Origin of the sequence: Brevibacillus centrosporus (genome assembly GCF_003710815.1) — a bacterium.
In the GTDB taxonomy this organism is placed as follows: domain Bacteria; phylum Bacillota; class Bacilli; order Brevibacillales; family Brevibacillaceae; genus Brevibacillus; species Brevibacillus centrosporus.
The window spans coordinates 172,689-214,343 of the sequence record NZ_RHHP01000023.1; the positions used below are offsets into that span (position 1 = coordinate 172,689).

The window sequence follows — 41,655 nt, forward strand, 5'->3', positions numbered from 1 at the left end:
CCCAAGCTGTTCTCCGGGATGAGTGTGCACGCGGGCTTTTTCTTTGCGATAGCGGCTGCTCTCCTATTGTTCTGGGTGATTCGGTTCACGCCGTTTGGCTATGAGGTCAAAATGCTGGGTCAAAATCCGTTGTTTGCCCGGTACGGGGGGATTAACCAGATCAAGGTCATGCTGACAGGGATGTTTGCCAGCGGCGGTTTGGCTGGGTTGGCCGGAACGGTAGAAGTCTTTGGATCGCACTATCGCTTTGTAGATGGGGCGCTGACCGTTCCGAACTTTGCCTGGACGGGCATGATGGCGACGCTGCTCGCGAATTCCCATCCGATCGGCATTGTTTTCACATCGATTCTGCTGGCTGCGTTCCAGACCGGAGCGATGGGGGTCGAACGAAATACGGAGGTTCCGCTGGAGCTGGCGAGCGTCATCCAGGCGGTGCTGATTCTATTCATTTCTGCCAAGTTCAGCTATGACTGGTGGAAAAAACGCAAGGCAAAAGGGGGAGAATCACATGGAGCTGCTTGATTGGTCCCTCATCAGTTCGACCATTCGGATGGTTACGCCGATCCTGCTGGCGGCATTGGGTGGAGCGCTGTGCGCGCGTGTAGGTATTTTTAACGTAGGGCTGGAAGGGCTGGTCCTGGTCGGTGCCTTTTCGGCGATCGTGGGCAATCACTTTACGGGGAGTTTGTTTTTAGCCATCCTGTTTGCAGCATTGGTTTGTGTGCTGTTCTCCCTATTATTCGCCTACATGACGATTGGACTTCGGGCAAACGAAATCGTCGTGGGGGTAGCGATCAACTTTTTGGCACTCGGCTTGACGACGTTCGCGCTGCGAGCAATCTTCGGAGTGAAGGGCGCGTTTTACGATAAAGAGATGGCGGGACTGCCCAAGCTGGACATTCCAGTGATCAAAGACATTCCGGTGCTTGGGGACATATTCTCCGGACATTCACCGCTGGTTTACCTCGCCTTTATCGCGGCGATTGTGCTGTATCTGTTCTTTTACCGGACCGTCACCGGTTTTCGTGTGCTTGCTGTCGGTCTGAGTCCGGTAGCCGCTCGCAGTCTCGGTCTCAAAGTGACAGGGCTGCAGGTGCTGGCGATCACGATGTGCGGAATTCTCTGCGGAGTCGCAGGGGCGCAGCTGTCTTTGGGGCAGGTGACGATGTTTACGGAAGGAATGACTGCGGGTCGTGGATTTATCGCCTTGGTAGCGATGATGATGGGGCAATCTCATCCCCTCGGAATTCTGGCGTCCAGCTTCCTGTTCGGCTTGATGGATGCTCTCAGTATCCGTCTGCAAGGCCTTTCCCTTCCGACACAGTTTACCTCTATGCTGCCTTACGTATTGACGATTATTGCGATGTTCTTTGTCAAAGAGAAAAGTCAGGCAGGGGGCAGGGGGCAAAGCTCTCGCTGATCACAACGAGAAAAACAAAAGGAGGAGTGCGTGATGAACAAGGCAGAACGTATCAAACGAATGAAGGTGCCGACAGTCGATCCGGCATTGGCAAAGCGTCTCCCGCCTGGGCAAGTGCTGACGGAGCGCTTTCCGATTCTCCATGAAGGTGAAGTGCCTGTCTACGACATGAACGAGTGGACACTGCGCGTATTTGGAGAGGTCGATCGGGAAGTGACCTTGACTTATCAACAGATCATGGATATGCCGCAGTCGACAGTTACCCGCGATATTCACTGCGTGACGCGTTGGTCCCGTTTTGACAATGCCTTTACTGGGGTTCGCTTCCGTGATTTCATGCAGGCGATCGGAGTGACGCCGAAAAGCTCTTACGTCATGCTGCATGGCGACCAAGGATATACGACCAACCTGCATCTCAGCGATTTGGATCGCGAGGATGTCCTGTTGGCGCATTCGTTGGACGGAGAGCCTCTGACGGACAAGCATGGCTGGCCGCTGCGTCTAGTCGTGCCGCATCTGTATTTCTGGAAGAGTGTGAAGTGGCTGCGCGGCTTTGAATTTATCGATGAAAACAAACCTGGCTTCTGGGAGCAAAACGGCTTTCATATAAATGGGGATCCTTTTTTAGAAGAGCGGTTCTCCGGAGAAGCGTTGCCGATTCCGGAAGACGAGTGGGAGAAAAAGGAGTTTGATTAAGATGCTGACGAATCTGAAGATCAATCCCGCCGAGCTGCCAAAGCGCGTCATTGTGTGTGGGGATCCGAAGCGTGCCGCTTTGATCGCGTCCAAGCTGGGCAATCACCGCCAGCTGGCGGAAAACCGGGAGTATCATAGCTACGCAGGGGAATGGAAGGGCGTTGAGGTGGCGATTGTCAGCCATGGCGTCGGTTCGCCAGGGGCGGCAGTCTGCTTTGAGGAATTGGCAAAAGGCGGAGTAGAAGTCATCATCCGTGTGGGCACGGCTGGCTCCTATCAACAGGAGATCCAACCGGGCAGCCTCGTCATCAGCACGGCAGCTGTTCGCCAGGATGGACTGACCAGCCAGCTCGTGCCTCCAGGATTTCCGGCAATCGCAAATCGCCAAGTGGCAGGGGCGCTGGTCGAAGCAGCAAAGTCTAGCAATTCCGGTCTCCACATCGCAGAAGGCATCACGTTGACGCTGGACGTTTTCTACAACGGTGTACTGGAATTCCCGCACAAGCTCTATCAAAAAGCCGGAGTACTGGCTGTTGAGATGGAGAACTCCGCGCTGTTTGTCATCGCAGCCTTGCGCGGGATGAAAGCCGGATCTATTTTGGCCATCGACGGTTTTGCTGATGCTGACCTGCTGCAGGATTACAATCCGCATACGGAAAATTTGGCCAAGGCCATTGAAGCAGAAGCCTTGATCGCGCTGGATGCCGTCATTAGCGTGAAGTGAAAAAGGGGAAAAAGCCCAGGACATTTGATAGGGTCCTGGGCTTTTTCTATGGTGTGGAGACTTCGCTAATCTTCGTTGAAACGGTCTAGCATCGAAATGGCATCAATCAGGTGGTTGTTAAAAATTTGGCGGGCCACTGACAAGAGATCTATAATCATCGGGTCACGCAGGGAGTAGGTTACTTTGTTGCCGTCTTTTGTTCCGTACACGATGTTTTTGCTTCGCAGGACGGCGAGCTGCTGGGAGACGGCTGACCCCTCACTGCCAATCAGGGTTTGAAGCTCGTTTACATTTTTGTCTCCCTCGGACAAGAGCTCCAAAATGCGAATGCGCAAAGGATGACCCAAGGCTTTAAAAAAATCAGCTTTAAACTGTTGCAGTTCTAAATTCAATGAAAGAATCCTCCATCTTTAAGAATCCGCAGGCAGCTCCCGGTTCTGGGCAGCTGCAGTCTGCCTGATGTTTCCCTGATCGGATAGTGCGGAACACTCACGAAAGACAAAATGCTGACAGCCCAGGCATTTTGCATGATTCAGTCTGGTCAGGGCACTGTCGATGGCCTCTCCGGTGTGCGCGAAATCGTTCTTCGCCCCGATTCTTTCGTAGAGGCCAGTGCGTTTCAAAAGAGCTTTGGGTTGATCCCGCAAGCCGGAAAAAAGCACCGTTCCGCCTTGCGAGTGAAAGTGCCGGACAATGCTCGCTAGACTTGCCTCCCCCGTGGTGTCCAGAAAAGGAACTCCTCCCATACGCAGAAGCAGGATACCGGACGAAGACGTAGCTTTGCTGAGGATAGACTTTTCAAGCAAGCTCGCATCCCCGAAGAACAAGGGGCCCTCAATCGTGAAGATGCTGATTTGCGGGCAGTCGTGCACGGCTGAAACCATGTGAGGCATGACCTTCTGGTGTTTGCTGTCTGGATCTGGCAGTGCTTTGGCAATCATCAGCGATCCGCTCATCCGTTTGACGAAAAGGAGAATGGCTAGAACCAGCCCAACTTCAACAGCAAGGGTTAAATCGGTAAATACGGTCAGGAGAAATGTAATCAAAAGAACGACGGAATCGCTGGTCTTGGTTTTGAGTATACGAAGAAATTCCCTGCGCTCGCTCATGTTCCATGCCACCAGCATCAGGATAGGTGCCATGCTTGCTAGCGGAATGTGTGAGGCGTAAGGGGCAAATAAGACCAGAATCAGCAAGACGATGAAACCGTGAATCACACCGGACAGAGGAGAGGCAGCGCCGCTTCTGATATTGGTAGCTGTACGGGCAATGGCTCCTGTAGCCGGAATGCCGCCGAACAGGGGCGTGATGATATTCGCGATCCCCTGACCGATCAACTCCCGATTGCTGTTATGCCTTTGGTTGGACATGCCGTCAGCCACTACTGCAGACAGCAAAGACTCGACAGCTCCCAACAGAGCGATGACCAGCGCAGGATTCAACAAGGTCTGGATGCGTTCGAGTGTGATTTCGGGAAAATGAAAAGAAGGCAGTGTGCCGGGAAAAGCTCCAAATGTTGAACCGATCGTGGCGACGTTCTCTTCAAATAATAGCACAGCTACGAGAGTGGAGATAACCAAGCCGATGAGGGAACCAGGAACTTTTGGGAAAATCCGCGGCGTCAACAGGATGAGAGCGAAGCAAATGCATGCTGTCGTGATGCTGTACAGGTTGAGAGTGGAAAGATGAAGCACGATCTCCTTCATATTGGAGAGGAAGTCCTCATGCTTCTGAATGTCGCGAAGGCCCAGAAAGTGTACGATTTGCCCACTGAAAATGATGACAGCAATTCCTGCGGTAAACCCGACAGTCACCGGCCGAGGAATGTACTTGATCAAAGCGCCGAGCCTGAGCACCCCCATGATGACAAGCAGTATCCCTGCCATGAGTCCGGCTATCAGCAGATTTTCATACCCGTATTGCATGACGATGGCAAATAAAATGGGGATAAACGCTCCAGTGGGACCGCCGATCTGAAAGCGCGACCCTCCGAACAGGGAAATCAAAATGCCCGCGACAATGGTGGTGTAAATGCCATACTCCGGTTTGACTCCAGAGGCGATCGCAAACGCCATTCCGAGTGGCAGCGCGATAACAGCTACTATGAAACCAGAAACACAATCCTTTCGAAACGACTGCATCGAATAGCCTTCGAATCTTCCTGTCCACTTCATGATAGAACCCTTCTTATCTTTGAATATTTGATTATTTGAATATAGATTATGATAAGAGTGGTTCACTCATTCTGTCAATTCACATTTCCTTTTCCCTTTTTTAACATGTCCTTCACGTTACCTTAACGCTGCTGGATTACCATTCTAAGTGACAAGTGAACAGATTCCCTCGGTTGGAGCCATGGAGAAACCCCCGACAGCAACACCCAAGCACTTTCCTCGAGAGTTCTTTGGCATTGTTGTTTCGCAGGGTTTTTTGCTATGCGCAAAGGAGGACAAACAAATGAATCCAACGGAATTCCTCGCAAGACTCGATCACTACAAGCTGATTGCTTCGGTGAAGGAAGCGAAGTACCTGGAAAAAGCCGCAGAGGCAAATCTGAGTGCAGTCGTTCTCTCCATCGGAAACATCGGGGTGATCAAAGGGTACGTCGATTTTTTCAAAAGCCGCGACATTCCCGTGTTTATCCATTTGGAGCGTGTCGGCGGAATCAGCTACGACCGGGAAGGAATCGCCTTTCTTTCCCATTATGTGAAGCCAGATGGAATCGTAACGACGAGGAATACCTTGATCAAGCTGGCAAAAAAACAAGGTCTGCTGACGATACAACGACATTTTCTGGTAGACAGCGATGCGCTGAAGTCCGGGCTTCAATCCATTCAGGAAACACAGCCTGACGCTGTAGAGCTGATGCCGGGTCTATTGCCAGAATTTCTCGAAGAATACAGAAGCATGCTGGATACCCCGATTATTGCAGGTGGCCTGATCCGCAAGCGAGAGCAGATGGAGCGTGTACTACAGCATGGTGCGACAGCTGTCTCCGTAGGTAGCCCCTCATTGTGGAAGGAGAGTTTTGTACATGATTCACGCCCTGTTGTTTGATCTCGACGGGACACTCTTGGACAGTCGAGACGCCGTGATCGATGCCGTTGCCCATACAGCAGAAAAATACGCACCCGGTCATTTTAGCCGGGAGGAGCTGCTCGGACGCTTTGGGGAATCGTTTGACGACTTTCTCGCAGCCGTAGCAGAGGCAGCTGGTATGCCGGACAAAAAAGAAGTGCTCGATGACTATTTCGCCTATGTCCGGGAAAATCACGAGCAGCATGTGAAGCTCTTTCCGTTTGTGCGCGAAGGCTTGGAGAAGCTGCTGGCGGCAGGCTATGAACTGGCGATTGTCACCAACAAGCAGCGCGAATTTGCGCTGGCCGGGCTGGAGCTGGCCGGAATTGACCATCTGTTTGCGTCGATTGTCACCGTAGACGATGTCTCCCAGGGCAAGCCTTCTGCTGAGCCTGTCCAAAAGGCGCTAGCTGAGCTGGGGAGACGCCCGGAGCAGGCCATGATGATTGGCGACAGCCGTTTCGATGTACTGGCGGCTGTGGGAGCAAACGTACAGGCAGTCGTGCTGGAATGGTATGGACCAGAAGAGTGGCAGCATGCCGTTCCGGATTACCGCTTCGTTGATTTTGAAGCCTTTGTTGGTGAGATGCTGACTGTAAAAATGCAAGGAGGGATCTGATCCAGATGGCACGAGTGGTGTTAAATCAAGTAACCAAATCATTCGCCAATCAACAGGTCGTAAAAGGGATTAATCTCCTGATACCCGATGGATCGTTTACGGTTCTGGTAGGACCTTCGGGATGCGGAAAATCTACGACGCTGCGGATGATCGCCGGGTTGGAGAGCGCAACAGGCGGCGAGATCTTGATCGGGGATCAAACGGTCAATCAGCTGCCGCCGGGAAAAAGGGACGTAGCGATGGTGTTTCAAAACTACGCCCTGTACCCAACGATGAACGTCTACGACAACATTGCCTACGGATTGCGAAATCGTGGCACCTCGAAAAAAGAATGCCAAGTTCTCGTAGAGGAAATCGCGGAGATCGTCGGCTTGACCCAGTACCTCAAACGCAAACCGTCCCAGCTCTCTGGCGGTCAGCGTCAGCGCGTGGCATTGGCGCGGGCAATGGTGAAGAAGCCAAAAGTGTTTTTGATGGACGAACCGCTTTCCAACCTGGACGCGAAGCTGCGCAACCAGATGCGGGTAGAGCTGACGAGTCTGCATAAACAGCTGGGCAGCACGTTCATTTACGTGACGCATGATCAGGTGGAAGCGATGACGATGGGCGATCAGATTGTCGTCATGAGTGAAGGCAATATCATGCAGGTGGCGGCACCACTGGAGCTGTATCAGGAACCGGACAACCTGTTTGTCGCCCAGTTTATCGGCTCTCCGGCGATGAACATTGTGAAAGATGAGGAAAACAGTGCGGTCGTATGGGGATTCCGCCCCGAGAAGGCACAGCTGCTTGCCGAGTCTGCAGCACCTGCCTCATCGATCGAGCAGCGCGTTTTGCGAGGAACGGTGATCTCGCGTGAAATCCTGGGAGCGGAGTCACTTTGCCACGTGGAAACGGAAAAAGGACGCATCGTCGTCAAAGTCGATACGGAAATTTCGATCCAAATGGGTACCCACGTACAAGTGATTGTAGATGCCGCTAACATTTACGAGTTTGATCGGGCAACCGGGAAACGGATAGGGAAAGGCGTTGGGCGAGTGGGTCAGCATGCATTGGCTGGAGGGATGGTCTGATGCACAAAGCGGTAGCTGCACCAGAGCTTTCCGGAACGAGTAATCAAGCAGCGGAAGTCCCCATCGATTGGATGGAGCGGCTTCGACCATACCTGTATGTCGCCCCTGCTATGCTGTTTTTTGCCCTCTTCTTCTTCTTTCCCATCGGCTATGTGATTTACTTGTCCTTTTTTGACTGGTCCTTGCTGAACCTGGAAGAGATGGAGTGGGTTGGGCTCGGTAACTTTACGGCGTTGATGGCGGAGGAAGATTTTTGGCAGGTATTGGGCAATACGCTCATCTATACCGTCGTCACGGTTGGCTTGGGGATCCTCCTGTCCTTTATGCTGGCGCTCTGGCTCAATCGGAAGGCAAAAGTATACGGGATTGTCCAGGCAGCTGTCTTTAGCCCGCACATCGTGTCACTCGTCTCCATCGCGATGCTGTGGATGTGGCTCATGGACCCGCAGTACGGTCTGTTGAACGCCATCCTGGAGATGGTGGGATTGCCCGGGTACTCGTGGCTGTCAGACACGAAGAGCGCGATGGTCTCCCTGATCCTGGTCAGCATTTGGAAGGGCGTGGGGTACAACACGCTGGTCTTCATCGCTGGGATGCAAAGTATCCCGAAAGATATCTACGAAGCGGCGGACCTAGACCACTCTCCCTGGTGGCGGACGCTGACACGCATTACCATTCCGATGCTTTCACCAACGATGTTTTTCTTGCTCGTCATCAATACGGTCTCGTCCTTTCAGGTGTTCGACACGATTTACATCATGACGCAGGGTGGGCCGGTCAACAGCACCAACATGCTCGTCTTTTACATCTATGAACAAGGCATGGACTTTTACAACGGCGGTGCCGCCTCTGCCGCGTCAGTCATCCTGCTCGCCATGGTAGGCTTCTTGACTTGGCTGCACTTCCGCTTGATGGAGAAAAGAGTTCATTATCGGTAAGACATTCAACCAGAAAGGAGACTCGCTCATGTTGCAAGTAGGAAGAACCGCATGGAAAACGGTAGAGTGGGTGCTGCTGGCAGCTGTCGGACTCGTCTTTGTCTTCCCGTTTCTGTGGATGTTCTTGACTGCCTTTAAAACCATGCCGGAGGTCTATCAGTTTCCACCGACATGGTGGCCCGAGTCCTGGCAATTCGAGAACTTCCGTATCGCTTGGAGCTCCGGACCGTTCGTCACCTACGTCATGAACAGCATTTTGGTGGCTGGCGGCATCTTGATTCTGCAGTTTCTGATTGCGGTGCCCGCTGCCTATGCCTTTGCCCGGTATCGTTTTCCGGGACGCAACCTGCTGTTTGGACTGAGTCTGATTGCATTAATGATTCCTTCGCAGGTTATCTTTTTGCCGGTCTATGTGGAGATGAGCCACTGGGGGCTGGTCAACACTTTGTGGTCGCTGATTCTCCCGTTTGGCGCCAGCGCATTTGGGATCTTTCTCTTGCGCCAAGCCTTCATGCAGGTACCTGATGAAGTCATCGAGGCTGCGCGTCTCGACAGTGCATCGGAATGGAAAATCATGTGGACCATCATGGTTCCGATGGCAAAGCCGGTGCTCGTCACATTTGGATTGTTCAGCTTTATCTACCACTGGAATGATTACTTCTGGCCTCTGATCATGACGAACAGTGATAGTGTGCGTACGCTGCCGATCGGGATCTCGATGCTGAAGGCAGCGGAAGGCGGTAAGCAGTGGAACGTCATCATGGCAGGCAACATGATTCTCGTCCTGCCCATCCTCGTCGTCTTTTTCTTCGCACAGCGGCACATTATCAGCGCGTTTGTCTATCAGTCCAAATAAGCGGTATCCATTAAAAGGAGGATCTATTCGTGAAAAAGTTACAGGTATCCATGTTGGCGTGTGTACTTAGCGTGACAGCAGTTCTGGCAGGGTGTGGAAGCAGCAAGGAAGCGGCAGGCACGAATACGCAATCGGGTGGAAGCACAGCGCCGCAAGGACAGACTGCGAGTGCAGGCAAACCGGTGGAAATCGACTTCTGGTATGCGCTCGGCGGCAAAAACGGGGAATACATCGAAAAGATGGTCAAGGACTTCAACGCCTCGCATAAAGATATTGTGGTAAAGCCCGCGTATCAAGGTAGCTACTATGAAAACCATTCCAAGGTACTGGCCTCTGTATCTGCCGGGAACCAGCCTGATGTGACCATGGTAGAGGTAGGCTCGATCGGTGCATTCGCGGATGCGAAAGTGCTGGAGGATCTGGGACCATACGCTAACGGAGCGGAGAAGAAGTACATTCCTGGACTTCTGGGGAACTCCTACTGGAAAGACAAACTGTACGCCATTCCTTTCAACCGCTCGACTCCGCTCTTGTACCTGAACCGCGACATGCTGAAGGCAGCAGGACTCGACCCGAATGGACCGAAAACATGGGAGGAGCTGCGTCAATTCTCTCAGGCTATGACGAAAAAAGAAGGAGACAAGACAGCTACCTACGGCTTCTCTACTCCAATTGACATCTGGTTCTACGAAGCGCTTGTATTCCAAAGTGGCGGTAAAATCCTGACGGACGACAACAAAGAGCTGGCGATCAACACAGAAGCGGGTAAAGCGCCGTTGGAATTCTGGACAGGTATGTTGAAGGAAGGCGTCATGAAGGCCCCTCCAGGTGAGAAGTACAACGCATGGGATGTTGCCAAACAGGATTTCCTCAATCAACAAGTCGGCATGATTTTCACTTCGACAGGGGACTTGCGCTCTTTGAAGGAAAATGCCAAATTTGATTTGGGAACAGCTTTCCTGCCAGCGAACAAAAACTTTGGTGCACCAACAGGCGGAGCGAACCTGGTCATGCTGGCTAAATCCAGCGATGAAGAGAAAAAAGCTTCCTGGGAATTCATGCAGTGGATGACAGATACGAAGCAAACGATTCCGTTCTCTCTGGAATCCGGCTACATGCCTGTAACGACCGAAGCAGTCGAGTCCGAAGATATGAAGAAGGCCTATGAAAAAGAGCCGAACTTCCAAGTGGCAGTAAAGCAGCTGGAATACGCTTCTCCACGTCCGATGGTACCTGGCTATAAAGAACTGCAGGAAGTCATCATGACCGAGATCCAGCGTGCCGTTTTGGGTCAGGCTAGCGTAGACGAAGCCATCCAAAAAGCGACGGAAAAAGGACAAAAGCTGCTGAAAAAATAAATAGGTTTGGGGAGTGAGCAACATGAACATTTGCATGGCACACCGCGGTTGGTCAGGCAAGGCACCGGAAAATACGATGGCGGCTGTACGCCTCGCATTGGCAGAGCCAGCGATTTTTGCAATGGAGATTGACGTGCAGCTATCCAGCGACGGAGTTCCTGTGCTCATCCACGACTTTACGCTCGGACGCACGACAAATGGCAAGGGTCTTGTAAAGGATCACACGCTGCAACAGCTGCGCGAACTGGATGCAGGCAGCTGGCTGGACGAAAGGTTCACAGGAGAGCGCATCCCAACGCTGGATGAGGTACTGCAAGCTGTCAAAGGTCGCTGCACGCTGAACATCGAGCTGAAAGCGACGAGCGACATGTATCCGGGGATTGCCGAGAAGGTATTGGCTCTCTTGGAGCAGCATGATATGAAGCAAGAGGTCTACATCACGTCTTTTGACCACGAGCTGATTCGTCATGTGCGTACGCTGGATGAAACCGTGGTAACTGGTCTGATCGTAGGAGGCCGTCCCGTGCTGATGCTGGAGCAGCTGCAGGAAGCGGGAGCGAATATCCTTTCCATGGGCTATCCGTATTTGACTAAAGAACTGGCAGTGGAAGCGATTGAAAAAGGGTATAAGGTGGTTGCATGGACCTTGGATGATCCAGAGCACATCCGTACAGTGATGTCGTGGCATCCAGACGTACAGATTTGCACGAACCATCCGGATCGCATGCTTGAGTTTGTGTAAAAGTATAAAAAGGAAAAGCCGCCTGTGGGAATGTCTCAGGCGGCTTTTCTTGTGCAAGAACGTGAGCTGGCTAGCTAGTCCAATTCAATGGCAGGTATTTCCCTCGGTTTTTTCACAGTCAATCGTACACCTCCATTGACCGAACTGCTTATGATAAGAAAAAGGCAGCTTCGCCAAGGAGTGACTGCACCATGATGCATCCCGATACCGAGTTGCGCTATATCAATGATCAAATCGGGTATGGCGTGTTTGCGACCAAATTCATTCCCAAAGGGACAATCGTGTGGGCGATGGATGATCTGGATCAGGTATTGGATCCGGCATTCGTGGAAACACTGGATCCATTACGAAAACAGGACGTGCAGAAATATTCGTTTAAAAATCAGTTCGGAAAGTACATCCTGTGCTGGGATAAAGCTCGATACGTGAACCACAGCTTCCACGCGACATGTGTAGCGACGATGTACGATATGGAGCTGGCTGCACGTGACATTCATCCAGGAGAAGAACTGACAGACGATTACGGAACGTTGAACTTGGATGAACCCTTTGACTGTTTACCGGAGGAAGGCACGGATCGTTCGAGAGTGATGCCAGACGATCTGCTGCGCTACTATCGACAATGGGATGAGATTGCAGCGGGAGCGTTCGAGCATTTCAATCATGTGGATCAACCGTTGTTACATCTGATACGTCCCGAGCACAGGAACAAGCTGAACGCCATTCTGAATCATCATATGCCTGTAGATTCTGTGATTCAGCTCTATTACCGGCCTCCATCAAGAGCATAACTGCGCGAGTGTTTGACATCGGGCCGGTCACACGGCCCGATTTTGTTGAACTATGGAAGGAGAATCAGTATTATGGAATGTAAAGGTGAAGTGAAAGGTTGATTTCATTGGAAAACAAGGTAGCGTCATCTAACTTTATCCGAAATATTGTGATTGATGACTTGCAGGAAGGCAAAGTAAAAGAAGTCATTACCCGATTTCCTCCAGAACCGAACGGGTATCTTCATATTGGACATGCGAAAGCAATCATCCTGAACTTTGAATTGGCTCACGAGTTTTCCGGGAAAGCACACTTGCGTTTTGACGACACGAATCCGGTTAAGGAAGATACCGAATACGTCAATGCGATCAAGGAAGACGTGAAGTGGCTGGGCTTCGATTGGGACGGGCTGTTCTTCGCTTCTGATTACTTTGAGGAAATGTACAATCGTGCCGTTCTCCTTATCAAAAAGGGAAAAGCGTACGTGGATGATCTGTCGCCAGAGGACATGCGCAAGTACCGTGGGACATTGACGGAGCCAGGCGTGGATAGTCCTTTCCGCAATCGTTCTGTGGAGGAAAACCTCGACCTGTTTGCACGGATGCGCAACGGTGAGTTCAAGGACGGGGAAAAAGTTCTTCGTGCCAAGATCGACATGGCTTCTCCAAACTTCAACATGCGCGACCCGGTTCTCTACCGCATTTCCCATGCCTCCCACCACAACACAGGGGATAAATGGTGCATCTATCCGATGTATGACTTTGCTCATCCACTGGAGGATGCCATCGAAGGAGTGACACACTCGCTCTGTTCCCTGGAGTTTGAAGACCACCGCCCTCTGTACGATTGGGTAGTGGCGGAGTGCGAAATGGAGCATGTGCCGCGTCAGTATGAGTTCGCTCGTCTGAATTTGACCAATACCGTCATGAGCAAGCGGAAGCTAAAGCAGCTCGTGGACGAAAATATTGTAGATGGCTGGGACGATCCGCGCATGCCTACCATTGCAGGATTCCGCCGCCGCGGCTACACACCTGAGGCGATTCGTGCGTTCGCTCGCGAAGTAGGGGTAGCCCGCAGCAACAGTACCGTCGATGAAAAAATGCTCGAGCACTTCATCCGGGAAGACTTGAAGCTCAAAGCGCCACGCACGATGGCTGTCTTGAACCCGTTGAAGGTCGTCATCACCAACTACCCAGAGGGCCAAGTGGAAATGCTGGAGGCAGAAATCAATCCGGAAAACGAAGAAATGGGCAACCGTCAAATTCCGTTTTCCCGCGAAATCTACATCGAGCAAGACGATTTCATGGAGAACCCGCCAAACAAGTATTTTCGCCTGTACCCTGGAAACGAAGTGCGCCTGAAAAACGCGTATTTCATTAAGTGCAATGACGTAATCAAGGATGCAGATGGCAACGTGATCGAGATCCATTGCACCTATGACCCGGAAACGAAGAGCGGAAGCGGCTTTACCGGACGCAAGGTCAAAGGAACCATCCATTGGGTGGAAGCTACGCAAGCGGTTCCGGCTGAATTCCGTTTGTACGAGCCTTTGATTCTCGATGAAGAGGAGAACGAGGGGACGTTCCTGGATAACATCAATCCGAATTCCCTCGAGGTGCTGAAAGGTTTCGTAGAACCAAACATGAAGGAAACAAAACCGCAAGACAAATATCAATTCTTCCGCCATGGCTATTTCAACGTGGATTCAAAGGATACAAACGGTGACAAGCTCGTGTTCAACCGCATCGTATCGCTGAAGAGCTCGTTTGAACTGCCAAAGGCGTAACGGGAAAATGCAACGGCAATAGAGAGACGCTGCTGGTATGGGGAACTGTGCCAACAGCGTTTTTTTAACGTATAGGAATTTATAAGCTTTAGGCTTATGAATTCCGGAGCGCATGACGAAGTGGTTTTAGTGGATATTCAGTTCATAATAGGTATAATTATTCATATTGTGAATAAAAGGGGGACAGGTAGTGAACGGAACAACGGAGCTTCAGCGCAGTTTGAAATTATGGCATATCGTGGTGATCGGTCTTGGATATATGGCGCCAATGGCTGTTTTTGATACGTTTGGCATTGTAGCACAAGAGACGGGAGGACATGTCCCGGCAGCGTATGCCGTTACCCTGCTCGCGATCTTGTTTACAGCCGCAAGCTACGGGAAAATGGTGCGCGTCTTTCCTTCCGCAGGGACCGCTTACACGTATACGCAGGAGACGATTCATCCCTATGCTGGATTTTTGGTGGGATGGGCCTCTTTGCTGGACTATTTGTTTTTACCGATGATCAACGCGCTCTTAACCGGTGTGTACCTGTCATCTGTTTTTCCTGATGTCCCGACACATTGGTGGATTGTTGGCTTTATTCTTCTCATAACCTTGTTGAACGTATTTCGGGTCACCGTGACAGCATCGGTGAATTCCTTTCTGGTATTGTTTCAAATATCGGTTGTGGTTGTTTTTGCGGGATTGGCGATTCGCGGCTTGATGGGGGGAGGCGGAATCGAGCAGGTGTTTACGGTGCGCCCGTTTTTTTCGCCGGATTTATCGTTTGCGGCGCTGCTTTCGGGAGCCTCGATCCTTTGCTTCTCTTTCCTCGGGTTTGATGCGGTGACGACACTGACGGAGGAAACGGTCGATGCGAAGAAAACTATCCCCCGAGGTATTTTCCTCGTCGCTTTATGTGGTGGAGCGCTGTTTATCACAGCATCCTATTTTTCACAGTCGCTGTTTCCAGATGCTTCGGTCTTTTCTGACCCGGAAGCAGCGTCAGCAGAAATCGCCCTTTCGATCGGGGGAACGATTTTTCAGCTCGTCTTTTTGGCAGCTGCCTTGTCGTCTACATTGGCATCCGGGCTTGTTTCCGTCACCAGTGTTACACGTTTGCTGTACGCGATGGGACGGGACGGCTACCTGCCGAGAAAGTGGTTTGGCTATATTCACCCCCGCTTGAAAACACCGTTGTACAATGTTTTGTTGGTCGGCCTGCTGATGACGGGGGCGCTGTTTTTGGACTTGCTCACGGCTACATCATTTATTAACTTCGGGGCATTGATCGCCTTTAGCTTTGTCAATCTCAGCGTCATTGCTCATTATGTATGGAGGCAAAAGCGCTTGCGGGTGACCCAGTGGTGGAGCTATCTTCTCTCGCCGTTAATCGGAGCCACGTTTATTGGCTTTTTATGGGTCAATCTGGATATCAAGTCGATGATTCTCGGTTTGATGTGGACATTTGTGGGCTTCATCTATCTGCTGTATCTGGTGAAAGTGAAGCACACCAAGCTGGAGCGAATGAAGTTCGAAGGGTAGCGGGGGGAACATTCATGGACCGGTCTGTATTTACGTCGATCAAAACGGTGGAAAGAGACGGATTTGTCATGGAGTACGGACTTGCTGGGCATAAACATGCGCCCACGCTGCTGCTGCTTCATGCCATCCGCAATACGAAAATGCTGTTTGCCGGGATTATCCCTGATTTGGCTGCTCATTTCCGCATCGTAGCGGTCGATCTGCGGGGACACGGACATTCTGTGGAACAGTCGACCTTTTCTTTTGATGCCATCGTAGACGATTTGATTGGATTGCTGGATGCAGAATCACTTGATCAGGTAACAGTGGTAGCTTCCTCGTTTTCCAGTGTGCCTGCGCAGATGCTGGCCGCTCAGCGACCGGAGCGCATCGCCAGACTCATCCTGCTGGACGGAGGCTATTACCGGCTGGGAGAAGTGCCTGGCTTCCAGCTGGATCAGGTCGTGCAACGCTTGTCATTAGCGCGGTTTTCCAGTGTGGAGGAGGCAGAGCGGCAATTTGCGGATCGCTATGGAGAGGGGAAGCTGCCAACAGGCTGGATGACATCCGAGCTGGAGGGAAAAGAAGATGGCAAGCTGGGGTACCGTTTGCCGCGAGAGGCATTTATCGGCTATTTTAGCGACTACGCTGCGTTTGATAAAGACACGCTCTTCCACTCGATCACTTGTCCGGTTCTGGTGCTTCTCGCAGATGAGCGATTTTTGCCTGACGATGAACAGCGAGCATTTCACCGGGCGGCAGTCGTTTTTTATCAACAGGCTGTAAGACAAGCAAAGATTCACTCCATCCCAGGGGCGCTGCATCTCTTGATGGTGTCACATCCAGAGGAAACCGTGAAAGAAATCAGATCGTTTCTTGCAAAGTAAAGGGACAAGCCAAATGCTTGTCCCTTTTTTGTTTGCGTTTTTATTGCTTTGCTTCACGCATGAGTTTGTTAATCGCTGGTGCATTGGCATCCTGCCCGGTTTCACGAAGGTGCTTTTTTACCTGCTCGAATGCATCGATTCCTGGTTTGGAAGTGACAGTCAGTACACGCGTTTTTTTGCCGTACAGCTTGTGAATTTGTGCCCGGGCTTGTGAAAGAGTCGTGTTGAGATCGCTTCGGCCCAAAGTACCGGCCGTTCCGGGTGTCGTATGTTCATTTCCGCGTGCCGAGCTGCCAGTGAAATTGCTGAGAAGATGCGTTTGCATCGGATCCATCTGATTGACCGATTGGCTTCTTACTGTCGCTGGGCAAATGACGACTGCGTCCTTGAGAACCAATGCTTGAATGCCATGAACGCCAGCTGCATTCAATTGTGCCTCGAGCTTTGTAGAAGGCCCGTCGCTGTGGAGGTGGGAGCTTCCGATGCTGCTGTAGACATTGGTGCCCATTCCGTTAGAGGTAGTCCCGAGTGAGTTGGTGGTCACTTTCTTCTCTCTGTCTACGCTGGGTATGACGATATCGCCAGGTGCTGCATGATTCTGCGTCCGTGCCGGCTGTGGCTGTGGTGCAGCCTGATTGTTACAAGCGGTCAACAGAAGCACCAGACCCAATCCAGTCCCCATCCATTTCCCAATTCGATTCATGTTCGATCCCTCCAAAGTTGCTTTCTACATACTTTTATCCTGCGCTGTCGATTCTCTGAGTATTTGAGGAGGTTATTGGAAAAAATGTAGGCAGAGCTTGTTTAGTTTGTCGAAAAAATGCACAAACAGGTGAATAGAGACATCAGGAGGTGGAAGTGTTGGCACAATCAAACAACGGAAGTGAACAACCAGTATCACGGAGGAACTTTCTGAAAAACTCCGGGCTTGTGCTCGGTGGACTGGTTGTGGGGGGCGTAGCAGGCAGCCTTCTCAACAGACAGCAAGCACCTGCACCGCAAGTTCCTGGAGCAACACCTGCTCCGGCAGCCGATTTCAATCAGGCATTGATGTTCTTCACTCCCGAGCAGTTCAAGGTAGTCGATGCAGCCTGCGAGCGAATATTCCCCGAGGACGAGAGTGGACCTGGGGCAAAGGCGCTTGGAGCAGCATACTTTATCGACCATCAGCTGGCAGGAGATTGGGGCTTTAACGCACGCGATTACATGCAGGGTCCTTTTTATCCCGGGGAAGTGACGCAAGGCTACCAAGGCAGGCTGAAGCGGCGGGAGATCTTCGAAATTGGTATTCAAGAAATGAACAATTATAGCAACAGCACGCAGAAGAAACGGTTTTATGAGCTCACTCCGGAGCAACAGGATGCCGTATTGAAGGCATTTGAATCCGATGAGGTCAAATTGACCACGATTTCTGCCAGTGCGTTTTTCAAAATGCTTCGTGCGAGTACGCTGGAGGGCATCTACTCAGACCCTCTTTACGGTGGCAACAAAAACATGGATGGCTGGAAAATGAGGAATTACCCAGGTAATCAAATGGCTTATACCCAAGTTATCGAGAAGGACGAGTTTGTGAAGATGGCCCCTTTGAGTTTGCGGGATCATCAACATTAAGGGGGACAAACCAATATGGCCAAAAAATTGCCGAAAGTCGACGTGGTCATCGTAGGGGTTGGCTGGGGCGGAGGAATTATCGCATCTGAGCTGACCAAGCAGGGCTTGACTGTCGTCGGTCTGGAACGAGGAAAAGAAAGAAAAACAGAAGATTACTTCATGGTGCACGATGAGCTGCGCTATGCGATGCGCTACGAAATGATGCAGGACTTGTCCAAGGAAACCATCACGTTCCGCAGCAAAACCAGTGTGCGGGCACTTCCAATGCGTTCGTACGGATCCTTTTTGCTAGGGACTGGCTTGGGCGGCTCAGGTGTTCACTGGAATGGGCAGACCTTCCGTTTCCTGCCCTATGATTTTGAGATCCGCAGTAAAACCATTGAGCGTTATGGAGAAAAGAAAATTCCGGACGGCATGACGATTCAGGACTGGGGTATTACGTACGACCAACTGGAGCCGTACTTCGACAAATTTGAGCGGATGGCGGGCATTTCTGGTGAGGAAAATCCTCTGGGTGGCAAGCGCTCACAGCCGTATCCAACGCCGCCGATGAAAATGACGCCCAGCATTAAAATGTTTCAGGAAGCGACCAAAAAGAAGAACCTGCATCCTTATATGATGCCGTCGGCGAATCTGTCGGAAGCCTACACCAATCCGGATGGAGTCTCGAGGGCAGCTTGTCAGTACTGCGGTTACTGCGAGCGCTTTGGCTGTGAATACGGAGCCAAGGCAGATCCGGTCGTAACCGTTATTCCGATTGCGAAAAAGACAGGGAAATTCGAAATTCGTACCCACTCTCATGTTCGGCGCATTTTACATAATGGAAAAAAAGCGACAGGTGTCATGTACACGGATGTAACCACGGGGGAAGAACTCGAGCAGCCAGCGGATATCGTTGTGTTGACCAGCTATGTCTTCAACAACGCGAGACTGCTGCTCATGTCCAAGCTGGGGCGTCCCTATGATCCTGCGACGGGCAAAGGTGTCATCGGAAAGAACTACGCTTACCAGGTCATCCGTGGGGGAGCAGTCGGCTTTTTTGACGATAAGGAGTTCAACCTGTATGCGGGCGCAGGCGCTCTCGCTATGTGTCTCGACGATTATAACGGGGACAACTTCGATCACAAAGATCTGAACTTCATTCATGGAGCAAATATCAGTCTTTCGCAGCTGGGACTGCGCCCCATCGCAAACAACAAGGTTCCAGAAGGTACACCAAGCTGGGGGAAAGATTTCAAGGCAGCGTCTCTCAAGTATGCGAACCGGTTCCTCTCGGTGGGGGCGCAAGGAGCTTCGATGCCGTTTCGACACCACTTCCTGGATTTGGACCCGACTTACAAAGACGTATTTGGCGATCCGCTCATACGCATCACGTACGATTTCGAAGAACAGGATCGACAGCTTGCCGCGTATTGTGCGGATAAGTGCGGTGAAATTGTCAAGGAAATGGGAGCCACCGAAAAAATTGAGATTAATAAAAAGCTGGGACCGTACGATATCACCCCTTACCAATCCACGCACAACACAGGTGGCGTAATTATGGGAGCTTCGCCGGATACATCAGCTGTTAACAACTACCTGCAAATGTGGGATGCCGAAAATGTGTTTGTAGTGGGTGCGTCCTCATTCGCCCACAATAGCGGTTACAACCCTACAGGAACGATGGGTGCTCTCTCTTACCGAGCTGCGGAAGGCATTCTGAAGTACCGGAAGAGCGGTGGAGGCATCATCGTGTAACGGGCTGTTTCCTTTTTTGCAAAACGAAAATGCAGATGTGAGAAAAGTCGTTGGTTGAACTGACGGCTTTTTTTCATTGCTTATTCATTGATCTTTGCATCCTTGCGAAAATGGCAAGGAAGTAAAAAGTAGGAATGCTTATTTCATGCGCTTTTTGCCTTTGGCACAGTCCTTGCTATATCAATGCTTTACCAGAGAATAAAGGAGAGACGAATCATGACGAACAAGTGGGGATTGGATACCGCCATCATTCATACAGCACAAACGCCTTGCCAAAAGACAGGAGCTGTGGTGTCGGCGGTCGTTCCGGCTGTGGCCTACGCATTTCCTGACGCGGATGCGGTAGCGGCATGTGTTGCCGGGCAAAGGGAAGGCACGTACTACGGACGCTATGGAAACCCAACGATCCAGACATTGGAGGAAAAGATTGCTGCATTGGAAAATGGAGAAGCAGCTTTGGGCGTCAGCAGCGGGATGGCGGCCATTTCCGCGTCTTTGCTCGCTTTTCTCCAGCAAGGCGACCATGTCGTGTGTACGCGAGACGTCTATGGAGGAAGCCACAAGTTTCTCACGACGTTGGCCCCTTGCTACGGTATTCAAGCTGATTTTGTCGATTGCACCGATCTTGCGGCAGTGAAAAAGGCCTTTTTGCCCCAAACCAAGGTACTGTACCTCGAGACGCCATCGAACCCCTGCCTGACCGTTTTGGATATCACGGAATTGTCCCGGATCGCCCATGAGCGTGGGATCACAGTCATTGTGGATAATACGTTTATGACTCCCTATTTGCAAAGACCACTGGAGCTCGGAGCAGATGTCGTCGTGCACAGTGCCACGAAATATTTAAATGGACATGGAGACGTGATTGCCGGATTTATCGTGGGCAAACAAGAGCTTATCCAATTCATGCGCAAGCACATCATGGGTGATTTGGGGCAAAACTTGAATGCCTGGGATGCCTTTCTGATCCTGCGTGGCTTGAAAACATTGGGCCTGCGAGTCAGACAGCACGTCCAAAATGCGGAGGCAGTAGCGCAGTTTTTGGAGAAGCATCCTGCTATCAGCCGCGTATATTACCCGGGACTGGCTTCCCATCCGCAGCATGAGCTGGCGAAGCGGCAAATGGCGGGCATGGGAGGGATTGTTTCCTTCGAGGTCAAAGGGGGATACGAGGCAGCCAAATCTTTCATTAACGCCCTGCGCCTCGCTATGATATCGTTTAGTTTAGGAGACCCGGAAACGTTGGTGCAGCATCCGGCTTCCATGACGCATTTTTCCATTCCTCCAGAGGAGAGAGCCAAGTTCAACATCACGGACGGCCTGATTCGACTCTCTACGGGGTTAGAAGATGCAAAGGATATTATCGGAGATCTGGAGCAAGCACTTTCTCCTTTATTGACAGCTGCCGCTGCACATCAGTAGGGAATAGGAACGGAATGCAGGAGGGCCGATCATGACCGAATTTTCCCGCATAGCGGATTTCATACAGTCATACGCAGACAATATTTCCAAGGTGCTGGGACTGGATGTCACCATTTTGGATGAACAGGGCATCCGTGTGAGCGGGACCGGCTACTACCAGGAACTCATTGGGCTGCCTGCACCGGAAGGATCGTTCTTTCGGATGATTTTGCAGACCGGGCAGCCGGGTATGATTTTTGATATGAAAAAAAACGAGTCGCAGTGTATGAACTGCAAGTTTTTACAGCAATGCCGGGAGCTGGCCACGATCGGTTTTCCTGTGCACAAGCGGGAAAAGACAGTTGGAGTCATCGGGATCATCGGTTTCTCACCCGAACAAAAGGAAAAAATGCTGCATCACTCGGAAAAGTGGACGCCGTTTTTGCAGCATATCAGCTCTTTAATCGAGCACAAGCTGCTGGAGCTGGACGCCGAGCGGGAAAAGAGCTGCCACATCCAGGAGGAAGTTCCGGAAGCCTCTGCACCTCCTGTTTATTTCGCACAGCTGATTGGGGCAGAAACGGGTTTGCGGGATGTGATAACCAAAGCGAAAAAAGTAACGAACAGCATCTCAACGGTTAGCCTGGAGCAAATGCTGGCCGACTACGAGCGCTCCGTGCTGCAGCGATACTATGCAGACAGCTCTTTTGCTCAGGATAAGGCAGCCATCGCCAACGAGCTGAAAATCAGTTTGTCCACTCTTTATCGGAAGCTGGAGAAGTACGGATTGGAATAGGAAAGCCAGCTTTGCTCGAACAAAGCTGGCAGATAGACAGAGTAGAGCTGAACAATCAGCTCTATTTTTTGTGCAGAAAAGAGTTCCTTATGTAGCCTATTTCTCACCCAGCTTACATTTACAATCGGGTCATCAAGCTGGCAAGCAATGCAGCTCGCACGGGAAGCTGGTCGATCAGGATGTGCTCGTATTCGGCATGGGGGCCATCACCCATAGCGCCTAAGCCATCGAGCGTGGGTACTCCCAGGGCGGCCGTAAAATTTCCGTCGCTTCCGCCGCCGACATGCGCTTCGGTGAGGGTCATTTCCAGTTCATTGCCGCATTCCGTTGCGAGGTGGAACAGCTTTTCCGTCTGGGCTGTGCGCTCCATGGGAGGGCGGTTTACATTCCCCGTAATCTGCAGAGTAGTTCCTTCGAGAAAAGGAGTGGCTTGAGTGATGAGATCGCTTATTCTCTCGGCCTCTGACAGCCGGTTGATGCGCACGTCGATATCGAGAAGGGCGCTTTCTGCCACTACGTTGGTGCGATTCCCGCCGCTTGCTATGCCGACATTGATGGTTGTTCCTTTGCTGTAGTCAGTCAAGCCCTGCAAAAACAAGATCTGGTGGGCCATTTCTTCTACTGCGCTGATGCCCTCCTCATGGTGGTTTCCGGCGTGGGAGGCTTTGCCCTTGATGCTCATAGTAAAGTGGCCGACACCTTTGCGGGAAGTTTTTAAGGCTCCCGAATTTGCTACAGCAGGTTCAACGACCAATACAACTTCACTTTTTCTGGCTTCAGCCTCGATGTATGCGCGCGAGCTGTCACTGCCTGTTTCCTCGTCACTGGTGCAAAGGAAAACGACTTTTTTCTGCAGGGCGACTCCGAGATCTTTGCATGCCTTCACAGCCCAAATCGCCTGGATGATCCCGCTTTTCATGTCCAGGATGCCGGGGCCGTATGCTTTGTTGCCTTCGACCCGATAAGAGAGTCTCCCGATGTCCCAGACGGTGTCCATATGGCCGAGAATAAGAATTTGACTGTCTCCGTCCCCATAGGTAAAACGCAGATGGTTCCCGGTCGTATCCATCGGAATGACTTCGGCGGTAAGGCCAAGATGCTCAGCGAACAGGGATTGAAACACTTCACCGCAGCGGTCGACGGCTTGTTTGTCTTGCGTAGGGGACTCAGCTTTGACGACGCGTTCCACATCGGCCAAGATATGATCCTGATTCTCTTTCAAATAATGGAGCAGTCCCGACATAATCGCATTCCTCCTGTTTTTGTGTATAAGGTCTGTTAGGCATTCACTTTAGACAGAGGTAATTCGTGCGTATGCAACGCGCAGAGAGCCAGTGTTTTCACCGCAATTTTCATGACCTCTTCGTCGATATCGAATTTTTCATTATGATGTCCGGCTGCAAGCGTGGTTCCAAACACGAGATAGGATGCGAGACCACCGATTTGCTTTACGCGCTCCATCAAATACGTGGCATCTTCTGAGCCGCCTGCTGATGTCGTATCCACGATCGAAGCGACATCCTTCACTTTGCTTGCCTGCGCCCGGATGTAGGGGAGCAGCTCCGGACTCGGGTCGCTGCTGCCTGCTTTGCCAACGATATCGATTTGGGACTCAACCCCGTACATCTTTGCCGAACCGTGGATGATGTCAATGGCGCGGGAGAGGATATACTCGTTCACTTCACTTGTGTCGCCTCGGGTTTCCAGCTTGAACGAGGCATGGTTCGGAATGATGTTTCGGCCGCTCCCTGCTTCCAGCACCCCAACGTTGATCCTGGAGTTGCCGCCGCTATGACGGGTGATGGAGTGCAAATTCATGACGGCTGACGCTGCAGCAAGCAGAGCGTTTCTCCCTTCTTCCGGATTACCGCCGGCATGCGAGGCGATACCGGTGTAGACTACATCCATTTTGGTAGTGGCCAGATAACCATGCGTTCCACAGACGACTTCTCGCAGGGGGACTCCAGTACCTACATGGCAGGCGAACAAGAAGTCAACATCATTGGCAACGCCGGCTTCCACCATGGCTTTTGCGCCGCGAACACCTTCCTCAGCAGGTTGAAAGATGAGCTTTACACGGCCGTGGAGTTCTTCTTTGCTTTGACTCAGGACGTAGGCCAGTCCCAACCCAATTGAGGTATGTGCGTCATGGCCGCAAGCATGCATCATTTTGTCGTTGATGGAAACGAACTCTCCTGCAGCTGGAGCGTGATCCAGGGCATGGGATTCTTGTAGATCGAGGGCATCCATATCTACGCGAAAGGCCACCGTGGGGCCAGGTCTGCCAGAGTCCAGAATCCCGACTACACCCGTAAAGCCACCCGACAAGAGCGGGATCCACTCTGCGACAGCTCCTTGTGAGAGGGCCCGTTGTTCCTGGGCTTTAAGAAATGCAAGGGGAGGCACACCCATTCGGGCATCCTCAGCAATGACTTCCCGCCCAGCTTTCACCTCAAAGCCCCATGAAGCAAGCTTGCTGGCCACCATGCTGGCCGTGCGAAATTCCACCCATCCTGATTCGGCGTACTTGTGGAAATCACGCCGCCATTCCTGGAGAGAGGGATACAGTTCTTCTACGAGACCATCTACCTGTCTTTCCATCGTCAAATTCCCCATTTCGAGCTTGAATTTAAAGAATGTTTTCTGAATTTTTCTCTTAATTAAATTTTAAGTGTTCTGCATTATTTCAACAAAACCTGCAAAACTACTAAAAATAATCTTTTTAAAATTTAGAATATTTAAAGTTGACACCAAAATCTAATTATTTTATAGTTTTTCTGAACAATTAGCGAATATTTCTGTAAAAGGAGCTGACTTCTGTGCAGGACGTGTTTTCATTCATTGAGCAGAATAGGGAGATGTACATTCGCTGGCTTCAGCAGATTTGCCAACAACCGAGTGTCGCTGCGCAAAATCGTGGCATGAAAGAAACGGCAAACATGGTAGAGCAATTTATCACCCAGATCGGCGGGGAGTCAAAGCAACTAGAAACGTCCGGCTATCCAGTCGTGTACGGCGAGTTTCCTGGAGAGAGCGAGAAAACCTTGTCCTTTTACAACCACTATGATGTGCAGCCGGAAGATCCACTCGATTTGTGGGAGTCTCCTCCTTTTGGAGCAGAAATTCGCGATGGTCGCATATACGCTCGTGGAGTGGCTGACAACAAAGGAAATCTCATGGCGCGCCTAGCTGCTGTCCATGCCTATACACAAGTAAGGGGAAAGCTGCCTACGCGTGTGAAGTTCATCGTAGAAGGGGAAGAAGAGATCGGCAGCGTTCACCTGGAAGAGTTTGTGGAAAGATATCACGATATGATCCAGGCTGATGGATGTATCTGGGAGTTTGGTTATAAAAATGCGGATGGACGCCCGCAGGTAAGTCTAGGTGTTAAAGGCATGTGCTACGTGGAACTGGTTTGTCGAGGTGCAAACACTGACCTTCATTCCGCCAATGCGGCAATTATCGAAAACCCTGCCTGGAGATTGCTTTGGGCACTGAATACATTGAAGACACCGGATGAAAAGATTCAAATTAAAGGATTTTACGACAAGGTAGCGACATTAAGCGATGACGATGCCGCGATGCTCGAGCAAATGATCTATAACGAGGAAAGTACGCTAGAAAAGCTGGGGCTGAAATCCTTCCTGCTTGACCTGTCAGGAATTCCTTTGAAGGAAAAGCTGATTTTCCAGCCGACATGCACCGTTTGCGGACTGGTTTCCGGCTATACGGGCACTGGCTCCAAAACAGTGCTGCCAGCAGAAGCGAGGGTCAAACTGGATTTCCGACTGGTGCCTGACCAAGATCCGCATGAAATCTTCAGCTTGCTGAGAGCGCACTTGGACGAGCATGGGTTCTCCGATATCGAGATGGAAGGCTTCACTCTGGAGCATCCTGCCCGCACCCCGCTTAACAATCCATTGACCCGTGCGGTAGTGAATACCGTCAAAGACATCTACGGAATGGAGCCAACAATCATGCCGATGTCACCGGGTACAGGGCCCATGTACATACTGTGTCAAAATCTCGGAATTCCAGCGGTGTCAGTGGGAGTAGGCAATTTTGCTTCCAACAATCATGCGCCAAACGAAAATGTCATCATCGAAGACTATATTCAAGGCATCAAGCACATGGCTGCCATATTTGAGGAGTTCGCCAAGGAGGCTTAAAGAATATGGACACTATCCCCGTTTTGTACCGAAGCTCCGAGATTTTAGCGAAGGCAAGCTCGCTAAAGGAGGAAGTGATCACGTGGCGACGGGATTTTCACCAAAATCCCGAGCTTGGTTTCGAGGAAGTGCGCACATCGGAACGCGTGGCTAAACACCTCGAAGGCCTAGGGCTTGAAGTGCGGCGAGGCATTGGGCGGACGGGAGTCGTCGGTTTATTGCGCGGCAGTCAGCCTGGACCTACGATCGGGCTTCGCGCGGATATGGACGCATTGCCCATTCAGGATCAAAAGGAATCGGCCTACCGTTCCACCGTACCGGGCAAGATGCACGCATGTGGACACGATGCGCATACCAGCATCCTGATGGGGGCAGCCCAGTTTCTTTCGCAGCAGGCGAGACCTGAAAAAGGCAATATCGCGTTCGTTTTCCAGCCGGCGGAAGAAGGGCTTGGCGGGGCGAGTGAAATGATCAAGGATGGGCTGTTGTCCGCGTACAACATCCAGGCGATGGCGGGGCTTCACGTTTTCCCTGGATTGCCGACTGGTCAGATCTCAGCAGTTCGAGGAGTTAGCTGTGCGGCTGCCGACCGGATTCGCATCAATATTATCGGGCGAGGGGGCCATGCTGCACATCCACATCAAGCGGTCGATTCTGTTGCGGTGACGGCAGAGGTGCTTTCCGCCTTGCAGCACATCGCCAGCCGTCAGGTGAATCCGCTCGATCCCGTCGTCATTACTATCGGCCAAATTCAAGGGGGCAGCGCGAGCAACGTCATCGCTCCAGAAGTAGAGCTCTTGGGAACCGTGCGGACGCTGAATCCAGCCTTGCGAGAGCAAATGCCGGGCAAGATTGAAGCGGTAGTCAAAGGAGTGACGATGGCACTGGGAGCTTCCTACGAATTTGACTACCATTTTGGCTACCCATCCATCGTCAATGACGATCAAATGGTTGACCGGTTGCTCGTCACGTCTGATCAAGTGCTCGGTCACGGGAAATACCAGATGGTGACGCCTTCTATGGGCGGCGAGGATTTCTCGTACTATACAGAGCATGTGCCCGGTGTGTTTTTCCGCTTAGGTGTGGGCAATCCGGAGAAGCAAACGCAGTATCCTCTGCATCATCCGATGTTCGATATCGATGAGGATGCCCTGCCTGTCGGAATCGCTATGCTTTCCGCACTAGCCCTGAACTACCTGGGCCAATAAAAGAATGGTGGAGCTGTGAGTAAAAGAGAAAACAGAGCGAATAAAGAATAGGGGGCGTACACATGAAAAAACGTCTAGCTGGATTCGGGCTTGCCGCCATTTTGGCGCTGTCTACCGCAATCGTCGGCTGCAGCAGTCAATCATCGACCACAACGGCACCAAAACAGGAGCAAGCAGCCCAAGGAACCACTGCTCCTGCAGCGAACGATACAGGTGAAAAAGTCCTGACATTTGCCAGCGGCAGTGACATTGTCAGCTTCGATATTCACGACCACAACAACACTTCAACAGAAGCGGTTCATGTAAACATGTTCAACTATCTGGTTAAGAAGGATAAGAATCAAAAGGTTCAGCCTGATCTGGCGACTTCCTGGGAAATCGTCAACGACAAGACTTGGCGCTTCAAGCTGCGCGAAGGTGTAACCTTCCACAACGGAGATCCATTCACGGCAGAAGACGTGAAATTTACCCTGGAGCGGATCGCCAAGGATCAGAAGCTGTTGGAATACGGCAACTACAAGCAAATTAAAGAAGTGAAAATCATTGACCCGCATACGGTTGAAATTATCACCAACGAATCGGAGCCCGTGCTGTTAAACCGGCTCTCCCGCCTCGGCTCAAGTATGCTGCCGTCTAAATACATCAAGGAAAAGGGCTGGGATGAATTCCTCAAAAATCCGGTTGGCACAGGGCCATACAAATTCCAGGAATGGAAGCGTGACGATCGCTTGATCCTGGTGAAAAACGATCAGTATTTCGGCGACAAGCCTAAATGGGACAAGCTAGTTTTCAGAGCGATACCTGAGGATGCGACTCGTGTGGCGGAGCTGATGACTGGCGGGGTAGACATCGCGGTGAACATTCCACCGAGCGACATGGAGCGGATCGAGAGCAATGAGGGCACACATGCGGTCACGGGACCGACGCAGCGGGTCATGCAGCTATCCTTGCGTACAACACCGGGAACCGTGACAGAAAATCCAAAAGTGCGGGAAGCGATTGACCTCGCCATTGATGAAAAAGCAATTGTGGACAACATTCTGGCAGGTGGCGGAACTCCTACGCGTACGCGCGTGACCGCAGGAAACTTTGGGGCTGACCCAGAGCTGTATGGCAAATCACTCTATGACCCGGAACGTGCGAAGCAGCTCCTCGCTGAAGCAGGCTACCCGAATGGTGTGGACATTTCTTTCAGCGCAACAAGCGGCCGCTATCTGAAGGACAAGGAGACTGCCGAGCTGATTCAGGCGATGCTGGCAGAAGCGGGCATTCGCGCCAAGCTGGATCTGTTGGAATGGAGCAAATTCAACGACACGTACAAAGCGAAAAAATTTGGTGAAGTGTTTATGATTTCCTACGCGAACTCCATGTTTGATGCTTCCTTGGCGTTCGACCGTCTGACGACCGAGCGTGCGAAAGGCGAGTCTGACTACAGCAACCCAGAGGTTGATAAGCTGCTGAAGGAAGCCGAAAAGAACATGAATCTGGATGAGCGTGCAAAGCAGTATGTAAAGGTACAGGAAATTATTGCGGAAGAACGCCCTCAAATCTACATGTACCAAATGAATGCAAACTACGGGGTAAGCGACAAAGTGAATTTCGAGCCTCGTTTGGATGAAATGCTTTTTGCGGATGAGGTCACCAAGAAGTAAAAAGGAAACCAGGAAAGTACCCGGGAGGAGGTCTCTTCAAGCTGAGACCTCCTCCTGTATCCAAAAACTCTTGCGGAGGTGACACCATGAGGCAGTACTTGCTGAAATCCTTGCTCCAGATCATTCCCGTCCTGTTTTTGATCTCTATCATTGTGTTCGTGCTCGTGTACTGTACCGGCGACCCGGTTTCTCTGATGTTGTCTGATACGGCTACGGACGAGGACCGGAGGATCTTGATTGCTGCTCTTGGATTGGATCAGCCATTGTACATACAGTACTTCACGTTTATCGGACACCTGTTCCAGGGTGATTTTGGAAACTCATTCCGTTACGACATGCCTGCACTACCGATTGTAATGGAGAGACTTCCCGCTACGTTTGAACTGGCGATTGCCGCTATGCTTGTGGCAACTGTCATCTCCGTTCCTCTAGGCATTCTCTCTGCAACGAAGCGCAATTCATTCCTCGATGTCCTCTTTTCCGGAAGCTCCGTTTTAGGAAAGGCAATGCCGCATTTTTGGCTAGGGATCATGCTCATCCTGTTATTTGCGGTGGAGCTAAAGGCTTTGCCGGTATCTGGCCGAGGCACATTGGCGCATTTAATCCTGCCTGCCTTCACCTTGGGGACTGGCATTGCAGCAGAGATGACCCGCCTGATACGCTCCAGCATGCTGGAAATTCTGAACCAGGATTACATTCGCACGGCTCGCAGCAAAGGCTTGCTGGAATCGATTGTCGTGTACAAGCATGCCTTGCGAAACTCGATGATTCCCGTCGTGACGATCATGGCCTTGCAAACCTCTACACTGATCGGAGGTACGCTGATTACCGAGACCATCTTCTCTTGGCCGGGAATGGGTCAGTTGATCATTCAGGCGGTCAATACCCGGGATATGGCGATCGTGCAGGCAGCCGTGTTTGTCGTGGCAATCCTTGTCATCTTCAGCAACCTGCTGGCAGACATTCTCTATCGTGTCCTGGATCCGCGTATCAAGTACAACTAAACGGAGGTGAGCCGTGTGTCTGCATCCTTGGAAACACAAACGCCGCAACTACAGAGCATAGGCAAACCGGTACAGCATACCGGACAGTTTAAACGATTGACTCGCATGCTGTTTAAAAGCAAGACGGGTACAATCGGATTTCTTATCGTCATTGCCGTCGTGTTCATGTCCATCTTTGCGGGTGCGATCGCTCCGCATGACCCAGCGAAAACGCAGGCGGCCAAACGCCTGAAGCCGCCCATGTGGATGGAGGGTGGATCCTCGGTACATCCATTGGGAACGGACAACCTGGGTAGAGACGTCTTGAGCCGGATCATTTACGGTTCGCAGGTATCGCTCATGGTCGGAATCTGTGCTGTCATATTGGCAGGGACGATCGGCGTCATACTAGGGCTGGTCTCCGGTTATTACGGAGGGTGGATCGACAGTATTATTATGCGAACGGTCGATGCGTTTCTGGCAATTCCTAATATATTGTTCATGCTGGTTATTTTAGCTGTCTTGGGCCCAAGCTTGGTGACGCTGATCCTCGTGCTGGGATTTACCAACTGGGTAAAGTATGCGCGGATCATTCGCAGTGAGGTATTGGGGGTAAAAGAGCGAGACTACGTCAAAGCGGCTCGAACCGTCGGAGCCAGCAATCAACGAATTATCCTGACGCATATCCTGCCTAACGTTATCTCTTCTTTTATCGTGGTTTCTACATTGAGCGTAGCCACAACGATCATTGCAGAAGCGTCGCTGAGCTTCCTTGGATTGGGCATTCAGCCGCCGACGGTATCGTGGGGTGGTATGCTTAGCGACGGCAGACAGTACCTGGCTACCAGCTGGTGGGTCGCTACTTTTCCGGGAATTGCTATCACGATTACGGTGCTCGGCATCATGTTCCTCGGGGACTGGCTGCGCGATATTCTGGATCCACGGATGAAGGCGAGAAAGTAGGGGGTGGTCAAATGGAAACGAAATTGCTGGAAGTAAGGAACCTGCATACACACTTTAAAACGGAAGATGGAGTGGTTCCTTCCGTGAATGGAATCTCCTTTTCTGTTGCCAAAGGCGAAACGCTGGCTATCGTCGGAGAATCGGGCTGCGGCAAAAGCGTGACCTCCCTTTCGATCATGGGTCTGGTGGCTCCGCCAGGACAAGTGGTGGGCGGGGAAATCTTGCTGGAAGGTCAAAACTTGCTTGCGTTGAACAAAAAAGAGCTCCGCAAGCTTCGCGGCAACAAATTGTCGATGATCTTCCAGGAGCCAATGACCTCGCTCAATCCGGTCTTCACGGTAGGAAACCAGCTGGGTGAAGTGTTTCGTCTTCACCAAAACATGGACAAGCAGCAGGCGCGCGGGCGAAGTATAGAAATGCTGGAGACAGTCGGAATTCCGAGAGCGGATAAAGTGGTTGATTATTTCCCGCATCAGCTTTCCGGAGGGATGCGTCAGCGCGTGATGATTGCGATCGCTTTGGCTTGCAATCCAGCTCTATTAATTGCGGACGAGCCGACGACTGCCCTCGACGTAACCATTCAGGCGCAAATTTTGGAACTTTTGAAAAAATTGAATGATGAATATGATACGGGTGTGATCTTGATTACGCATGACCTCGGTGTCGTAGCCGAGATGGCGGATCGAGTCGTCGTCATGTACGCAGGCGAGGTGGTGGAGCAGGCAAACGTATTTGAGCTGTTCGCAAGCCCCAAGCACCCATACACAAAAGGTTTGCTTGGCTCCTTGCCCAAGCTCGACGAACAGCGGGAAGAGCTGGAATCCATTCCAGGAGCCGTTCCGAATCCGCTGGAAATGCCAGGGGGCTGCGCGTTTCACCCCCGCTGTCCACTGGCAACCGAGCAGTGCCAATCCAAGAAGCCGTCGCTTGTCGAGGTGGCTCCAGACCATCTGGCACGGTGCTTATATGCGTAAGGAGGGAATGCACCATGAATCAGACGCAAGATAAGTTGCTAGAGGTGAAAGGGCTGAAAAAACACTTTCCGTACAAGCAAGGCATGTTTTCCAAAAAGATGGGCCATGTGCGGGCTGTTGACGGCGTTGACTTTACAGTGTACCGAGGAGAAACTCTGGGGATTGTGGGGGAGTCAGGCTGCGGTAAATCAACGACAGGACAGATGATTCTTCAGCTGCTGGAGCCTACGGAAGGGGAAATCTGGTTCGAGGGCAAGCACCTGACAGGACTCGATAAAGGAGAAGAGAAGGCGATCCGGCGGAACATGCAGATGATCTTTCAGGACCCTTATTCTTCTTTAAACCCGCGGATGCGGGTAGAGGATATCGTGGCGGAACCACTTCGGGTACACGGTTTGGGGCGTGGAAGGGAAATCCGGGAGAAAGTCGTGGAGCTGCTGCGGCTGGTCGGACTGGATGCCCATCACTTGAGCCGTCATCCCCATGAATTCAGCGGCGGGCAACGACAGCGTATCGGCATCGCACGGGCGCTCGCTCTGCATCCAAGCCTGATCGTCTGCGACGAGGCCGTATCGGCCCTCGACGTATCCATTCAGTCACAAATCTTGAATCTGTTGAAAAAGCTGCAAAAAGAGCTCCAGCTAACCTACATTTTTATCTCGCATGGACTTCCTGCAGTCAAGCACATCAGTGATCGGATTGCCGTCATGTATCTGGGCAAAATCGTCGAACTGGCTGAACGGGACGAGTTGTTCGAAAGACCTATGCATCCCTATACGGAAGCACTGCTATCGGCTGTTCCGATTCCGGACCCGACACAGCGCAAAGAGCGGATCGTCTTGCAAGGAGATTTGCCGAATCCAGCCAATCCGCCGTCAGGCTGCCATTTTCACACGCGCTGTCCATATGTGCAGGACATGTGCCGTCAGTCGGCACCATCGCTGCAGCAGCAGGCAGATGGCCATTTTGTCTCTTGTCATTTTCCTCTGCAGGAACTGCGTAATCTCATATAAAAAAGGAACAGCAGCCCCCCTAAGGCTGCTGTTCTTGATACTTTAAAGCAAGGATTTGATTTCTCCGCTATTCGGATTCACCACAAACCAGCCATAAGTGCTCGTATAGCTGTCCCCAGATTGGAAGTTGTTCACGACCGTTTGATAAACTTGAATAACATAATGGCCTTTTTCGTCGTCGTGATCGTATTCGACTACATGGGTTGGCGTAAGGCTGTTGGCGAATTTCTTTTTAACCAGCTCGACTGCCTCCATTTTGGAGTACATTTTGGCTACGGGCAGCTTACCGATAAAGATGGATTTCGATTTTGCATCATAAATCACGGGCTTGTTCAGATTTTCCGCAACAAAGCGGATCGGAACGTATACTGAATTTTTGTACATAATGCCTTGCACGTCGCTCGATGGCGATTTGGGTACTCCTTCAAAATAGTAGGTGAACGGTGTTTTTGTTCCCTCGGTGGCATCTGGAAAAGCTGGTGCTGCGATGGCGATCCCGGAGAACAAAACCGAGCCCACGACTATGCCCCCGACAAACGATTTGATATCCCATTTCATGTTGTAAACCTCTTCCCTTTCTGTATCTAAATCTTCCCAAAAAATATTATGGCAAAAATCGACAAGATCAGCTATCAAGCAAGGGTACTAGGAAACAAAGACTAGAAAAATCGAAAAAATGGGCGAAAAGGGAGTAGTCCTAGGTAGAAAGCTCTGAATAGCCGTGAAAAGACGCCAGTGGAATTGTTCCGTATCTTTTCTCTCGTATTGGCTGCCGTTATGATAGAGTAGAAGAAAACTTTCGGACAGGTGAGAAATTCATGGCGATTTTGCAAAATGACTGGGGCACGGTACTGGCAGATGAGTTTGAAAAGCCCTATTATTTGAAGCTGAGACAGTTGCTCAAGGAAGAGTATCAAACGCAAAGGGTTTATCCCGATATGTACAGCATCTTTACAGCCCTTCATTTGACGGGCTACGAGAACACCAAGGTCGTTATCTTAGGACAAGACCCGTATCACGGACCGGGACAAGCCCATGGGCTGAGCTTTTCCGTCAAGCCGGGAATCAAGCCGCCGCCTTCCCTGCAAAACATTTACAAGGAGCTGCAGAGCGATCTGAACTGCACGATCCCGCAGCATGGCTACCTGACGCACTGGGCAAAGCAAGGTGTGATGATGCTCAATACGGTGCTTACTGTACGCAGTGGTACTCCCAATTCACACAAAGGCTTGGGGTGGGAGACGTTTACGGATCAGATCATTGCTCATCTGAACGAACGGGAAACTCCCATGGTGTTCATTCTGTGGGGCAAGCATGCCCAGGATAAAGCCGCGTTCATCGATTCCCACAAGCATTTCATCATTCAATCGCCGCATCCCAGCCCGTTTTCTGCCAATCGAGGCTTCTTTGGCAGCCGTCCTTTTTCGCGGGCAAACGCGTTTCTGCGATCCAAAGGCATTGCGGAAATTGATTGGCAGCTGCCGCTTGAACCGGAAGAGTAAACGATATTTGAAAAGAAAAAAAGGATCGCCGTCAATGGTTAGACAGGCGATCCTTTTTTTGCGTGTTTGCTAGGGGAGTTAGTCCTTGCTCTTGATAGTGAGCAGCAGGCCAGTTTTCACGGTAATCGTTCCCGAATCAGCGGTCAGCACATTGCTGATGCCAATGGTATCGCCAATGCGGAGAGTGGCATCCTGGAGCGGATATTGAAAGCCACACAGAGTAATCCCGGTCACCTCCGGGCTGAAAGGAAGCAGGGAGACATGCGCGAAATGGTCACGCTCGACAGTGAGTTCGCGATCGATCAGGTGAATCTCATTGGTCTCGTCCACGATTTTGCAATCGATCCGGGCAAGCAAGGCTTTCTGCAGCAAATGAACATTGGCCAGGGTATGGTCAAACCGGGAGCCCAAAGCCCCTAGTAGTACGATTTCGGCTGGCTGCTGCTCCAGTGCCCAGGTGAGCGCCATTTCAGTGTCAGTCAAGTCCTTCATGACAGGGTCGCAGGCGGAGACGTTCCCGCTATGCTGCTCGATTTTTGCTCGTTCCTCGACACTTACAGAGTCGAAGTCACCGATAGACAGGCGAGGAGACAAACCGTGCTGGATGAGGAATAAAGCCCCACGGTCAACCCCAACCAGCCAATCCTCCTGTCGAATATAGCGAGTCGCCCATTGTCCGAGGTTTCCCCCTGCGAACAACAAGATTCGATTTGGTTTCATGGAGTAGCCACCTCTATTTTACTGTGAGAATGTATTAGATTCGTCGTTCATCCTTGATCTGGCCTCGATAGAGAATTTTCTTATTGCCTCTGCAGCGTGGATGAAAAGCTGCTTTGGCATGCAAGGCGATACCCTTGGGCGAGCTTTCTGCCCAGCTTCTCCTGTTCGCGGGCGTTTGGTTTGGTTAAGGACGAGCTTCCTGTGGTCACTTGTACGCAGCATTTGCCGCAATGCCCTTGCAGACATTTGTACGAGAGTGCTTGCCCTTGTGAGAGGGCGGCAGACAGGAGCGATTGCCCAGGAGCCATCCGGACAGAAAACCTCTGCCCACGCTGCGTCACGTGCACGAAGGGATTCGTGCTTGACCTCGGAGCAGCTGATCGCCTTGCTTCCTGACGAGGGCGTGCAGGGGGCGGAGTATGTACCAGTTGAGGAGTCGGAGCGCTGGGAACAGTGCGCCCAGCGATCAACGAGCCTACCGTGAGTGGTTTGCGCATGGAAACCTCCGGGAAACAAACTTTTATTCATCTTATCATGCCAGCTGGTAGAGGGACAGATGGGGGTTTTGTCGAGTAAAAATGATTGAATTTTTAGTTTTTGTTGATTAAAATAATTTTACTAAAGGATTGGAAGGTGATTCCATGATCTCCATCAAGCGAATGAGTGACTGTACGTTTGCTGAAGTAACAAAAGCGTGGAACAGAGGCTTTGAAGGCTATTTTTTCCCGGTTGCCATGACCGAGGAGATGCTGGTGCAGCGCCTAGGGGCGGAGGGCTATGTGCTCAGTCTGTCGGTTGTTGCCTTTGAAGATCAAGAGCCGGTGGGCTTAGTGGCAAGTGGTCTGAGAACAATCAACGGCCGAAAAATCGCGTGGAATGGCGGTACCGGAGTCGCAACAGCCTACCGCCGCAAGGGACTGGGGCGCCAGCTGATGGAAGCTACCTTTAAGCTGTACGAAGAAGCAGGGGTACATGATGCCACACTGGAAGCCATCAGTCAAAACGAGAAAGCGATCGCTTTGTATGAACAGCTTGGATACGACGTGGTGGACAGATTGATTTTCTGGCAGCGGACGGATGCTCTTTCCGAAAATCCTTTCGGCATACAAGAAAACGCAGGCTATCGCGTTCGCCGCGTTCTTGCGCAGGAGGCAGCACAGTTGCCTTTCTATCACTCCGATGCTCCCTGGCAAAATCAATGGCAGAGCATGCGAGATGGAGAAGCGTTGATTGTCGAGGACGCAGAGGGTCAAGAGGTTGGCTACGCCATGTACAAGCGGGTAGCAAGCGATGCTGGGAAAGTCACTGCCATCGCCCTTCGCCATTGTGTCGCTCAGCCAGATCATGCGGATGCAGATACCATCTTGCGGGTAGCTTTGACAGAAATGTACGCTCCTTGTGAGCTGGAATGCCGCCGTTCAACCTTTAACCTGCCTGCTTCTCAGGAGCAGCTCTTGCACATCCTGCAGGAAGCTGGCTTCGGGCCATCGGGTACGGAACAGGTATACATGGTGAAAAAGATGAAAATGCCAGAGATTGTAGCAAAATTAGCTGAGTAGATAAGCCTTTGCTAGTTGCTAGTTCTGGCAATGCGAGCAATAAAAGACTTTGCGGGAGGAGAGCTTGTCGCCGACGATTGCATGTTTGCAGCGTGGGCAGGGTTCTCCTCCTCTGTCGTATACCCGGCAACGGTCGTCAAAGCCTCCGGTGAGTCCGTCCCCTCGGTAAAGCGGAGTATCCATGTATCCGCCAAATTGCAGGGCTTCTTTCAAAACAGCCTGCATGGAGCGAAAGAGCTGCGCGACCTCTTCCGAAGTGAGGTCGGGAATGCGACGGGTAGGCAAGATACCGGCATGAAAGCAGATCTCGTCCGAGTAGCAGTTGCCGATACCGGCGAGCCAATGCTGGTCGACAAGAGTCGTCTTGAGTATGCCTCGTTTTCCTGACAGCAGCGAAGAGAAATGAGAGAGTGTAAAGGTAGGGGCAAGTGGTTCGGGACCCAGCTCGGAAAGTCGTTCATCGATTTGAGCCGTGGTTAAAAGATGCAGGTACCCCAGCCGCAAGCCGTGAAAGTAAAGAATTCGGCTGCCAAAGGAAAGCGTCACCTGCGCAGTGCGTTCCAGTCTGTCCTCTGTCGTTCCGAGATAGAGAAAGCCGCCCAGCATCAAATGGAGCAGCAGGACATAATGGTTTTCCAGATGAAACAGGATATGCTTGCCGCGACGGTCGACGAGGGTTATTTTGTTCCCGACTACGATCTGGGCAAAGCGTTCAGGAGGGGTGTTGATGGTCTTTTCTCTTTCTACGTGGGTATCTGTAATCGTCAATCCATTGATTTGTTGGAGCAGTCTGCGATAGGTCTCCATCTCGGGTAATTCAGGCATAGCAGCCTCCTTTTGAAAAGTACGGTTCGATCTGAATAGGTTTTCCCGTCATTTCCCAGATCATGCCGCCGAGAGAGGGTCGAAAAAGTGGCAGTTTTCTTACATACGGACAAGATTACCAACCCTATACCCAAATCGGGTAATATAGTATAAGGGATAAGCCCATTAGCGAAGGCATGAACAGGAGAAAAGTGGAATGCAAAAAGTGGAATTGATCGCTACGGCGACATTTGGATTGGAATCTGTGGTAGCAGAAGAGGTAAAAGCACTTGGCTACACGGATGTGCAGGTGGAAAATGGCAAGGTAACCTTCACCGCAGAAATTTCTGCGATAGCTCGTACAAATTTATGGTTACGAACTGCCGACCGGGTGCGTCTAAAGATAGGGGAGTTCCAAGCGACGACGTTTGATGAACTGTTTGAGAAAACCAAGGCGTTGCCATGGGCGGATTGGATCACGGAAGATGGTACGTTTCCCGTGGAGGGGAAGTCGGTAAAGTCTACGTTGTTCAGTGTGCCTGACTGTCAGGCGATCGTGAAGAAGGCAGTCGTGGAAAGTCTGAAAAAGACGTACAAGCGCGATTGGTTCGAGGAAAATGGACCGCTGTACAAGATTGAGGTCGCTCTGCTCAAGGATGTGGCCACGCTGACCATCGATACCTCGGGACCCGGATTACATAAGCGCGGCTACCGCGAGCTGATTGGTACGGCACCACTCAAGGAGACGATGGCTGCGGCGTTGATCATGCTGTCCCGCTGGAAGCCGGATCGGGTGTTCATGGACCCGTTTTGCGGTTCGGGCACCATTCCGATTGAAGCTGCTTTGATCGGACAAAACATCGCGCCAGGTATGAACCGGGAATTTGTTTCCGAGAGCTGGCCTGCCATCCCGAAATCAGCATGGAGAGAGGCACGGGCGGAGACCCATGACTTGGCTCGCTACGATCAGAAGCTGGAGATTATCGGTACGGACGTAGATGAGGAGATTTTGAAGATCGCGCGTACAAACGCTTTGGAAGCTGGCGTAGACGATCTGATTCACTTCCAGCGCATGGACGTACGCGATATCCGAACCAAGAAAAAGTATGGCTATCTGATCTGCAACCCGCCTTACGGGGAACGTCTGGGCGAATGGAAGCAAGTGAGCCGCATGTACGGGGAAATGGGCAAAACCTTTGCAGCGCTGGATACCTGGTCTTTTTACGTCATCACGTCAGACGAATTGTTTGAAGAGCATTTTGGACGCAAGGCGAGCAAGAAGCGGAAGCTCTACAACGGAAACATGAAGGTAGATTACTATCAGTTTTTTGGACCAAAACCGCCTCGTCCGTCAATGGTTCCCCCTGCCGAATAGGAAAAAAGAGAAGGGGTAATTGGAGGAGAGAAAATGAGCAAGAAACGAATGGGGAGTCGAATTGCTGCCGCTTGTCTGGCGCTTTCGCTTGCGGTTACTGCGGCGCAGGTGGCGGGAGCTGTGCCTGATACGACCAGTACGGCTGTAGAATCTGGGCAGGATCAAGCTGTCGCATTCACCGATTTGGGCAACAGCTATGCCAAGGACGCGATCAACCGGTTAGCATCGCTTCAATTGATCGGTGGTCAAGGAGATGGGCTCTTTCATCCCCAGAACAAGATTACCCGTCAAGATATCGCTGTTTTGTTGAGTAAAGTAGTGGGATTGCAGCCAGAGTCAACGGATGATGCGATCTTTGAAGACGTACCAGCGGACAGTCCCTATGCGCCGTATATCTACGGCCTGTCCGACTTGGGGGTCATGAACGGGAGAAATAACAACACGGTGGGAGCCGCTGACCCACTGACCAGACAAGAGCTGGCCGTATTGCTCTCCCGGCTGATGGAGGCAAGTCAGGTTGCGAAAGCAGTGAGTACCACTGAGGTCTCGTACAGTGACGAACAGGATATGGCGGACTATGCAAAAGAGGCCATCGCCGAAGTGACGAACCAGCGCTGGATGCAAGGCGCAGGTGGCAACTTCAACCCACTGGGAAATGTGACGCGTGCCGAAGCAGCCGTGATTGCGGAGCGCGTGTTGAATGCGCGTTTTCAGCAGGCCGAGCAAGCGGATTTTACTTTGAATACCGCAAGTCTGAGCTTGATGGCGGGTACGAGTGAGCGCGTAAAGGTAGCGAGTGCCAACGGAGAAAAGCTTCCGTTTACGCCGATCTACGCATTTGATCGACCAGAGCTGGGGAGCATTCTGCCAGATGGAACCTTCGTTGCCGGGCCGACACCGGGCAAAGGGAATGTGAGCGTCACCATGGGCTACAAGACGAAAACCATTCCTGTCGAGATTACCAATGCGCCACAGCCTGAACAACAGGATGAACAGAAGGACGATTCGACTCGCGAAGCAGCAGCGACTGTGGATGAGTCGCAGCCTGCAGAGAACGAAGAGGCGGGAGAGGCAGCTGAACAGGACGATTTGGTCAACGTGGCTCCCGGCAGCTTTACTTCTGTAAAGACGTTTGGACCTCCCGATTCCTATTTTCAAACCGTGGAGAAGCAGTATCCCGGTCCGGTAGGTGGACTGGTAACACCGTCTGAAGAGTGGACCGGGTTCAATCGGCAGTTCGGTCGGAAGGTGACGGTAGCCCTTTCGCAGGATAAGCCTTTGGAAAGAGTTGCTCTGACATTCAGGCAACAAAAGTCTTCGGGCATCACCATGCCGGAATCGATGGACGTCGAAGTATCACGAGATGGAAAAGCCTGGTCGTATGCAGGAAAAGTCGTTCATGATGTCCCTGCGTCCGAAGACAAGCAGGTCGTACGCACGTTGAGTGTGACGCTCCCGGATATTGAGGCGCGCTACGTTCGCGTGTCCTTCCCGGTAAAAGTGTTTGCCTTTGCGAGACAGCTCGAAGTATGGGCAAACGAGAGCAGATCATGGGGAGGTGGGGCTGTGCTGCTGCCACCGCCAAGTCCGACGCAGATGATGGAGGATATAAAAGCCGGAAACCGCGTTGAGAATATGCTTTTGGCGTATTCCGGAGCTTATGGTGATCGAGGAAACTGGACGAAAGACGACTTCCTGCCAATGGTCGGCTATCGCACCAGTGACGGTTATATGCGTGACCAAATGTTCGATACGGTTCTCTTTTTGCCTTATCAGGACATGGCTGCCACCAAGGTAGGCTGGCAAGGGTACCTAAATGACCTGTTTGGGACGAACCGCCAGCTGGATGCCTTGAATAGCGCGATGCGGGAGTACAACCGCCTGAGGGGCACCCTGTATACCACACCAACCCAGGAAAATGTCGTCTTGGCCTTGCCGTACCCGGCGATGAGCCAGACCAACTTTGGCAAGCTTGCCGACAATAAGCCGTCGCTGTCCTTTAATCCGGCAGGCATCGGTGAGGAGCAAGCTTACGAGAATCGCAAGCAGGCATTGGAATGGTATTTCCAAGAGCTGTTAAAGCGATGGAACAAGGCGGAATACCCTTATCTGAAGCTGGAAGGGATCTACTGGTTCCATGAGCTGATCGAGGATGGCGCTCCCAAGGAACGTGATTTGATCCGCAGCATGGCGAGCATGGTCCATGATGAGGCGCTGCGCTTCTACTGGATCCCGTATTACGGCGCACCAGGTGTGCAGGAGTGGAAGTCGCTGTACTTCGATTACGCCTTCCTGCAGCCAAACTATTACAGCGACAAGCCCGTTCAGCTGGATCGCATCGAGGGCGTGCTGGATACTGTCAGCAAGTACGGGATGGGCGTAGAGATCGAGGGAGACGAGCGGATGTACCGCGATCCGAAGTTCTACCAGACCTATTACAACCAGCTCGTGGCTGCTCACAAGCTAGGCATGGACAAAAACAACGTCCACGCCTACTACTACGGCTCCAAGACGTTGATTCAGTCTGCAACCAGCACCGACCCGGTCGTACGCAGCATTTACGATGACACGTACAAATGGATGCGCGGCAAGTTTGACCGGGAAGAGTATTACGAAGGAAGCGAAATGCCATAAAGCTTTTTCGCATATAGATACAGTAAAGAGCCTGTTCTCCTGAATGAACTGCACCCCGTCAAGTAGACAGTACAAATAAGTAAAAGTTTTAAGCGGCCTTAG

Annotated in this window: 39 protein-coding genes (1 of these 39 cut by a window edge); 30 read left to right on the forward strand and 9 right to left on the reverse strand. The window is 51.5% G+C overall.

Annotated elements, in window-relative coordinates:
• The 4 genes in view from EDM55_RS18750 to EDM55_RS18765 are tightly spaced (at most 33 nt apart) and all read left to right on the forward strand, a layout consistent with a single transcriptional unit that may run on beyond the window.
• Positions 1-522, forward strand: partial view of an ABC transporter permease gene (locus EDM55_RS18750; protein ID WP_092268376.1) — the 3' end only. 549 nt of this gene lie to the left of the window's left edge; 522 of the gene's 1,071 nt are visible here — the last part of the coding sequence; its start codon lies off the left edge, out of view; the stop codon is at positions 520-522.
• The gene (locus EDM55_RS18755) at positions 509-1,420 is read left to right on the forward strand and encodes an ABC transporter permease (protein WP_122961048.1); all 912 of its coding nucleotides are present in this window, start codon (positions 509-511) and stop codon (positions 1,418-1,420) included. Before EDM55_RS18750 ends, EDM55_RS18755 begins: the two co-directional genes overlap by 14 nt.
• 33 nt (positions 1,421-1,453) lie before the next feature.
• Positions 1,454-2,116: a sulfite oxidase-like oxidoreductase gene (locus EDM55_RS18760; protein WP_122961049.1), complete on the forward strand. Its 663-nt coding sequence runs from the start codon at positions 1,454-1,456 to the stop codon at positions 2,114-2,116.
• A 1-nt stretch (position 2,117) separates the two neighbouring features.
• Positions 2,118-2,840 (forward strand): nucleoside phosphorylase, encoded by a 723-nt coding sequence (locus EDM55_RS18765; protein ID WP_122961050.1) that lies wholly within the window; start codon positions 2,118-2,120, stop codon positions 2,838-2,840.
• A gap of 65 nt (positions 2,841-2,905) precedes the next feature.
• Here EDM55_RS18765 and EDM55_RS18770 read toward each other — a convergent pair whose 3' ends face one another.
• Both EDM55_RS18770 and EDM55_RS18775 read right to left on the reverse strand, forming a co-directional pair.
• Positions 2,906-3,232: an ArsR/SmtB family transcription factor gene (locus tag EDM55_RS18770; RefSeq protein ID WP_092268372.1), complete on the reverse strand. Its 327-nt coding sequence runs from the start codon at positions 3,230-3,232 to the stop codon at positions 2,906-2,908.
• Positions 3,233-3,250: 18 nt separating this feature from the next.
• Positions 3,251-5,014: a SulP family inorganic anion transporter gene (locus EDM55_RS18775; protein ID WP_122961051.1), complete on the reverse strand. Its 1,764-nt coding sequence runs from the start codon at positions 5,012-5,014 to the stop codon at positions 3,251-3,253.
• 283 nt (positions 5,015-5,297) lie between these two features.
• Between EDM55_RS18775 and EDM55_RS18780 the strand changes: the two genes are divergently transcribed.
• The 11 genes from EDM55_RS18780 (at position 5,298) to EDM55_RS18830 (ending at position 16,452) form a co-directional block, all read left to right on the forward strand.
• Positions 5,298-5,897 (forward strand): glycerol-3-phosphate responsive antiterminator, encoded by a 600-nt coding sequence (locus EDM55_RS18780; RefSeq protein WP_122961052.1) that lies wholly within the window; start codon positions 5,298-5,300, stop codon positions 5,895-5,897.
• The gene (locus EDM55_RS18785; protein WP_122961053.1) at positions 5,875-6,537 is read left to right on the forward strand and encodes an HAD family hydrolase; all 663 of its coding nucleotides are present in this window, start codon (positions 5,875-5,877) and stop codon (positions 6,535-6,537) included. The genes EDM55_RS18780 and EDM55_RS18785 overlap by 23 nt, the downstream gene beginning before the upstream one ends.
• 5 nt (positions 6,538-6,542) lie before the next feature.
• A complete protein-coding gene (locus EDM55_RS18790) occupies positions 6,543-7,610 on the forward strand; it encodes an ABC transporter ATP-binding protein (protein WP_122961054.1) in 1,068 nt (355 codons plus the stop codon).
• Positions 7,610-8,548 (forward strand): carbohydrate ABC transporter permease, encoded by a 939-nt coding sequence (locus EDM55_RS18795; RefSeq protein ID WP_122961055.1) that lies wholly within the window; start codon positions 7,610-7,612, stop codon positions 8,546-8,548. The genes EDM55_RS18790 and EDM55_RS18795 overlap by 1 nt, the downstream gene beginning before the upstream one ends.
• Before the next feature lie 28 nt (positions 8,549-8,576).
• Positions 8,577-9,404, forward strand: coding sequence for a carbohydrate ABC transporter permease (locus EDM55_RS18800; RefSeq protein ID WP_122926546.1), 828 nt, complete (start codon positions 8,577-8,579; stop codon positions 9,402-9,404).
• 50 nt (positions 9,405-9,454) lie between these two features.
• Positions 9,455-10,762: an ABC transporter substrate-binding protein gene (locus EDM55_RS18805; protein WP_092268458.1), complete on the forward strand. Its 1,308-nt coding sequence runs from the start codon at positions 9,455-9,457 to the stop codon at positions 10,760-10,762.
• 22 nt (positions 10,763-10,784) lie between these two features.
• Positions 10,785-11,504: a glycerophosphodiester phosphodiesterase gene (locus tag EDM55_RS18810; protein WP_122961056.1), complete on the forward strand. Its 720-nt coding sequence runs from the start codon at positions 10,785-10,787 to the stop codon at positions 11,502-11,504.
• 191 nt (positions 11,505-11,695) lie between these two features.
• Positions 11,696-12,295, forward strand: coding sequence for an SET domain-containing protein (locus EDM55_RS18815; protein WP_092268364.1), 600 nt, complete (start codon positions 11,696-11,698; stop codon positions 12,293-12,295).
• Between the two features lie 98 nt (positions 12,296-12,393).
• On the forward strand, positions 12,394-14,061 hold the full coding sequence (locus tag EDM55_RS18820) for a glutamine--tRNA ligase/YqeY domain fusion protein (RefSeq protein ID WP_092268363.1): 1,668 nt from the start codon (positions 12,394-12,396) through the stop codon (positions 14,059-14,061).
• Between the two features lie 190 nt (positions 14,062-14,251).
• The gene (locus EDM55_RS18825) at positions 14,252-15,586 is read left to right on the forward strand and encodes an APC family permease (protein WP_122961057.1); all 1,335 of its coding nucleotides are present in this window, start codon (positions 14,252-14,254) and stop codon (positions 15,584-15,586) included.
• Positions 15,587-15,600: 14 nt separating this feature from the next.
• Positions 15,601-16,452: an alpha/beta fold hydrolase gene (locus EDM55_RS18830; protein ID WP_092268361.1), complete on the forward strand. Its 852-nt coding sequence runs from the start codon at positions 15,601-15,603 to the stop codon at positions 16,450-16,452.
• 40 nt (positions 16,453-16,492) lie between these two features.
• Here the strand turns inward: EDM55_RS18830 and EDM55_RS18835 are convergent, their stop codons facing one another.
• Complete coding sequence (locus EDM55_RS18835; protein ID WP_092268360.1) at positions 16,493-17,155, reverse strand: hypothetical protein; 663 nt, start codon at positions 17,153-17,155, stop codon at positions 16,493-16,495.
• Between the two features lie 158 nt (positions 17,156-17,313).
• Between EDM55_RS18835 and EDM55_RS18840 the strand changes: the two genes are divergently transcribed.
• The 4 genes from EDM55_RS18840 (at position 17,314) to EDM55_RS18855 (ending at position 21,997) form a co-directional block, all read left to right on the forward strand.
• A complete protein-coding gene (locus tag EDM55_RS18840) occupies positions 17,314-18,063 on the forward strand; it encodes a gluconate 2-dehydrogenase subunit 3 family protein (RefSeq protein ID WP_092268359.1) in 750 nt (249 codons plus the stop codon).
• 15 nt (positions 18,064-18,078) lie between these two features.
• The gene (locus EDM55_RS18845; RefSeq protein WP_092268358.1) at positions 18,079-19,800 is read left to right on the forward strand and encodes a GMC family oxidoreductase; all 1,722 of its coding nucleotides are present in this window, start codon (positions 18,079-18,081) and stop codon (positions 19,798-19,800) included.
• Between the two features lie 213 nt (positions 19,801-20,013).
• The gene (locus EDM55_RS18850) at positions 20,014-21,222 is read left to right on the forward strand and encodes a trans-sulfuration enzyme family protein (protein WP_122961076.1); all 1,209 of its coding nucleotides are present in this window, start codon (positions 20,014-20,016) and stop codon (positions 21,220-21,222) included.
• A 31-nt stretch (positions 21,223-21,253) separates the two neighbouring features.
• Positions 21,254-21,997, forward strand: coding sequence for a GAF domain-containing protein (locus EDM55_RS18855; protein ID WP_246070842.1), 744 nt, complete (start codon positions 21,254-21,256; stop codon positions 21,995-21,997).
• 118 nt (positions 21,998-22,115) lie between these two features.
• Here the strand turns inward: EDM55_RS18855 and EDM55_RS18860 are convergent, their stop codons facing one another.
• Positions 22,116-23,240, reverse strand: coding sequence for a M20 family metallopeptidase (locus tag EDM55_RS18860; RefSeq protein ID WP_122961058.1), 1,125 nt, complete (start codon positions 23,238-23,240; stop codon positions 22,116-22,118).
• Between the two features lie 35 nt (positions 23,241-23,275).
• Positions 23,276-24,598 carry an amidohydrolase gene (locus EDM55_RS18865; RefSeq protein WP_122961059.1) on the reverse strand — a complete coding sequence of 441 codons (1,323 nt, stop codon included), beginning with the start codon at positions 24,596-24,598 and terminating at the stop codon, positions 23,276-23,278.
• Between the two features lie 218 nt (positions 24,599-24,816).
• On the opposite strand from EDM55_RS18865, the gene EDM55_RS18870 reads away from it, so the two are divergent.
• The 7 genes from EDM55_RS18870 (at position 24,817) to EDM55_RS18900 (ending at position 32,959) form a co-directional block, all read left to right on the forward strand.
• Positions 24,817-26,166, forward strand: coding sequence for a M20 family metallopeptidase (locus tag EDM55_RS18870; RefSeq protein WP_092268354.1), 1,350 nt, complete (start codon positions 24,817-24,819; stop codon positions 26,164-26,166).
• A 5-nt stretch (positions 26,167-26,171) separates the two neighbouring features.
• On the forward strand, positions 26,172-27,374 hold the full coding sequence (locus EDM55_RS18875) for a M20 metallopeptidase family protein (protein WP_122961060.1): 1,203 nt from the start codon (positions 26,172-26,174) through the stop codon (positions 27,372-27,374).
• 62 nt (positions 27,375-27,436) lie between these two features.
• The gene (locus tag EDM55_RS18880; protein WP_122961061.1) at positions 27,437-29,026 is read left to right on the forward strand and encodes an ABC transporter substrate-binding protein; all 1,590 of its coding nucleotides are present in this window, start codon (positions 27,437-27,439) and stop codon (positions 29,024-29,026) included.
• Positions 29,027-29,112: 86 nt separating this feature from the next.
• Entirely contained in the window at positions 29,113-30,030 is a 918-nt protein-coding gene (locus EDM55_RS18885) for an ABC transporter permease (RefSeq protein ID WP_092268351.1), read from the forward strand.
• Between the two features lie 15 nt (positions 30,031-30,045).
• The gene (locus EDM55_RS18890; protein ID WP_092268350.1) at positions 30,046-30,972 is read left to right on the forward strand and encodes an ABC transporter permease; all 927 of its coding nucleotides are present in this window, start codon (positions 30,046-30,048) and stop codon (positions 30,970-30,972) included.
• Positions 30,973-30,983: 11 nt separating this feature from the next.
• The gene (locus EDM55_RS18895; RefSeq protein WP_122961062.1) at positions 30,984-31,946 is read left to right on the forward strand and encodes an ABC transporter ATP-binding protein; all 963 of its coding nucleotides are present in this window, start codon (positions 30,984-30,986) and stop codon (positions 31,944-31,946) included.
• Positions 31,947-31,960: 14 nt separating this feature from the next.
• Complete coding sequence (locus tag EDM55_RS18900; protein ID WP_092268348.1) at positions 31,961-32,959, forward strand: ABC transporter ATP-binding protein; 999 nt, start codon at positions 31,961-31,963, stop codon at positions 32,957-32,959.
• Between the two features lie 42 nt (positions 32,960-33,001).
• Here EDM55_RS18900 and EDM55_RS18905 read toward each other — a convergent pair whose 3' ends face one another.
• Positions 33,002-33,517, reverse strand: coding sequence for a stalk domain-containing protein (locus tag EDM55_RS18905; RefSeq protein WP_092268347.1), 516 nt, complete (start codon positions 33,515-33,517; stop codon positions 33,002-33,004).
• 260 nt (positions 33,518-33,777) lie between these two features.
• Between EDM55_RS18905 and EDM55_RS18910 the strand changes: the two genes are divergently transcribed.
• Positions 33,778-34,461, forward strand: a complete 684-nt coding sequence (locus EDM55_RS18910; protein ID WP_122961063.1) for a uracil-DNA glycosylase — start codon at positions 33,778-33,780, stop codon at positions 34,459-34,461.
• A gap of 78 nt (positions 34,462-34,539) precedes the next feature.
• Here EDM55_RS18910 and EDM55_RS18915 read toward each other — a convergent pair whose 3' ends face one another.
• Both EDM55_RS18915 and EDM55_RS18920 read right to left on the reverse strand, forming a co-directional pair.
• Complete coding sequence (locus tag EDM55_RS18915) at positions 34,540-35,181, reverse strand: thiamine diphosphokinase (RefSeq protein WP_092268345.1); 642 nt, start codon at positions 35,179-35,181, stop codon at positions 34,540-34,542.
• 80 nt (positions 35,182-35,261) lie between these two features.
• Positions 35,262-35,678 carry a 2Fe-2S iron-sulfur cluster binding domain-containing protein gene (locus EDM55_RS18920; protein WP_122961064.1) on the reverse strand — a complete coding sequence of 139 codons (417 nt, stop codon included), beginning with the start codon at positions 35,676-35,678 and terminating at the stop codon, positions 35,262-35,264.
• A gap of 144 nt (positions 35,679-35,822) precedes the next feature.
• Here EDM55_RS18920 and EDM55_RS18925 point away from each other — a divergent pair, with 144 nt between their 5' ends.
• On the forward strand, positions 35,823-36,740 hold the full coding sequence (locus EDM55_RS18925; RefSeq protein WP_122961065.1) for a GNAT family N-acetyltransferase: 918 nt from the start codon (positions 35,823-35,825) through the stop codon (positions 36,738-36,740).
• Positions 36,741-36,758: 18 nt separating this feature from the next.
• On the opposite strand, the gene EDM55_RS18930 is transcribed toward EDM55_RS18925, so the two are convergent.
• Positions 36,759-37,565, reverse strand: coding sequence for an Fpg/Nei family DNA glycosylase (locus EDM55_RS18930; protein WP_122961066.1), 807 nt, complete (start codon positions 37,563-37,565; stop codon positions 36,759-36,761).
• A 196-nt stretch (positions 37,566-37,761) separates the two neighbouring features.
• Here EDM55_RS18930 and EDM55_RS18935 point away from each other — a divergent pair, with 196 nt between their 5' ends.
• Together EDM55_RS18935 and EDM55_RS18940 are read left to right on the forward strand one after the other, a co-directional pair.
• Positions 37,762-38,919, forward strand: coding sequence for a THUMP domain-containing class I SAM-dependent RNA methyltransferase (locus EDM55_RS18935; RefSeq protein ID WP_122961067.1), 1,158 nt, complete (start codon positions 37,762-37,764; stop codon positions 38,917-38,919).
• A 33-nt stretch (positions 38,920-38,952) separates the two neighbouring features.
• Positions 38,953-41,553: a DUF4855 domain-containing protein gene (locus EDM55_RS18940; RefSeq protein WP_122961068.1), complete on the forward strand. Its 2,601-nt coding sequence runs from the start codon at positions 38,953-38,955 to the stop codon at positions 41,551-41,553.
• The last annotated feature ends 102 nt before the right edge of the window (positions 41,554-41,655 follow it).

Excerpts from the sequence above, each read along its gene's own strand:
- EDM55_RS18845 (WP_092268358.1), top strand. The coding sequence starts at position 18,079 with ATGGCCAAAAAATTGCCGAAAGTCGACGTGGTCATCGTAGGGGTTGGC.
- EDM55_RS18780 (WP_122961052.1), top strand. The coding sequence starts at position 5,298 with ATGAATCCAACGGAATTCCTCGCAAGACTCGATCACTACAAGCTGATT.
- EDM55_RS18835 (WP_092268360.1), bottom strand. The coding sequence starts at position 17,155 with ATGAATCGAATTGGGAAATGGATGGGGACTGGATTGGGTCTGGTGCTT.
- EDM55_RS18865 (WP_122961059.1), bottom strand. The coding sequence starts at position 24,598 with ATGGAAAGACAGGTAGATGGTCTCGTAGAAGAACTGTATCCCTCTCTC.
- EDM55_RS18925 (WP_122961065.1), top strand. The coding sequence starts at position 35,823 with ATGATCTCCATCAAGCGAATGAGTGACTGTACGTTTGCTGAAGTAACA.
- EDM55_RS18920 (WP_122961064.1), bottom strand. The coding sequence starts at position 35,678 with ATGCGCAAACCACTCACGGTAGGCTCGTTGATCGCTGGGCGCACTGTT.
- EDM55_RS18880 (WP_122961061.1), top strand. The coding sequence starts at position 27,437 with ATGAAAAAACGTCTAGCTGGATTCGGGCTTGCCGCCATTTTGGCGCTG.
- EDM55_RS18875 (WP_122961060.1), top strand. The coding sequence starts at position 26,172 with ATGGACACTATCCCCGTTTTGTACCGAAGCTCCGAGATTTTAGCGAAG.
- EDM55_RS18790 (WP_122961054.1), top strand. The coding sequence starts at position 6,543 with ATGGCACGAGTGGTGTTAAATCAAGTAACCAAATCATTCGCCAATCAA.
- EDM55_RS18810 (WP_122961056.1), top strand. The coding sequence starts at position 10,785 with ATGAACATTTGCATGGCACACCGCGGTTGGTCAGGCAAGGCACCGGAA.
- EDM55_RS18860 (WP_122961058.1), bottom strand. The coding sequence starts at position 23,240 with ATGTCGGGACTGCTCCATTATTTGAAAGAGAATCAGGATCATATCTTG.
- EDM55_RS18795 (WP_122961055.1), top strand. The coding sequence starts at position 7,610 with ATGCACAAAGCGGTAGCTGCACCAGAGCTTTCCGGAACGAGTAATCAA.
- EDM55_RS18930 (WP_122961066.1), bottom strand. The coding sequence starts at position 37,565 with ATGCCTGAATTACCCGAGATGGAGACCTATCGCAGACTGCTCCAACAA.
- EDM55_RS18855 (WP_246070842.1), top strand. The coding sequence starts at position 21,254 with ATGACCGAATTTTCCCGCATAGCGGATTTCATACAGTCATACGCAGAC.
- EDM55_RS18830 (WP_092268361.1), top strand. The coding sequence starts at position 15,601 with ATGGACCGGTCTGTATTTACGTCGATCAAAACGGTGGAAAGAGACGGA.
- EDM55_RS18755 (WP_122961048.1), top strand. The coding sequence starts at position 509 with ATGGAGCTGCTTGATTGGTCCCTCATCAGTTCGACCATTCGGATGGTT.
- EDM55_RS18760 (WP_122961049.1), top strand. The coding sequence starts at position 1,454 with ATGAACAAGGCAGAACGTATCAAACGAATGAAGGTGCCGACAGTCGAT.
- EDM55_RS18935 (WP_122961067.1), top strand. The coding sequence starts at position 37,762 with ATGCAAAAAGTGGAATTGATCGCTACGGCGACATTTGGATTGGAATCT.
- EDM55_RS18905 (WP_092268347.1), bottom strand. The coding sequence starts at position 33,517 with ATGAAATGGGATATCAAATCGTTTGTCGGGGGCATAGTCGTGGGCTCG.
- EDM55_RS18815 (WP_092268364.1), top strand. The coding sequence starts at position 11,696 with ATGATGCATCCCGATACCGAGTTGCGCTATATCAATGATCAAATCGGG.
- EDM55_RS18775 (WP_122961051.1), bottom strand. The coding sequence starts at position 5,014 with ATGAAGTGGACAGGAAGATTCGAAGGCTATTCGATGCAGTCGTTTCGA.
- EDM55_RS18915 (WP_092268345.1), bottom strand. The coding sequence starts at position 35,181 with ATGAAACCAAATCGAATCTTGTTGTTCGCAGGGGGAAACCTCGGACAA.
- EDM55_RS18800 (WP_122926546.1), top strand. The coding sequence starts at position 8,577 with ATGTTGCAAGTAGGAAGAACCGCATGGAAAACGGTAGAGTGGGTGCTG.
- EDM55_RS18910 (WP_122961063.1), top strand. The coding sequence starts at position 33,778 with ATGGCGATTTTGCAAAATGACTGGGGCACGGTACTGGCAGATGAGTTT.
- EDM55_RS18900 (WP_092268348.1), top strand. The coding sequence starts at position 31,961 with ATGAATCAGACGCAAGATAAGTTGCTAGAGGTGAAAGGGCTGAAAAAA.
- EDM55_RS18895 (WP_122961062.1), top strand. The coding sequence starts at position 30,984 with ATGGAAACGAAATTGCTGGAAGTAAGGAACCTGCATACACACTTTAAA.
- EDM55_RS18785 (WP_122961053.1), top strand. The coding sequence starts at position 5,875 with ATGATTCACGCCCTGTTGTTTGATCTCGACGGGACACTCTTGGACAGT.
- EDM55_RS18940 (WP_122961068.1), top strand. The coding sequence starts at position 38,953 with ATGAGCAAGAAACGAATGGGGAGTCGAATTGCTGCCGCTTGTCTGGCG.
- EDM55_RS18765 (WP_122961050.1), top strand. The coding sequence starts at position 2,118 with ATGCTGACGAATCTGAAGATCAATCCCGCCGAGCTGCCAAAGCGCGTC.
- EDM55_RS18805 (WP_092268458.1), top strand. The coding sequence starts at position 9,455 with ATGTTGGCGTGTGTACTTAGCGTGACAGCAGTTCTGGCAGGGTGTGGA.
- EDM55_RS18885 (WP_092268351.1), top strand. The coding sequence starts at position 29,113 with ATGAGGCAGTACTTGCTGAAATCCTTGCTCCAGATCATTCCCGTCCTG.